The 53,159-nt window shown below is 72.2% G+C and carries 50 protein-coding genes and 2 pseudogenes (1 of these 52 only partly in view); 19 read left to right on the top strand and 33 right to left on the bottom strand.

Features of this window, described 5'->3' with window-relative positions:
• Window positions 1–337 precede the first annotated feature (337 nt).
• Window positions 338–565 (bottom strand): dihydrofolate reductase family protein, encoded by a 228-nt coding sequence (locus tag IEY61_RS13520; RefSeq protein WP_229705877.1) that lies wholly within the window; start codon window positions 563–565, stop codon window positions 338–340.
• A gap of 55 nt (window positions 566–620) precedes the next feature.
• On the opposite strand from IEY61_RS13520, the gene IEY61_RS13515 reads away from it, so the two are divergent.
• On the top strand, window positions 621–833 hold the full coding sequence (locus IEY61_RS13515; protein ID WP_189044079.1) for a hypothetical protein: 213 nt from the start codon (window positions 621–623) through the stop codon (window positions 831–833).
• A gap of 170 nt (window positions 834–1,003) precedes the next feature.
• Here IEY61_RS13515 and IEY61_RS13510 read toward each other — a convergent pair whose 3' ends face one another.
• From IEY61_RS13510 to IEY61_RS13500, 3 genes and pseudogenes are all read right to left on the bottom strand, one after another.
• Window positions 1,004–2,260 carry a helix-turn-helix domain-containing protein gene (locus IEY61_RS13510; protein WP_229705876.1) on the bottom strand — a complete coding sequence of 419 codons (1,257 nt, stop codon included), beginning with the start codon at window positions 2,258–2,260 and terminating at the stop codon, window positions 1,004–1,006.
• Window positions 2,261–2,269: 9 nt separating this feature from the next.
• Window positions 2,270–2,606, bottom strand: a pseudogene (locus tag IEY61_RS31985) (hypothetical protein); the annotation flags it as partial.
• 425 nt (window positions 2,607–3,031) lie between these two features.
• Window positions 3,032–4,228 (bottom strand): helix-turn-helix domain-containing protein, encoded by a 1,197-nt coding sequence (locus IEY61_RS13500; RefSeq protein WP_189044109.1) that lies wholly within the window; start codon window positions 4,226–4,228, stop codon window positions 3,032–3,034.
• Between the two features lie 39 nt (window positions 4,229–4,267).
• On the opposite strand from IEY61_RS13500, the gene IEY61_RS32145 reads away from it, so the two are divergent.
• Window positions 4,268–4,681 carry a tetratricopeptide repeat protein gene (locus IEY61_RS32145; protein WP_373293147.1) on the top strand — a complete coding sequence of 138 codons (414 nt, stop codon included), beginning with the start codon at window positions 4,268–4,270 and terminating at the stop codon, window positions 4,679–4,681.
• A 1,279-nt stretch (window positions 4,682–5,960) separates the two neighbouring features.
• Here the strand turns inward: IEY61_RS32145 and metH are convergent.
• Window positions 5,961–9,476 (bottom strand): methionine synthase, encoded by a 3,516-nt coding sequence (metH, locus tag IEY61_RS13490; RefSeq protein WP_189044077.1) that lies wholly within the window; start codon window positions 9,474–9,476, stop codon window positions 5,961–5,963.
• 307 nt (window positions 9,477–9,783) lie between these two features.
• Here metH and IEY61_RS13485 point away from each other — a divergent pair, with 307 nt between their 5' ends.
• The gene (locus IEY61_RS13485; RefSeq protein ID WP_189044075.1) at window positions 9,784–10,653 is read left to right on the top strand and encodes a PAC2 family protein; all 870 of its coding nucleotides are present in this window, start codon (window positions 9,784–9,786) and stop codon (window positions 10,651–10,653) included.
• A 186-nt stretch (window positions 10,654–10,839) separates the two neighbouring features.
• Entirely contained in the window at window positions 10,840–11,637 is a 798-nt protein-coding gene (locus IEY61_RS13480) for a GntR family transcriptional regulator (protein WP_189044105.1), read from the top strand.
• A gap of 176 nt (window positions 11,638–11,813) precedes the next feature.
• Here IEY61_RS13480 and mshC read toward each other — a convergent pair whose 3' ends face one another.
• From mshC to IEY61_RS13450, 6 genes are all read right to left on the bottom strand, one after another.
• Entirely contained in the window at window positions 11,814–13,052 is a 1,239-nt protein-coding gene (mshC, locus tag IEY61_RS13475; RefSeq protein ID WP_189044073.1) for a cysteine--1-D-myo-inosityl 2-amino-2-deoxy-alpha-D-glucopyranoside ligase, read from the bottom strand.
• Between the two features lie 65 nt (window positions 13,053–13,117).
• Complete coding sequence (locus IEY61_RS13470) at window positions 13,118–13,936, bottom strand: SCO1664 family protein (RefSeq protein WP_189044071.1); 819 nt, start codon at window positions 13,934–13,936, stop codon at window positions 13,118–13,120.
• A complete protein-coding gene (locus IEY61_RS13465) occupies window positions 13,933–14,511 on the bottom strand; it encodes a DUF3090 domain-containing protein (protein ID WP_189044069.1) in 579 nt (192 codons plus the stop codon). Before IEY61_RS13465 ends, IEY61_RS13470 begins: the two co-directional genes overlap by 4 nt.
• An 82-nt stretch (window positions 14,512–14,593) precedes the next feature.
• Complete coding sequence (locus IEY61_RS13460) at window positions 14,594–15,307, bottom strand: histidine phosphatase family protein (protein WP_189044067.1); 714 nt, start codon at window positions 15,305–15,307, stop codon at window positions 14,594–14,596.
• Between the two features lie 97 nt (window positions 15,308–15,404).
• Window positions 15,405–16,241 (bottom strand): undecaprenyl-diphosphate phosphatase, encoded by an 837-nt coding sequence (locus IEY61_RS13455; protein WP_189044065.1) that lies wholly within the window; start codon window positions 16,239–16,241, stop codon window positions 15,405–15,407.
• Complete coding sequence (locus tag IEY61_RS13450) at window positions 16,238–17,290, bottom strand: LLM class F420-dependent oxidoreductase (RefSeq protein ID WP_189044103.1); 1,053 nt, start codon at window positions 17,288–17,290, stop codon at window positions 16,238–16,240. Before IEY61_RS13450 ends, IEY61_RS13455 begins: the two co-directional genes overlap by 4 nt.
• 139 nt (window positions 17,291–17,429) lie before the next feature.
• On the opposite strand from IEY61_RS13450, the gene IEY61_RS13445 reads away from it, so the two are divergent.
• Both IEY61_RS13445 and IEY61_RS13440 read left to right on the top strand, forming a co-directional pair.
• The gene (locus IEY61_RS13445; RefSeq protein WP_189044063.1) at window positions 17,430–18,401 is read left to right on the top strand and encodes an aldo/keto reductase; all 972 of its coding nucleotides are present in this window, start codon (window positions 17,430–17,432) and stop codon (window positions 18,399–18,401) included.
• Window positions 18,402–18,497: 96 nt separating this feature from the next.
• Window positions 18,498–18,689, top strand: a complete 192-nt coding sequence (locus tag IEY61_RS13440; RefSeq protein ID WP_189044061.1) for a DUF5703 family protein — start codon at window positions 18,498–18,500, stop codon at window positions 18,687–18,689.
• Between the two features lie 77 nt (window positions 18,690–18,766).
• Here the strand turns inward: IEY61_RS13440 and IEY61_RS13435 are convergent, their stop codons facing one another.
• Window positions 18,767–19,420 (bottom strand): hypothetical protein, encoded by a 654-nt coding sequence (locus IEY61_RS13435; protein ID WP_189044059.1) that lies wholly within the window; start codon window positions 19,418–19,420, stop codon window positions 18,767–18,769.
• A gap of 51 nt (window positions 19,421–19,471) precedes the next feature.
• A complete protein-coding gene (locus IEY61_RS13430; RefSeq protein WP_189044057.1) occupies window positions 19,472–20,800 on the bottom strand; it encodes a M20/M25/M40 family metallo-hydrolase in 1,329 nt (442 codons plus the stop codon).
• A 107-nt stretch (window positions 20,801–20,907) separates the two neighbouring features.
• Between IEY61_RS13430 and IEY61_RS13425 the strand changes: the two genes are divergently transcribed.
• The 3 genes from IEY61_RS13425 (at window position 20,908) to IEY61_RS13415 (ending at window position 22,848) form a co-directional block, all read left to right on the top strand.
• A complete protein-coding gene (locus IEY61_RS13425) occupies window positions 20,908–21,516 on the top strand; it encodes a hemerythrin domain-containing protein (protein WP_189044055.1) in 609 nt (202 codons plus the stop codon).
• A 77-nt stretch (window positions 21,517–21,593) separates the two neighbouring features.
• The gene (locus IEY61_RS13420; protein WP_189044053.1) at window positions 21,594–22,592 is read left to right on the top strand and encodes a LysR family transcriptional regulator; all 999 of its coding nucleotides are present in this window, start codon (window positions 21,594–21,596) and stop codon (window positions 22,590–22,592) included.
• A 19-nt stretch (window positions 22,593–22,611) separates the two neighbouring features.
• Window positions 22,612–22,848, top strand: a complete 237-nt coding sequence (locus IEY61_RS13415) for a hypothetical protein (RefSeq protein WP_189044051.1) — start codon at window positions 22,612–22,614, stop codon at window positions 22,846–22,848.
• 124 nt (window positions 22,849–22,972) lie between these two features.
• Here IEY61_RS13415 and IEY61_RS13410 read toward each other — a convergent pair whose 3' ends face one another.
• The 3 genes from IEY61_RS13410 to IEY61_RS13400 are packed head-to-tail and all read right to left on the bottom strand — an operon-like array spanning window position 22,973 to window position 26,063.
• Entirely contained in the window at window positions 22,973–23,323 is a 351-nt protein-coding gene (locus tag IEY61_RS13410; RefSeq protein WP_189044049.1) for a DUF3140 domain-containing protein, read from the bottom strand.
• Window positions 23,323–23,493 carry a hypothetical protein gene (locus IEY61_RS13405; RefSeq protein ID WP_189044047.1) on the bottom strand — a complete coding sequence of 57 codons (171 nt, stop codon included), beginning with the start codon at window positions 23,491–23,493 and terminating at the stop codon, window positions 23,323–23,325. Before IEY61_RS13405 ends, IEY61_RS13410 begins: the two co-directional genes overlap by 1 nt.
• Window positions 23,494–23,507: 14 nt before the next feature.
• Window positions 23,508–26,063: an ATP-dependent Clp protease ATP-binding subunit gene (locus tag IEY61_RS13400; protein WP_189044045.1), complete on the bottom strand. Its 2,556-nt coding sequence runs from the start codon at window positions 26,061–26,063 to the stop codon at window positions 23,508–23,510.
• Between the two features lie 131 nt (window positions 26,064–26,194).
• Here IEY61_RS13400 and IEY61_RS13395 point away from each other — a divergent pair, with 131 nt between their 5' ends.
• The 5 genes from IEY61_RS13395 to IEY61_RS13375 all read left to right on the top strand — a co-directional run bounded on the left by IEY61_RS13395 (window position 26,195) and on the right by IEY61_RS13375 (window position 31,471).
• The gene (locus IEY61_RS13395; protein WP_189044043.1) at window positions 26,195–26,629 is read left to right on the top strand and encodes a PIN domain-containing protein; all 435 of its coding nucleotides are present in this window, start codon (window positions 26,195–26,197) and stop codon (window positions 26,627–26,629) included.
• A 190-nt stretch (window positions 26,630–26,819) separates the two neighbouring features.
• A complete protein-coding gene (locus IEY61_RS13390) occupies window positions 26,820–27,080 on the top strand; it encodes a hypothetical protein (RefSeq protein ID WP_189044040.1) in 261 nt (86 codons plus the stop codon).
• An 8-nt stretch (window positions 27,081–27,088) separates the two neighbouring features.
• Window positions 27,089–28,114 carry a hypothetical protein gene (locus IEY61_RS13385; RefSeq protein WP_229705874.1) on the top strand — a complete coding sequence of 342 codons (1,026 nt, stop codon included), beginning with the start codon at window positions 27,089–27,091 and terminating at the stop codon, window positions 28,112–28,114.
• Window positions 28,107–30,812 (top strand): FtsK/SpoIIIE domain-containing protein, encoded by a 2,706-nt coding sequence (locus IEY61_RS13380; RefSeq protein ID WP_189044039.1) that lies wholly within the window; start codon window positions 28,107–28,109, stop codon window positions 30,810–30,812. The genes IEY61_RS13385 and IEY61_RS13380 overlap by 8 nt, the downstream gene beginning before the upstream one ends.
• Entirely contained in the window at window positions 30,809–31,471 is a 663-nt protein-coding gene (locus IEY61_RS13375; protein ID WP_189044037.1) for a hypothetical protein, read from the top strand. Before IEY61_RS13380 ends, IEY61_RS13375 begins: the two co-directional genes overlap by 4 nt.
• Before the next feature lie 42 nt (window positions 31,472–31,513).
• On the opposite strand, the gene IEY61_RS13370 is transcribed toward IEY61_RS13375, so the two are convergent.
• Window positions 31,514–32,878: a cupin domain-containing protein gene (locus tag IEY61_RS13370; RefSeq protein WP_189044035.1), complete on the bottom strand. Its 1,365-nt coding sequence runs from the start codon at window positions 32,876–32,878 to the stop codon at window positions 31,514–31,516.
• A gap of 13 nt (window positions 32,879–32,891) precedes the next feature.
• Window positions 32,892–33,128, bottom strand: a pseudogene (locus tag IEY61_RS13365) (hypothetical protein); the annotation flags it as partial.
• Between the two features lie 158 nt (window positions 33,129–33,286).
• Between IEY61_RS13365 and IEY61_RS13360 the strand changes: the two are divergent.
• The gene (locus IEY61_RS13360; protein ID WP_229705873.1) at window positions 33,287–34,054 is read left to right on the top strand and encodes a PIG-L deacetylase family protein; all 768 of its coding nucleotides are present in this window, start codon (window positions 33,287–33,289) and stop codon (window positions 34,052–34,054) included.
• 51 nt (window positions 34,055–34,105) lie between these two features.
• Here the strand turns inward: IEY61_RS13360 and IEY61_RS13355 are convergent, their stop codons facing one another.
• From IEY61_RS13355 to IEY61_RS13325, 7 genes are all read right to left on the bottom strand, one after another.
• A complete protein-coding gene (locus IEY61_RS13355) occupies window positions 34,106–34,534 on the bottom strand; it encodes a DUF2267 domain-containing protein (protein WP_189044033.1) in 429 nt (142 codons plus the stop codon).
• A 354-nt stretch (window positions 34,535–34,888) separates the two neighbouring features.
• On the bottom strand, window positions 34,889–35,287 hold the full coding sequence (locus tag IEY61_RS13350; RefSeq protein WP_189044032.1) for a TraR/DksA family transcriptional regulator: 399 nt from the start codon (window positions 35,285–35,287) through the stop codon (window positions 34,889–34,891).
• A gap of 124 nt (window positions 35,288–35,411) precedes the next feature.
• Entirely contained in the window at window positions 35,412–36,053 is a 642-nt protein-coding gene (locus IEY61_RS13345; RefSeq protein ID WP_189044031.1) for a nucleoside/nucleotide kinase family protein, read from the bottom strand.
• 47 nt (window positions 36,054–36,100) lie between these two features.
• Entirely contained in the window at window positions 36,101–36,709 is a 609-nt protein-coding gene (locus IEY61_RS13340; protein ID WP_189044030.1) for a winged helix-turn-helix domain-containing protein, read from the bottom strand.
• A 255-nt stretch (window positions 36,710–36,964) separates the two neighbouring features.
• Window positions 36,965–37,495 carry a winged helix-turn-helix domain-containing protein gene (locus IEY61_RS31980; RefSeq protein ID WP_189044029.1) on the bottom strand — a complete coding sequence of 177 codons (531 nt, stop codon included), beginning with the start codon at window positions 37,493–37,495 and terminating at the stop codon, window positions 36,965–36,967.
• A gap of 47 nt (window positions 37,496–37,542) precedes the next feature.
• Window positions 37,543–38,037, bottom strand: coding sequence for a rhodanese-like domain-containing protein (locus IEY61_RS13330; RefSeq protein WP_189044028.1), 495 nt, complete (start codon window positions 38,035–38,037; stop codon window positions 37,543–37,545).
• Between the two features lie 75 nt (window positions 38,038–38,112).
• Window positions 38,113–38,574 carry a cysteine dioxygenase gene (locus IEY61_RS13325; protein WP_189044026.1) on the bottom strand — a complete coding sequence of 154 codons (462 nt, stop codon included), beginning with the start codon at window positions 38,572–38,574 and terminating at the stop codon, window positions 38,113–38,115.
• Window positions 38,575–38,795: 221 nt separating this feature from the next.
• On the opposite strand from IEY61_RS13325, the gene IEY61_RS13320 reads away from it, so the two are divergent.
• Entirely contained in the window at window positions 38,796–39,191 is a 396-nt protein-coding gene (locus IEY61_RS13320; protein ID WP_189044024.1) for an ankyrin repeat domain-containing protein, read from the top strand.
• 70 nt (window positions 39,192–39,261) lie between these two features.
• Here IEY61_RS13320 and IEY61_RS13315 read toward each other — a convergent pair whose 3' ends face one another.
• The 6 genes from IEY61_RS13315 to IEY61_RS13290 form a co-directional block, all read right to left on the bottom strand.
• Window positions 39,262–40,035: a class I SAM-dependent methyltransferase gene (locus IEY61_RS13315; protein ID WP_189044022.1), complete on the bottom strand. Its 774-nt coding sequence runs from the start codon at window positions 40,033–40,035 to the stop codon at window positions 39,262–39,264.
• A gap of 173 nt (window positions 40,036–40,208) precedes the next feature.
• Entirely contained in the window at window positions 40,209–40,739 is a 531-nt protein-coding gene (locus IEY61_RS13310) for a DUF2231 domain-containing protein (RefSeq protein ID WP_189044020.1), read from the bottom strand.
• A gap of 77 nt (window positions 40,740–40,816) precedes the next feature.
• Entirely contained in the window at window positions 40,817–41,557 is a 741-nt protein-coding gene (locus IEY61_RS13305) for a GAF and ANTAR domain-containing protein (RefSeq protein WP_189044018.1), read from the bottom strand.
• Window positions 41,558–41,819: 262 nt separating this feature from the next.
• On the bottom strand, window positions 41,820–44,114 hold the full coding sequence (secA2, locus tag IEY61_RS13300; protein WP_189044016.1) for an accessory Sec system translocase SecA2: 2,295 nt from the start codon (window positions 44,112–44,114) through the stop codon (window positions 41,820–41,822).
• A 141-nt stretch (window positions 44,115–44,255) separates the two neighbouring features.
• Complete coding sequence (locus IEY61_RS13295; RefSeq protein WP_189044014.1) at window positions 44,256–45,344, bottom strand: zinc-binding dehydrogenase; 1,089 nt, start codon at window positions 45,342–45,344, stop codon at window positions 44,256–44,258.
• The gene (locus IEY61_RS13290) at window positions 45,337–46,338 is read right to left on the bottom strand and encodes a Gfo/Idh/MocA family protein (protein WP_189044012.1); all 1,002 of its coding nucleotides are present in this window, start codon (window positions 46,336–46,338) and stop codon (window positions 45,337–45,339) included. Before IEY61_RS13290 ends, IEY61_RS13295 begins: the two co-directional genes overlap by 8 nt.
• A 279-nt stretch (window positions 46,339–46,617) precedes the next feature.
• Here IEY61_RS13290 and IEY61_RS13285 point away from each other — a divergent pair, with 279 nt between their 5' ends.
• The 3 genes from IEY61_RS13285 (at window position 46,618) to ctaD (ending at window position 50,910) form a co-directional block, all read left to right on the top strand.
• Window positions 46,618–47,544 carry a glucosyl-3-phosphoglycerate synthase gene (locus IEY61_RS13285; protein WP_373293150.1) on the top strand — a complete coding sequence of 309 codons (927 nt, stop codon included), beginning with the start codon at window positions 46,618–46,620 and terminating at the stop codon, window positions 47,542–47,544.
• Window positions 47,545–47,611: 67 nt separating this feature from the next.
• Window positions 47,612–48,763, top strand: coding sequence for a glycosyltransferase (locus tag IEY61_RS13280; RefSeq protein ID WP_189044008.1), 1,152 nt, complete (start codon window positions 47,612–47,614; stop codon window positions 48,761–48,763).
• 143 nt (window positions 48,764–48,906) lie between these two features.
• Window positions 48,907–50,910, top strand: a complete 2,004-nt coding sequence (gene ctaD / locus IEY61_RS13275) for an aa3-type cytochrome oxidase subunit I (RefSeq protein ID WP_189044006.1) — start codon at window positions 48,907–48,909, stop codon at window positions 50,908–50,910.
• 45 nt (window positions 50,911–50,955) lie between these two features.
• Here ctaD and IEY61_RS13270 read toward each other — a convergent pair whose 3' ends face one another.
• Window positions 50,956–51,861, bottom strand: a complete 906-nt coding sequence (locus tag IEY61_RS13270; RefSeq protein ID WP_229705872.1) for a SigB/SigF/SigG family RNA polymerase sigma factor — start codon at window positions 51,859–51,861, stop codon at window positions 50,956–50,958.
• Window positions 51,862–52,111: 250 nt separating this feature from the next.
• Window positions 52,112–53,159: the 3' portion of a hypothetical protein gene (locus tag IEY61_RS13265; RefSeq protein WP_189044004.1), read on the bottom strand. Its footprint extends 374 nt past the window's final position; only the last 1,048 of its 1,422 coding nucleotides appear in the window; its start codon lies off the right edge, out of view — the gene reads right to left on this strand; the stop codon is at window positions 52,112–52,114.

The following is a 53,159-nucleotide window of genomic DNA, read 5'->3' as shown; positions in this document are numbered from 1 at the left end:
TCGCCACCCTGCGTTCTTACCTGTCCACTGCCGCCAAGCACGGCATGGACGCCCTCGACGTGCTCAAGCAACTATTCACCACCGGGCCGTGGTTGCCCCAAACGGCTACCCCAAGCTGAATACGTACCCTGAGCCCACTACTACCACGTCGTAACTGTCGTGCCAGCTCGCCGTCTCGTTCATTTCCGAGCCTCCTAGCAGGTCGCCCCGGACGAATGGTTAAACCAAAGATAGTTGAACATTCACCTATTGCGGCGAGAGTTGCGGTGTGACTTTTTACCGAGACGCCGGACACCCCCCGCCCCCACCATTTCATCTCTGAAGCAGTGGTAACGCGTCAAACTTCATCGGCCGGGGCGGCGAGCGTGGCGCCGCCGATATCCATGGGGCCGCCGTCCTCGGCCTTGAGCCGGGTGATCTCGGTGACCGCGTCGCCGGTGACCAGGCGGGTGTTCCAGTCGGCCGTGCTGATCGTCGAGGAGAACACCACCTTCGGCATGTCCCGCCACCGGCGGGCGAACTCGATCTCCGCCGGTAGTCGGTACTCGGCGTACAGACCAAACACGGCGCGGAACAATCATCGGTCAAGCAACACCTGGGATCGACATACACTTGCGGCCATGCGGCGACGCGACGCGCTCTGGTGGGCTTTGTTCGGTGCAGGCTGTTTTGCCGTGCTGGCCACGGGCGCCTGGGCCTACGCAAACGGGCAGCCCTCTCATCTGCTCTTTGCCCTCATCGTCGCCTACGGGATCACGTTGTCCATCGCCTTCCGCGCCTTGGGCGTGAGGCGGATCTGGCCGAAGCGCTCACCGGACAATGCCAGACGTTGAAGCGAAACGTCGAGCCGCTCTTCCCCCAACGCTCGGAGAGTGTCTGCCGCTGAAGCGCCGCACGTCGGGCACCGGTCCTTTCGCCGGATCTGCTCGCGGAGAGTGCGCCGGGCAGCGAGGGTCAGCCGGTTACGGATCTGGGCCAGGGACAGGAACGGGGCGGTCACTCCTCACACCAGCCCGAGGCTGAGGGCCAACTCGCCGATCATTGCCGGAGCCTTCGGGTCCCGGGCGATCTCGGCGAGAACGTCCCGGCCTACCGGCCGGCGGCGCACCTCGCACGGGGCCAGGATCTCCGCATCCAGCAGCACCCGAGCAGCGTTGGTCGGATCGTCGGCCTGAAGGTACGCGCGGGCAGCGTCGATGAGATGCGCGGCCCGATGCTCCACCGGCAGCAACCGCCACCCGTCCCGCCGAACCACCTGTCCGTGTCGGGCAACCGCCACCGGCCCGTCGCCCAACTCCACCGCTGCGGCGACCCGGGCCAACTCCACAGCAGTCGGCCCGAACGCCGTCCGGTGAAGGTCATGCCCATCCCCCACCCGAACCGCCATCTCGGCAGCCTCGTCCAACAACTCACCGGCCGCGCGTTCGTCGCCGGACCGGGCCGCCACCAACCCGGCCTGCACCAGCAACGCCCCACACAACGACAACTCCTGAGGAGAGCCGGCATCAAGATCCGAAGGAGCGATCCGGTACGCCGCCGCCAGCAACACCGACCGCGCCCACGCCGACGACCGCAACACCTGCCCAAGCTGCACCGCCGCACACGCCACCAACACCCGATCCCCGGCAGCTGCAGCCATCGCCCGATCGACGGCCAACCAGGCCAGATCCGCCTCGTCCAGCTTCACCAGCAACGCCGCCGTCACCCGGTACGCCTCCACCACCGCTGCCCGGCCCCGAACCGGATCCCGGGCATACGTGCGCTGCACATCGCACAGCAGGCTCGGCAGCAGCTCCACCACCTGCGGATATCGGGCGTGCTGGTACGCAGTCCAGGCGTACCCGACATGGCGGTCGAGACGATCGGCTGGCAGCACCGGTGCTGGCCGGTCACGCACGAGCTCGTACGCCGACAACGCTGCCCGGATCCGCGCAACGTCCTCGGTCTGCTCGACCGCACCGGCGGGCTGGGCGTCACGCCCGAGCAGCGCCGCGGCGTCGACCCGCAGCACGGCGGCGATGTCCCGGATGGTCGACACCCGCTCCAACGAGCGAACCCCACGCTCGACCTTGTCCACCCAACTCTTCGACTTGCCGAGACGATCAGCAAGAGACTGCTGCGACAACCGCCGCCGCACCCGCAGATACGCCACCCGCCGACCAATCGGCACCCGCTCACCGGTCACGACGCCACCGCCGATCCGGCACCGCCCGAGTCGTCTCCTCGACCGGACCGGCAGCACCGGGCCGTGGGTGCTCACCGCGCACCGCCCGAAAAACCGGACGACGCTCGCGCAGGCCTGCCGGCTGGTCGCCCGCTCCACCTGCCAGCATGGGTATGGAGCCAGCCGCAACCACCACGCCCGGGCAGACGACACACAAGCCGTCGCGCCCTGGTAGATGGACCGCGAGGATCACCCGCTCCGGTCCGCCGCTCACTGCTCACCCACCTGGGGCCAGTGACCACGATTGATCGGAATCCGATGCCGGGCATGGCACGGCAGGTCGGCACCACAGCGACAGATCCGCCGCTGGAACTGCGAGGACCACACCGGCCGATGCCGCCGCGCGAAGGTCAACGCGGTGGCCGAGATGTACTCGTCGTACGAGACGTGCCGGCCCGTCGCCGCCGACTGGCCCAACGACCTGGCCACGCGTCGGGTCACCGGAGGCCCTCCGGTCGGCGTGCGCTGCGCTGGTCTGCCGATTCGTGGCGGCCCTGGCAGCGCCGTAGTTGCCTCGCGTGGTCGAGCAGACGCTCCTGCGCCGCTGCCTGCTCGACGTCCTGATATCGCTGCCCGGTCCCTGGCGGTGGCGGAGGCTGAGGCCGCCGGAGCAGCCACCGCGTCAGCATGCGCAGCTCAGACCAGATCGTCACAGACTCGCCTCCTTGATCGAGCAACAGGAGGCGGCGACGAGGTTCGGCGCGGCTCTATCGGGTGTCAAGCAGGCACAGGCCCGCCGCCGCCAGTGACGGGAACGCTACGAGTAGTCACCGGCCGTGGCGGGGAGAGTCTGTACCTGAGGGAGAGTTACCCGGTCATGCCGATGGCGAGGGCCAACTCTCGGGCATCCTCACCAACCGTGCCCGCCCGATTCGACAGTTCCAGCGCGACAGTGCGGGCATAAGGGTTGTGCCGTACCGTGTCGACGCTCTCCCGCAATGCCCGGCCGAGCAGGTGCACCGCCGCGACCTCCCCACGATCCAGCATGTGCGCCCGAGCGGCATCGATCAATGCGGCAGCCCGGCGGGTGTGCGAGGGCAACGCCCGATAGTCGGTGGTGTCGGCCCGCCGCACCGCCTCGCCCGGCCGGCACAGGTCCGTCTCTATGGTGACCGCATACGCCGCACACGCCGCCGAGCCGAACATCAGCCACGGATGGACGTACCCACCGCCGAGCCGGCTCGCGGCCGAGTCGGCGGCATCCCACGCCCGCCACGCCCGACCGGCCCGGCCGGCCTTGCTGTGGCCCAGCGCAATACCGAGTTGCACCTGACCCCACCGCGTCAACTGCTCACCACCCGCCGCCGGGTCGACCAGTTCCGCAGCCTCGACCAGCACCTGCTCGGCGGCGTCGACCTGGTTCGCGCCCCGGTAGACGTGCGCGTAGTACCAGGCAGCCACCGCCATCGCGGCCGGGTCGTCCGCGTCCTGGGCAGCCGACATCGCCCGGTCGGCAGCCAGCCACACCAACTCCGGCAACGGTTGGTGCGCCAAGTACAACTGCACCAGGTGATACACCCGCGCCAACTCGACCAACGCCTGCCGACGGTCCCCGCCATCGAGCTTCCGGACGCTCCGTTGCACATCCGTCAGCAACCCGGGAAGCACAGCCGCTGCCGCCGTACGCTCAGCCGTGGACCGATGCCACAATGCCCAGGCCTGATCAACCAGATCGCGCACCACCTCAACTGGCGTCACCGCGCCCATCGGCACGGAAGCGCGTTGCATCGCGGCAGCCACCTTGCCGACCTCGGAATGCCCGGCCCTGGTCACCGACGCCACCGGCAACGACTGATCACCAGTCAAATCCGCAAGATCGGAAATATCGAGCACCTCAGCCAACCGCAGCAACATGGGCAGGCGAGGCGGCAAAAGCCGACCATTCTCCAGAGCCTTGACCCACTCCGCGCTACGCCCGACCAACCCACCAAGAACCGGCCGGGTCTTCCCCGCACGCTCGCGGTACATCCGAAGACGCGCACCAAACGTCGCGGAATCGCTCATCATCGTCCCCCAGGTAGCAGTCTGGGCAGCGGACCACCAGTGATTGGCAGACCACCACAGTCGACGGTACCCGCGCTTACCGCCAAAGTCTGCAAGCGCCAGGCCGGAGAGTTCGACCTTCGCCACACCAACCTCGCCAGTTGGAGAGGCGAGGCCGGCGACCACCACGCCGCCATCACCAGCTTCGAGCAACTCCTCACCGACCAACTACGCGTCCTCGGCCCCGACCACCCCAACACCCTGGCAACTCGCGCCAACTTGGCGCATCTGCTACTACGGCGAGGCGCGGTGCTGGCCGCACGAACACAGGCAACGGCAAAACTCGAAGCAGAAAGACGACTATTCGGATCAGGCGACCATCGGACGCGGCAAACACAGAAGTTAGTTAACGAGATTAGAACCCACATGGGCGGACGACCGGGCCCGAGACCTAACAACCGGAAGAAGCGTTGAGCCGCCGCCAGCAGACCGGACACATGCACCAGTGATGTCGGAATCTTCGGCGATTCGGGCGCCACGCTCGGCCCGGCTCAGCGGTGGTGCCGTCGGCACCAGCGCACGATGCCGCCTCTGGTTGCGCAGTCGCCTCGCTGCTGGGTGCTGTCGCTGCCGCACTCGGTCAGGGAACCCTCATCGTACGCTTCAGTGTCAGCGAGGTACGCCGTCACCCCCAACGCCTATGAGCCGTGAGATCCGAGAGCCCCCGATCGGCACCCGGTCACCGTCCACGACCAACGTCGATCCGCCCCTGCCCGAGTCGTCTCCTCAACTGGAATCCGCTCCGCCTCAAAATACGTGCAATGATCTTGGGCGTCTTGGAGCACCCGTTTGCCCAGCTCAACAGCGCTGCTGATAGCCCGCCGAGGCTAGGTGAGGAGCCGGACTCGGGGCACCTCTCGGCTCTCGGCGATCGGCACAGCGCAGTGTTCGCAGGGGGTGGGGCACGGCCGGACGAGGTTGGTCTGATCGGAGAAAGCACCTGACGCGTTGTGCTCGGGACAGTGGTAGCCGAGGTGGAGCCGGACCCACGGCGAGCCATACCCACGCGTCAGTGGCGTAGCGGCTACATCACGTTTGGCGTCATGGAATGGCGCAAACCAGTAGTCCACCACCGCCCGGAGGGTGATCTGATCTTTCGCTGCGCCAGTATCGAAGGCTGACATCCGTGCGGCGGTGTAGTGCCTGTCGGTGCGGCTGTCCCCGGAGCAGATGGCTCGCTCCGCTCCCAATTCGAAGCGAGTGGTCCGGCCAATGCGCTCGCAGACGAAGCAGTCGATGCTCAGTTCAAGTGCACTGTTCCAGTGGAGGTTGTGGAACGGCGACTGTGGCACGGCGAGGGTGGCCGTGATCTCTATAGATTGGAGCACCACGCGATGGTGCCACGGGGTCCCAACAGCATCGCTCAGATCATGATCGCTTTCCTGTCATTCGCAGACCTCACCGGCCCAGTACTCACTCAAGCCGACGGCATCCCGAGAAGATCACTTGCCGTGCCGTTCCTGGCGCGCCCGCTCACATGTCGTCCGCGACGTGCCCCAGATCGCCGTTTCGCCATAATGGCGGTGTCCCGACCGATCGGACACCGCCGTACCGACGGAACGGAGTCGATCAACTGGCTGCGGAGGTCAGGCGAGCCCCTCCATCCGCATACCAGTTGACAACGAACTCCCCGGGCTGACGGGTGCCCGAAGTCCGCAGGTGCCGGAAGTGCAGGTCACGGCACCTGCGGTCATTACTTGGCGTTGAAGTAGCTGGCCTCGGGGTGGTGGACGACGATGGCGTCGGTGGCCTGCTCCGGCATGAGCTGGAACTCCTCGGAGAGTTGCACGCCGATCCGCTCGGCGCCGAGCAGCTCCACGATCTTCGCCCGGTCCTCCAGGTCGGGGCAGGCCGGGTAGCCGAACGCGTACCGGCAGCCGCGGTAGTCGGTGCGCAGCAGGCCGGCCAGGTCCGCCGGGTCGTCGTCGGCGACGGTACGGCCCTCGGGCAGGGTCAGCTCGGCTCGGACGCGCTTGTGCCAGTACTCGGCGAGGGCCTCGGTGAGCTGCACGGAGAGCCCGTGCACCTCCAGGTAGTCGCGGTACTCGTTGGCGGCGAACAGCTTGGCCGCGTACTCGCTGACCGGCTGGCCCACGGTGACCAGCTGCAACGCGACCACGTCCAGTTGGTCGCCGCGGGGGCGGAAGAAGTCGGCCAGGCAGAGTCGCCGCTCCTGGCGCTGCCGGGGGAAGGTGAACCGGGCCCGCTCGGCGTGCCCGTTCTCGTCCAGCACCACCAGGTCGTTGCCCTCGGAGTAGGCCGGGAAGTAGCCGTACACCACGGCCGCTTCCAGCACCTGGTCGGCGATCAGCCGGTCCAGCCAGTAGCGCAGCCGGGGCCGGCCCTCGGTCTCCACCAGTTCCTCGTACGACGGGCCCGTGCCGCCGCGCGCACCCCGCAGCCCCCACTGGCCCATGAAGGTGGCGCGCTCGTCCAGCAGCGCCGCGTAGTCGGCCAACGGCACACCCTTGACCACCCGGGTGCCGCGGAACGGCGCCGCCGGCACCGGCACGTCGGTGGCGACGGTCGAGCGGACCGAGGTGTCGTGCAGGTCCGGCAGGGACTCGGCGACAATGGCCCGTTGCCGTTCCCGGCGGGCCCGCCGGGCCGCCAGGGCCACCTCCCGCTCGGGGTCGATCACCGGCGCGCCGCCGCGCTTGGCCGTCATCACCCGGTCCATCAGGGACAGTCCCTCGAAGGCGTCGCGGGCGTAGTGCACCTGGCCGGGGAAGATCGACCGCAGGTCGTCCTCGACGTACGCCCGGGTCAGCGCCGCACCGCCGAGCAGGACCGGCCAGCGCTCCGCGACCCCACGCGAGGCCATCTCGGCCAGGTTCTCCTTCATCACGACCGTGCTCTTGACCAGCAGGCCCGACATGCCGATGACATCGGCGCGGTGCTGCTCGGCGGCGTCGAGGATGGCGGAGATCGGCTGCTTGATGCCGATGTTGACCACCTCGTAGCCGTTGTTGGAGAGGATGATGTCGACCAGGTTCTTGCCGATGTCGTGCACGTCGCCCCGGACCGTGGCGAGCACGATGCGACCCTTGCCGTCGTCGTCGGCCTTCTCCAGGTGCGGTTCGAGGTACGCCACCGCGGTCTTCATCACCTCGGCGGATTGAAGCACGAACGGCAACTGCATCTGCCCGGAACCGAACAGCTCGCCGACCACCTTCATGCCATCCAGCAGGATGTCGTTGATGATGGCCAGCGGGGCCGTGCCGGCGGCCATCGCCGCGTCCAGGTCGGCCTCCAGGCCGTTGCGTTCGCCGTCGATGATCCGCCGCTTGAGCCGCTCGTTGAGCGGCAGCGCGGCCAGTTCCTCGGCGCGGGTGGCGCGCGCCGAGGCCGCGTCGATGCCCTCGAAGAGCTCGATGAAGCGCTGCACCGGGTCGTAGCCCTCGCGGCGGCGGTCGTGGATCAGGTCGAGGGCGACCTCGCGCTGCTCGTCGGGGATCTTCGACATCGGCAGGATCTTGCTGGCGTGCACGATCGCCGAGGTGAGCCCGGCCTGCACGCACTCGTGCAGGAAGACCGAGTTGAGCACCTGCCGGGCGGCCGGGTTGAGCCCGAAGGAGACGTTGGAGATGCCCAGGGTGAAGTTCACCCCGGGCCAGCGGCGGGCGATCTCCCGGATCGCCTCGATCGTCTCGATGCCGTCGCGGCGGGTCTCCTCCTGACCGGTGGCGATCGGGAAGGTCAGCGCGTCGATGAGGATGTCGGAGCGGCGCATCCCCCACCGGCCGGTGAGGTCGGCGATCAGCCGCTCGGCGATGCGTACCTTCCACTCCTTCGTGCGGGCCTGGCCCTCCTCGTCGATGAGCAGGGCCACCACGGCGGCGCCGTGCTCGGCAACCACCGGCATCACCCGCGCGTACCGCGACCCGGGGCCGTCGCCGTCCTCGAAGTTGACCGAGTTGACCACGCACCGGCCGCCGAGCATCTCCAGCCCCGCCTCGATCACCGCCGGCTCGGTCGAGTCCAGCATGATCGGCAGAGTGGAGGCGGTGGCGAACCGGCCGGCCAGCTCGCGCATGTCGGTGGTGCCGTCGCGTCCCACGTAGTCGACGCAGAGGTCCAGCAGGTGCGAGCCGTCGCGGGCCTGGCCACGGGCGATCTCCACGCAGGACTGCCAGTCGGCGGCGAGCATCGCCTCCCGGAACGCCCGGGAGCCGTTGGCGTTGCTCCGCTCCCCCACCATCAGCACGCTGACGTCCTGAGCGAACGGCACGTGCTGGTAGACCGAGGAGACACCCGGGTCGATGCGCGGCTCGCGCGGGCCCGGCCGGGCGCCGGCCAGCCGCTCGGCGAGCACCCGGACGTGCTCGGGGGTGCTGCCGCAACAACCGCCGATCAGGGATACGCCGTACTCGGTGACGAAGCGTTCCAGGGCGTCGGCCAACTCCACCGGGGTCAGCGGGTAGACCGCGCCGTCGGCGGTGAGCTGCGGCAGGCCTGCGTTCGGCATCACCGACAGCGGCACCCGGGCGTGCTGGGAGAGGTAGCGCAGGTGCTCACCCATCTCGGCCGGCCCGGTGGCGCAGTTCAGGCCGATGAGGTCGACGCCGAGCGGCTCGATCGCGGTCAACGCCGCGCCGATCTCGCTGCCGACCAGCATGGTGCCGGTGGTCTCCACGGTGACCTGGCAGATCAGCGGGACCTTGCGGCCCAACTCCGCCATGGCCCGGTGCGAGCCGACCACGGCGGCCTTGGCTTGGAGCAGGTCCTGGCAGGTCTCCACGATCAGGGCGTCCGCGCCGCCCTCGAGCAGGCCGGCGGCGTTTTCCTGGTACGCGTCCCGCAGCGTCGCGTAGGGGGTGTGGCCGAGGGTGGGCAGCTTCGTGCCGGGGCCGATCGAGCCGAGCACGAAGCGGGGCCGTTCGGGTGTGGCGTACGCGTCGGCCGCCTCCCGGGCGATCCGGGCGCCGGCGGCGGAAAGTTCCCGGATCCGGTGCTGGATGTCGTACTCGCCGAGATTGGCCAGGTTCGCGCCGAAGGTGTTGGTTTCGACGCAGTCCGCGCCGGCGTCGAGGTACGCCTCGTGCACCCCCCGCACCACGTCCGGGCGGGTGATGTTGAGGATCTCGTTGCAGCCCTCGAGGCCGTCGAAGTCTTCCAGGGGCAGGTCGGCGGTCTGGAGCATCGTCCCCATCGCCCCGTCGGCGATGAGGATCCGGTCTGCCAGCGCATCGAGCAACGAAGTCCGCACGTACCCCAGGTTAGTCCGCCCGAGTGCGGCGCGATTCCCGGCGCCGCACCGTCCCACATCATGCCACCGGGAGCAGGCTGTCCGGCTTTGCGCCGCTATGCCGGTTGGCGTCGGCGATCCGGTTCTGCGGCGGCCCGGGACGCCGACGCGGACGCCGGCCGCAATCCGGCGCGGCCAACGGGCCACCTTTTCGCGCGGCACGTAGGCTGACTGATGTGAGGGACTACAGCGACACCACCATGCCCGACGGGCGCGCGACGGGGGCCGCCCCCGGCGCCGCCGGTGACGAGCGGGGTGGGGTGACGGCGTGACCGAGTTCGACGGCCTGCCGGTGCTGCGGTCTCCGGTGGCCATCGCCGCGTTCGAAGGCTGGAACGACGCCGCCGACGCCTCGACCGCCGCCGTCGAGCACCTCGAGCAGGTGTGGCAGGCCCGGCCCGTCACCGAACTGGATCCGGAGGACTTCTACGACTTCCAGGTCAGCCGGCCCACCATCACGATGTCCGACGGCGCCACCCGCCGGGTGGAATGGCCGACGACGCGGTTCACCGTGGCCAGCCCGTCCGGCACTGAGCGGGACGTGGTGCTGATCCGGGGCATCGAGCCGAGCATGCGCTGGCGGACCTTCTGCGAGCAGGTGCTGGAGCTCTGCCACGCCCTGGAGGTCGAGCGGGTGGTGCTGCTGGGCGCCCTGCTGGCCGACGTGCCCTACACTCGGCCGCTGCCGATCAGCGGCAGCGCCTCCGACGCCGACGCCGCCAAGCGCTACCAACTCACCCCCACCCGCTACGACGGGCCGACGGGCATCGTGGGCGTGCTGCACGACGCCTGCACCCGGGCCGAGGTCGACGCGGTCTCGTTCTGGGTGCACGTGCCGCACTACGCCAACAACCCGCCCTGCCCGAAGGCGACTCTCGCCCTGCTGCACCGGGTCGAGGAGGTGCTCGACCTGCCGGTGCCGATGGCCGACCTGGCCGAGGAGGCCGCCGAGTGGGAACAGCGGGTGCGCAGCGCCGCCGAGCAGGACGCCGAACTCGGCGAGTACGTGCGTGAGCTGGAGGAGCGGGTCGGCGACGCCGGCATCACCCCGCTGACCGGGGACGAGATCGCCCAGGAGTTCGAGAAGTACCTACGCCGTCGAGGCGGCTCCGCCGGCCCCACCGCCGGCTCCTGGTAACCGTTACCCCACTCTCTGCGCGTTGATCATGAGGTTAGCGGCACTTTGAAGATCGACCACTGCCGCTAACCTCATGATCAACGGACAGAGAGTGGGGGCGGCGGGGAGGGGAGGGCAGCTGGGCGGGGTGGCGCGGGGCACAGCGCGTGGGGCATCCTAGGAACCTAGCTGATGAGGGAGGCGGGTGTGCAGATCAATCCGGGCGCCGCGGAGTTTCCGCACCGACAGATCGCCGCGCAGCTCAAGACACAGATCCGGCGCGGCGACTGGGGGCCGGGTGAGCGGCTGCCGTCCATTCCGGCCATCGCGGAGATGTTCGGGGTGGCGAAGCAGACCGTGCAACGCGCCGTCGACCAGCTGCGGGTCGAGGGCGTCCTGATCACCAAGCCCGGCTCGGGTACGTACGTGCGGGGCACCCGGCGGCGGCTCAACCGCCTCTCCCGCGGTCGCTACGGCGGCTTCCGCGGCTACCACACCGACCTGGCCGCCCGGTACCGGCAACAACTGGTCTCCGTCGGCCGTTCCCCCGCCCCGCCCGAGGTGGCCGACGCGTTCGGCGTACCGGACGGCACCGAGCTGCTCTGCCGCCGGCACCTGGTCCGCACCGATGACTCACCGGTCGAGGTGGGCGCCTCCTGGTTCCTGCCCGCCGACACCACCGGCACCTCGCTCGAGCGGGCCGAGGCCTTCGGCCGCCCGCTCTACCAGGAGGCCGAGGAGGCCACCGGCCGGCGGTACGCGACAGCCACCGACACGATCACGGCCCGCCAGCCCAGCCGGGAGGAGGCGGAGACCCTCCAGATCCGACCGGACACCCCCGTGCTGCACCTGCTGCACGTCGCGTACGACCCGCACCGCAAGCCGATCGAGGTGGCCCAGGCCACCTGGCCCGGCCCGGTCACCACCCTCACCGAGGAGTACAAGATCCCCGCCCCCACCGAGGCCCCCGACCCCGACCCCGACCCCGGTCTCGTGCTCGGCTAAGGGCTGCCCCCTCCGCCGCCCGAGCGCTCACGATCTGACCCTTCTCGCTGCGAGGCGTCTCGAAGAGACTCGCGATCTTGCACTTTTCGTCGCCGCAAAAGCCATGAAAGCCGCGTAACAGCGACCGAAACTGCAAGATCGCCGAGGCGTCGAAGCGCGGGGGCGGGGGCGGGGGGTTAGAGGTTCAGGCCTAGGAGGGCGTCGAGGGTGGTGGCGAAGAGGGCGGGGGCGGCCGGGTCGTCGGTTGCGCCGGCCAGGGCGCGGTCGGCCCACTCGTCGGCCAGTCGCAGGGCGCCAGGCGAGTCCAGGTCGTCGGTCAGGCGGTCGCGTACACCGGCCAGGAACGCCTCCCCGGACGGCCCGGCGGGTGCGGCGGCGGCCCGGCGCCAGCGGGCCAGTCGCTGCTGGGCGGCCGCCAACAGGTCGTCGGTCCACGGCCGGTCGGCGCGGTAGTGGCCGGAAAGCAGCGCCAGCCGCACCGCCATCGGGTCGACCCGGTCGGCGCGCAGCCGGGAGACGAAGACCAGGTTGCCGCGGGACTTGGACATCTTCTCGCCGTCCAGGCCGATCATCCCGGCGTGCACGTAGTGCGCGGCGAACGGCGCCGCCCCGGTCAGCCGCTCGGCGTGGGCGGCGGAACACTCGTGGTGCGGAAAGAGCAGGTCGTTGCCGCCGCCCTGCACGTCGATGGTGGCCCCGAGCAGGTCCAGGGCGATCACCGCGCACTCGATGTGCCAGCCCGGCCGCCCCGGCCCGAGGTCGCCGCCGGGCCAGGAGGGTTCGCCGTCGCGGGCGCCGCGCCACAGCAGCGGGTCGAGCGGGTCGCGCTTGCCGGCCCGGTCCGGGTCGCCACCCCGTTCGGGGAAGATCTCCAGCATCTCGGTACGCGACAGGTTCGACTCGTAGCCGAAGCGGGGCGCGGCCGAGATGTCGAAGTAGACGTCGCCGGTGCCGTCGTCCAGGCGGTACGCGGCACCGTCCTTGAGCAGCATCAGCACCTTCTCGGCGATGTCCGGGATCGACTCGACGGCGCCCACGTAGTGCGCCGGCGGGATCATCCGCAGCGCCTCCATGTCCTCCCGGAACAGCGCCGTCTCCCGCATCGCCAGGACCCTCCAGTCCTCGCCGTCGCGCTCGGCCCGCTCCAGCAGCGGATCGTCGATGTCGGTGACGTTCTGCACGTACCGCACCTCGTGGCCCGCGTCGCGCCACATCCGCTGCACCAGGTCAAAGGCGATCATGGTGGCGGCGTGACCCAGGTGGGTGGCGTCGTACGGGGTGATGCCGCAGACGTACATCGTCGCGGCGCCGTCGGGCTCGGTCGGGTGCACGCCCTGCCGTGCCGAGTCGAACAACCTCAGCGGCCCGCTCCTGCCCGGCAACCGCGGCACCTCGTGCCCCACCCAAGATTCCATGTCCGCCAGCCTAACGAGCGGCGGGGCGCACGCACGCCGGCTCCGCAGTGATCAACGCCTCAGGTTCACAGGGGTGGCCACGGTACGGCCGGCCAGTCCTGCGGCGGCTGCGGGAACCGGCCGTCGGCGCGCAGCCGGTCGATCCGGACCGCCAGCTCGGTGACCTCGCCGATGGTGAGGTGCTCGGCCAACTCGTCGCCGAGCGGACCGGCGACCTGGCGGGCAAGCCGGTCGAGCGCCTCGACGGCGTCGTCGGGCAGCGGCCGGCCGGCCCAACCCCAGAGGACCGTACGCAGCTTCTCCTCCACGTGGAAACTCACCCCGTGGTCGACCCCGTGGATCCGGTCGTCCGGGCCGCGTAGGACGTGCCCGCCCTTGCGGTCCGCGTTGTTGATCACCGCGTCGAAGACCGCGAGCCGGGCCAGCCGGGGATCGTCGGCGTGCGCCAGGGCGTACGGGGTGCCCTCGTCGTCGCGGGCCGCGGCGACCGGGATCCATCGGGGCGGCAGCGCGTCGGCCGGTACGAACGCGACCAGCGGTTCGGTGTCGGGCGGCTCGTCGATCCAGAGCTGGCACGAGCCCGGGCCGAACGGCCCCGCCCGCAGCACCGTCGGTGGCACCAGGCCCCAGCCGGTGGCCGCGGAGACCAGGTAGGCGGCGACCTCGCGGCCGGCCAGCGTGCCGTCCGGGAAGTCCCACAGCGGCCGCTCGCCGCGCACCGGCTTGTAGACGCACCGGGCGGCCGCGCCGGCCAGGGTGAGGATGCCGCGCAGGGTGGTGTTCGACGCGTCGACCAGCCGCCCCTCGACGGTCAGTTCGCCGTCGCGCAGCAGACGCAGTGCGGCGGCACCGTCGCGCCGGGGTGCCAGGCCGGACGAGGTCACCGGTGGTAGCCGTTGTTCCGGGGGCAGAGGTGACCGGCCGGGTCGAGCGGCTGGCCGCAGAGCGGGCAGGGGGGACGTCCGGCGTTGACCACCCGGCGGGCCCGTTCGATGAACGCGCGGGTCTCCTCGGGGGTCAACCGCACCCGGAGCCGGTCGAGATCCTCGTCGGGCTCGACGTCGTCGGCCTCGTCGTCCTCCTCCGACTCGCCCAACTCGATCTCGGTCTCCGCCTCGCCGACCGCGATCGCCTCGATCACCACGGTCGCGGTGTCCGCGTCGAAGGCCAGGCCCAGGGTGCCGACCCGGAACTCCTCGTCGACCGGCGTCTCCAGCGGGTCGTTGTCACCGAGCGAGGCCGGCGCTTCGGGCAACTGGACCCCGAATCGGCGCTGCGCCTCGGTGAGCAGTTCCTCCAGCTTCTCGGCGAGCAGGGAGACCTGGACCTTTTCCAGCGCGACGCTGACCAGCCGGCCGCCGCCGCGCGCTTGGAGGAAGAAGGTGCGCTCCCCCGGCGGCCCGACGGTCCCGGCGACGAACCGCTCCGGCGGCTCGAAGGCGTGCACCTGGTGGGTCATACCAGAGACCCTATCCGGCGCCTCCGCGTGCCGCGCACCCCACCGACCCGAATCGCTGCCCGGTGGGCCGGCGTCGGTCGGCTCACCCGGACGCTCCCGTACCGCCGCCGACCGCGGCGTCCGAGTCCGCCGGGCGGCTGGCCCGCCGACGCCGCTTGGGCGGCGGCGGGACCAGGGCGTTCAGGTCACCGCCGATGTCGTTGAGCCGGAGCAGGAAGGGACGCAACGGGGTGTAGCGGATCGCGGTCACCGACGCCGGGTCGACCACGATCCGCTGAAAAAGATCCAGGTGTACGCCGAGCGCGTCGGCGACGATGGCCTTGATCACGTCGCCGTGGCTGCACGCCAGCCAGACCGCCTCGGGGCCGTGTTCGGCGGTCAGCCGGGCGTCCCAGGCGCGTACCGCCGCCACCGCACGGGCCGCCATCTGCGCCATCGATTCGCCCTCGGGAAAGACGGCCGCGCTGGGGTGCTGCTGCACGACCGGCCAGAGCGGTTCCTTGGCCAGCTTCTTCAGCGGCTGCCCCTCCCAACTGCCGTACCCGCACTCGATGAGTCCCTCGTCGACCACCGGCGCCGCCTGCGGCAGCGCCAGCGCGACGGTCTGCCGGCAGCGGATCAGCGGGCTGGTCACGACGGCGGCCAATGGCACCGCCCGCAGCCGCTCGCCCACCGCTTCGGCCTGCGCCCGGCCGGTCTCGTCCAGCTCGACCGGCTGCCGGCCGGCCAGGCCGCCGTCGGCGTTCGCGGTGGTACGTCCGTGCCGCAGGAGCAAAAGGGTCGCCACCCGACCCACACTAGGCCCACGCCCGGACCTCGACGGGGGCGTGTCGGGTGTTAAGAAGGGGCCCCTGCTCTACCTGAGGCGTTAAGAAGGGGCCCTTCCTTGCATCTCAGGTGGCGGTGATGGTGCCGGTGAGCAGGAGGGCGAAGACCAGGGTGCCGACCGCGACCCGGTAGAGCACGAAGACGTACAGGGTGTGGTGTGCGACGTAGCGCAGCAGCCAGGCGATGGCCGCGTAGCCGACCACGAACGCGATCAGCGTGGCGACGACCATCTGCGCGACGGTGGGCACGGAGGTGCCCGGGGCCGCCGGTTCGAAGACGTCGCCCAGGCTGAATATCCCGGACATCACCACGGCCGGGATGGCCAGCAGGAACGAGTAGCGGGCCGCGGTCTCCCGGGTGAGGTTGAGGAACAGGCCGAAGGTCAGGGTCGCCCCCGAGCGCGACACGCCGGGGATGAGCGCCAGCGCCTGGGCGAAACCCATCACCACGCCGTCGCGCATCCGGAAGTTCTTGAGCGTCCGGGTCTGCCGGCCCCAGTACTCGGCGAACGCGAGCACGAAGGCGAAGACGATCAGAGTGGTGGCCACCACCCACAGGTTGCGGGCGGTCTCCCGGATCTGGTCCTTGAACAGGAAGCCGAAGGCGCCGATCGGGATCGAGCCGATGATCACGTACCAGCCCATCCGGTAGTCCAGGCTGCTACGTACCGAGGAGTCCCAGATGCCGACGACCCAGGTCCGGCCGATCCGCCAGATGTCCTTGGCGAAGTAGAGCAGCACCGCCGCCTCGGTGCCCAACTGGGTGACGGCGGTGAAGGACGCGCCGGCGTCCCGCTCGAAGAAGATCGCCGAGGTGATCCGCAGGTGCCCCGACGAGCTGACCGGCAGGAACTCGGTCAGGCCCTGGACGATGCCCAGGACGATGGCTTCGATCCAGGTCACTCCCCGACTCCCGAGAGGTCCAGGGCCTCGGCGACGGTGCGCAGGGTCTGCACCCCGCTGTCGCGGTCGGCGGCGAAGAGGGTCACCGAGAGGGTGGTCACCCCGGCCTCGGCGAACTGGCGCATCCGCTCCGCGATGCGTTCCTTGGGCCCGAGCAGGGAGGTCCGGTCGATGAACTCCAACGGCACCGCGGCGGCGGCGTCGCGCTGCCGCTTGGCCAGGTAGAGGTCCTGCACCTCGCGGGCGGCGTCGCCGTAGCCCATCCGGGTGGCCAACTGGTTGTAGAAGTTCTGCTGCCGGCTGCCCATGCCGCCGACGTAGAGGGCCGCGTACCAGCGGACCAGTTCGGCGCAGGAGGCGACGTCGTCGCCGACCACGACCGGCACGGAGGGCACCACGTCGAAGCCGGCCAGTTCCTTGCCGGCCCGGGCCCGGCCGGCGCGTACCGCCGCGAGCTGCTCGTCGGCGAACTCGGGGGCGAAGAAGACAGCCAGCCAGCCGTCGGCGATCTCGCCGGCCAGCTCCAGGTTCTTCGGTCCCACCGCGGCCAGGTAGGTGGGGATGTGCTCGCGCGGCGGGTGGAAACCCAGCCGCAGCGCCTTGCCGGGGCCGTCGGGCAGCGGCAGGGTGTAGAAGTCGCCGTCGTAGGCGACCTCCTTACGGGCCACCGCCAGCCGCACGATGTCCACGTACTCCCGGGTGCGCGCGAGAGGCTTGCCGAAGCGTACGCCGTGCCAGCCCTCGGAGACCTGCGGACCGGAGACCCCCAGGCCTAGGCGGAACCGACCGCCGGAGAGCGCGTCGATGGTGGCCGCGGTCATCGCGGTCATCGCGGGCGTACGGGCGGGGATCTGCATCACGGCACTGCCGATGTCGATCCGTTCGGTCTGCCCGGCGATCCAGGCCAGCATGCTCGGCGAGTCGGAGCCGTACGCCTCCGCCGCCCACACCACCGCGTAGCCGAGCCGCTCCGCCTCCTGAGCCAGGGCCAGGTGGTCGGCCGGTGTGCTCCACGCTGTCTGGTATCCGAGGCTTAGCCCGAGTCGCACAGAGTCCTCCCCCATTCGCAGTCGCATCAGGTTACGCAATGCCGGCGGTAGGGACGATCACCGGCTCACCCTCGCGTCGTGGGCAGACTCGACAGGAGCGAGGATGTCGGTTTGGCCTGGTACGAAATAAGGTTCACCCATGCAGCAGCGACCGCTCGGCCGAAGCGGGCTGGCGGTTTCCCGGCTCGCGCTCGGCACGATGACCTGGGGTCGGGACACCGACGCCGACGACGCGGCGGCGCAACTGAAGAGTTTCCTCGACGCGGGTGGCAACCTGATCGACACCGCCGACGTGTACGGCGACGGCGACGCCGAGTCGGTGATCGGCTCCCTGCTGGGCACCCTGGTGCCCCGCGAGGAACTGCTCATCGCGACCAAGGCGGGGTTGCGCCCCGGCGGGGAGCGGCGGCGGGACAACTCCCGGGGGCATCTGCTGCGTACCCTGGACGCCTCGCTGCGCCGGTTGGGCACCGACCATGTGGATCTCTTCCAGGTGCACTGCTACGACCCGCAGACCCCGCTGGAGGAGACCCTCGCAGCGCTGGACCACGCGGTGGCCAGCGGACGGGTGCGCTACATCGGCGTGTCCAACTTCTCCGGCTGGCAGACCGCCCAGGCGGCGGCCTGGCAGACGGCCTGGCCGGGGCGGACGCCGGTGGTCGCCGCCCAGGTGGAGTATTCGCTGTTGGAGCGGGGCGTGGAGCGGGAGGTGCTGCCGGCCTGCGAGGCGCTCGGCCTGGGGGTGCTGCCCTGGTCGCCGCTGGGTCGCGGGGTGCTCACCGGCAAGTACCGGCACGGGCGGCCGGCGGACTCCCGGGCGGTGTCGCCGCACTTCGAACGGTTCGTCGCCACCTACCTGGAGCCGCGCTGCTCCAGCATCGTCGAGGCGGTGGCCACCGCCGCGAGCGGGCTCGGGGTGTCCCCGCTGGAGGTGGCGCTGGCCTGGATCCGGGACCGGCCCGGAGTGACCGCGCCGATCCTCGGCGCGCGTACGGCCGGGCAACTGCTCGGCGCGCTTCAGGTGGAGCGGATGCGGCTGCCCGAGGAGATCACCACGGCGCTGGACGACGTCTCGGCGCTGGAGGTCGGCTACCCCGAACGCGACGGGTGAGCGGCCGGCCCCCGAGACGCGACGCCGGGCGGCCGGCGGCGTGGGTCACCCGGCCGAGAGTGGCGTTCGGGGGTACGGCTGGGCAGCATAGGGGCCATGGACTACGAGTACGCGCCGCTGCGGTTGCCGCCGAATGTCGACCGGTTGACCGCTGCGGCGCAGCTGGCGATCCAGGCCGAGTTCTCCGGGTGGGAGTTGGCTCGGGTACGACTGTTCCGGGACGGCACGCGCCAGGTAATGTTGCGCCGCCGCCGAATCAACACGCCGCAGCCCGGCCTGTCGTACTGAGTCGGCGGCCGGGACCGGTCCCCCGATCCCGGCCGCCTCCGGTGCTCCGGCCACGCCGTCAGCTCGACGGCGCGGACTCAGTGCACGTGGTCGTGCTCGTCGTCGAACTCCGCGAACGGGTGCTCGTCGAGCCGGCCGACCAGGCGGTCGTCGGCCGCGGGCCGGAACGGGCCCGCCGCGTCGTCGTCGTCGAAGGACTCCAGGTCGACCGGGGTGGCGACCTCGCTGACCATCACCACGCCGTCGAGTGGCTCCAACTCCGGCACGTCGAGCGCACCGAGTGAGCCGTCGCCGCTCTGCAGCAGCTCCAGCACCGCCTCACCGACGCCCTCGACCGGCGGCACCTCCTCGTCGGCCGGCAGTCCCTCCCGCCGGGCCGCGTCGGCGACGCGGATCAGCGCCGAGACGCTCGGTACCCGGTAGTCGCGCCGCTGGCGCACCGAGATCACCCGGGAGTGCGGGTCGTCGGGCTCGCCTCCCTCGCCACCACCGAACCGCTGGTCGGCCTCGTCCGGGTCGATCGACTCGACGTCCCACGGGGTGACCTCGCCGAAGGCGTCCATGAGTTGCTCGTCGTACGCGAACGACGCGTTGTTCAACGCGACGTACGCGCGCCAGACGTCGTCGTCGTCGATCCGGCCGGCGGCGGCGCGGACCGCCGCCAGGTGGTGACGGGCCGCTTCGATCACGCGCTCGAGTGCGGCGTCCAGCTCACCGTGCTGGTCGGTCATATGAGGCGTCCCTTTCACGTTGCGAGGTGCCGCGCCCGAACCGGGCGCGGGTCAGCAGGTACGCAGGAACCGGTCGAGAACCCGCACGCCGAACTGTAGTCCGTCCACCGGAACCCGCTCGTCGATGCCGTGGAACAACGCCGAGAAGTTCAGGTCGGCCGGCAGACGCAGCGGCGCGAACCCGAAGCAGCGGATGCCCAGCTGCGAGAAGGCCTTGGCGTCGGTGCCGCCGGAGAGCATGTACGGCACCGGCCGGGCCCCCGGATCCTCGGCCCGCAGCGCGGCCGACATCGCCGCGACCAGGTCGCCGTCGAAGGTGGTCTCCAGCGCCGGCTGCCGCTGGATGTACTCGATCGCGATGTCCGGGCCGACCAGCTCGCGCAACTGCCGCTCCAGCAGCTCCGACTGCCCGGGCAGGCTGCGGCAGTCGATGGTGGCGCTGGCCCGGCCGGGGATCACGTTGTCCTTGTAGCCGGCGGCGAGCCGGGTCGGGTTGGCGGTGTTGCGGATGGTGGCGCCGATGATGTTGGCGATCGGGCCGAGCTTGGCGATCGCGGTCTCCGGGTCCTCCGGGTCCAGCTCGATGTCGAGCACCTCGGCGACCTCCTCCAGGAAGGCGCGTACGGTGTCGGTGACCACCACCGGGAATCGGTGCGCGCCGATGCGGGCCACCGCCTCGGCCAGCGCGGTCACCGCGTTGTCCTCGTGCACCATCGAGCCGTGCCCGGGCCGGCCCCTGGCGTGCAGCCGCAGCCAGTCGATGCCCTTCTGCGCGGTCTCGATCAGGTAGAGCCGCCGGGACTCGTCCACCGTGTACGAGAAGCCGCCCACCTCGCCGATGCCCTCGGTGCAGCCGTCGAAGAGCTCCCGGTGCCGGGTGGCGAGGAAGTGGGCGCCGTACTCGCTGCCCGCCTCCTCGTCCGCGGTGAACGCCAGCACGATGTCACGCGGCGGGCGGACGCCGGTGCGCTGCCAGTGCCGGACCACCGCGAGGACCATCGCGTCGAAGTCCTTCATGTCGATGGCGCCCCGGCCCCACAGGTAGCCGTCGCGCAGCTCACCGGAGAAGGGGTGCACCGACCACTCGTCGGGGTCGGCCGGCACTACGTCCAGGTGACCGTGCACGAGCAGCGCCCCCCGGCTCGGCTCGGTGCCGGGGATCCGGGCGACCACGTTGGCCCGCCCCGGGGCGGACTCGTGGATCACCGGCTCGATCCCGACCTCGGCCAGCTTCTCCGCGACGTACTCCGCGGCGCGACGTTCGCCCGCGCTGGTGAAGTTGTCGCCGGTGTTCGTGGTGTCGATGCGCAGCAGGTCCCGGCAGAGCTCGACGACCTCGTCGGTCGGCGCGGGAAGGGCGGGGTGGGCGTCGCTCGTCATCGCCCCTTCATACCAGCTCACCGTTTCGGCGCGGGGCGGTGCGGGTACTGCGCGCGCGTCCAGGTGCCATATCATCGGGCGCTCCGCCCGCCAGCCGAGGAGGGACCGTGTCCGTCCACCTGCCGCCGCTGCCCCCCACGCCCGGCGACGGCTACCAGCCCGCCGGGCACAGCATCGCCGACACCATCGCCGAGGAGCACCGGCAACTGCTGGCGCTGACCCGGCGGCTGGTCGCGCCGGGCCCGGACCCGGCACACGGCCGGGAGATCCTCGTCGCCGCGCTGTCCCGGCACCTGTCCGCCGAGGAGCAGTACCTCCTACCCGCCGTCCGCCAGGCCCTCCCCGACGCCGACGGGCCGGTCGGTGAGGTGCTGGCCGGTGACGCCGCCCTGCTCATGGCGCTGCGCGGGCTCACCGACGACCGTCTCGCCATGGTGGCCCAGCTGGTCGAGGCGCACGTGACGGCGGTCGACGCGCTGGTGGCGCGGCTCTGCGCCAGCGCCACCGAGGAGGAGTTGATCCGGCTCGGCAATCGGCTGGAGATCGCCGAGGAGGCCGCGCCGACCCGCCCGCACCCGGGCGTGCCGCACACCCCGCCCTGGAACCGGATCGTCGAGCCGGCGGTGGCGCTGGTCGACAAGTTCCGCGACGCGGTCACCGGACGGCGTACGCAACTGAGTGAGCTCCGCAACCTGAGCGAGCCGCCGCCCCACTGAGCGACCTGCGGCACTTTCATGCTCGTTGATCCGTACGGGCCCTTCCGTGGATCGCGGTGTCGCCCTACCGTCACGCTATGAATCTGGAGTTGCGCCACCTGCGGGTGGTCTGCGCCATCGCGGAGACGGGCAGCGTGACCAAGGCGGCCTCGACGCTCGGCCTGGCCCAGCCGGCGCTGACCGCCCAGCTCCAGCGCATCGAACGGACCCTGGGCGGGCCGCTGTTCGAACGGGACCGCCGGGGTGCCCGGCCCACCGCCCTCGGTGAGCTGGTGCTCGCCCGGGCCCGGGTGCTGCTGCCGGCGATGAAGGGCCTCCAGGACGAGGCGGCCCGGCTGGCCGGCGGGGGCGACGCGCCCCGCCGCTACCGGTTCGGCGGGGTGAACAGCCCGATCCTGGGTCGGCTGGTGCACCGGCTCGCCGCCGAGCAGCCGCAGGCGCAGATCACCACGCACGCCTCCTGGTCCGTCGACGAGCTGGCCCAACTGGTCGCCGGTGCACGTCTGGACTACGCGTTGACCGGCGTCTGCGGCGACTCCATCCCGTCGGCGGACTACGGGCTGAGCTGGCGGGAGGTGGCCGTCGACCCGGTCATGGTGCTGCTGCCGGAGACCCATCCGCTGGCCGCGCACGAGGAGGTGGCCCTGGCCGACCTGCGACACGAGCAGTGGGTGGCGGCACCCGGCGACGGCTGCTTCGGCGACTGTTTCGCCGCCGCCTGCGCACGGGCCGGTTTCACCCCCCGCAAGGTGTACGAGGCCGACGTACGCGGCTGCTTCGACCTGGTGGACGCCGGCGCGGCGGTGGCGTTGTGCCAGGCCACCTTCCGGCCGGTGGCCGGCCTGGTGACCCGCCGGCTGGCCGGCACGCCGCTGCGCTGGCGGCTGATGCTGGGCTGGCACCCGGAATCCCCCGCCGCCCGGATGGCCGACCTGGTGCTGGAGACGGCGCTCAGCGCGTACACCGACGCTCTCGCGCCGCACCCGGCGTATCTGGCCTGGCTGCTGCGCAACCCGGCGTTCGGGCTGCGCCGGCCGTTGGCCGCGGTCGTCGAACGCGGGGTGCGAACCGGCTGACGGCGGGTATGTGGCGGGCATGACCGACCTCTATCCCGCTGCCGACGACCGCGAGGTGCTGCGCGAGGCGGCCGCCCGGCACACCACCGCCGTCCGGGAGGTGGAAGCCTTCCTGCGCCGGCTGCCGGAGGTACCCGACCCGGCCGACCTGACCGAGTACGCCAACCTGATCACCCGCGAGGAGCAGACCCGCGCCGACCGTCAAGCCGCCGCCACCACCGCCGGCCTGCTCATCCCCAGCCTGGGCTCCGAGTAGCCCCTCCTCGCCGATCTTGCACTTTTGGTCGCCGATATGGGGGGTATGCCCCATATGGTGCGACCAAAAGTGCAAGATCGCGGAGTACGGGTGGGTGGGGTGGTGGGGTGGGGTGGGTGGGTGGTTAGCGTTCGGCTAGGGGGTCGTGGCCCAGGTCCAGGAGGGAGTGGCGCCATTCGTCGTCGGCGTTGCCTCGTTGGGGACGGGCGGCCGTGAGTGTGCGGATCTGCTCGATCGCGTCCCGCATCACCTCGATGTCCTCGGGGGTCAGGTCGACCTTGCGCTTGCGCAGCACGGCGAGGATCTGCCGGCCCGGCTCCGGCAGGTTGAGGTCCGGGTTCGGGCCGAACGCCTCCTCGCCGGAGCCCCGGGTCAGCAGCCACTGCCGCAGCTGCTCGGACGGCACGTTGACCTCGGCGTGAAAGTCCTCCCAGAGCACCTCCACCTCGGGGTCGAGTCGCTTCTCGCGTACCATCACTCCTCCTTGTTCGACGGCGGCTCGGGGGTCTCCGGGTGCCCCTGGTGGGTCTGCCCGTCCAGGCCCTCCTCCGGCACCTGCACCCGGCGGGGGTTCGCCGTCGGCGGGGCCAGGATCGGCTCGCTACGGTCGTCGTCCTCGTCCCGGTTTTGTTCCGGTTCGGTCATCGGTACCCTCCCGGTCAGCGGGGATGCGAGGTCGCAGCCGCCGTGTAGCCGCGCTCGCCGGCCGTCACGTCGAAGGTGAGCCGCCCGTCCCGGCCGTCGACGGTGACCCGTTGGCCCGGTGAGAGCTGCTGTTCCAGCAGCATCCGGGAGAGGTGGTTGTCCACCTCCCGCTGGATGGTCCGGCGCAGCGGCCGGGCACCGTACTCCGGCTGGTAGCCGTTCTCGGCGATCCAGTCGATCCCGGCGGTGGTGAACTCCACCTCGATGTCCTGGGCGTGCAGCCGGCGGCGGGTCTCCTCCAGCAGCAGCTCGGTGATCTGCCGCAGCTGCGCGGCCTCCAGCCGACGGAAAATGATCACCTCGTCGATGCGGTTGAGGAACTCCGGGCGGAAGTTCTCCTGCAGCCGGCGCATCAGCCGATCCCGCAGCTCGTCGCTCTCCTGCCCGCCGCCCGGCTCACCGGCGCCGAAGCCGACCGCCCGTTGGCTACCGGTGATCAGCTCCGAACCGAGGTTGCTCGTCATGATCAGTACGGTGTTCTTGAAGTTGACCGTCCGGCCCTGGCTGTCGGTGAGCCGCCCGTCGTCGAGCACCTGCAACAGGATGTTGAACACGTCGGGGTGCGCCTTCTCGATCTCGTCCAGCAGGACCACCGCGTACGGGCGGCGGCGCACCGCCTCGGTGAGCTCGCCCGCCTCCTCGTACCCGACGTAGCCCGGGGGCGCGCCGACCAGCCGACTGACCGTGTGCCGTTCCTGGAACTCGCTCATGTCCACCCGGACCATCCGGTCGGCCTCGCCGAAGAGCGCCTCCGCCAGGGCCCGGGCCAGCTCGGTCTTGCCGACACCGGTGGGGCCGAGGAACAGGAAGCTGCCCATCGGGCGGTTCGGGTCGGCCAGCCCGGTGCGGGAGCGGCGTACCGCCTCGGCCACCGAGGTGACCGCCTCGTCCTGCCCGACCACCTTCTCGTGCAGCTGGCCCTCCAGGCGCAGCAGCCGGTCCCGCTCCTCCTCGGTGAGCTGGCTGGCCGGAATGCCGGTGGCCCTGGCGACCACCTCGGCGATCTCGTCCGGCCCCACCTCGGGCACCTGGGTGGCGCCGCCCTCCTCGCCGCGCGCCCGGCGTACCTGTTCCTCCAGTTCGGAAACCCGGTCGCGCAGCGTGGAGGCGCGTTCGTACTGCTCGTCGGCGACCGCCTGCTCCTTGTCCCGGCGTACCTCATCGAGCTGCTGCTCCAGGTCGCGCACGTCGGCGGCGGGGGTGCGGGTGCGCAGCCGGACCCGGGCGCCGGCCTGGTCGATCAGGTCGATCGCCTTGTCCGGCAGGTAGCGGTCGGTGATGTACCGGTCGGCGAGTTCGGTGGCGGCGACCAGCGCCTCGTCGGTGAACCGCACCTGGTGGTGTGCCTCGTAGCGGTCCCGCAGGCCGCGCAGGATGGCCACGGTGTCCTCGACGGTGGGCTCGGGCACGAACACCGACTGGAACCGCCGGGCCAGCGCGGCGTCCTTCTCGATGCTGCGGCGGTACTCGTCGAGCGTGGTCGCGCCGATCACCCGCAACTCGCCGCGGGCCAGCGCCGGCTTGAGCATGTTGGACGCGTCCATCCCGCCCTCGCTGCCCGCGCCGCCCGCGCCGACCAGGGTATGGATCTCGTCCAGGAAGACGATCAGCTCCTCCCGGTGCGCCCGGATCTCGTCGATCACCTTCTTCAGCCGCTCCTCGAAGTCACCCCGGTAGCGGGTGCCGGCGACCAGCCCGGCCAGGTCGAGCTGCACCACCCGCTTGCCGAGCAGGGTCTGCGGTACGTCACCGTCGCAGATCCGCTCGGCCAGGCCCTCGACGATGGCGGTCTTGCCGACGCCGGCCTCGCCGATCAGCACCGGATTGTTCTTGGTACGCCGGGAGAGGATCTCCACCGCCTGCTCGATCTCGTCGGCGCGCCCGATCACCGGGTCGATCTGGTCGTTGCGGGCCAGTTCGGTGAGGTCCTGGCCGTACTGGTCGAGGGTGGGGGTGCCCCGGTCCGGCCGGGGGCCGCCCATCGGACCGCGCTCGGCGTTGGCGGCCTGCAACGCCTCGGGCTGGATCCGACCGGCGGCGAGCATCCGACCGGCCGGCGACTCGGGGTTGAGCGGCAGCGCCATCAGGATGTGTTCTGGGCCGATGTAGTTCGCCCCCATCGCCCGGGACAACTGGTGGGCGTCGAGCAACGCCCGCTTGGCCGCCGGGGTCAGTGACAGGTTCGGCGGGACCTCGCCCTGCGGTGCCCCGTCCCCCCGCCCACCGAGCGCGTTGAGCAGGGTGTCCGGGTCCGCGCCCGCCCGGCGTAGCAGGTCACGCAGCGGCTCGCGCTGCAACGCCGCCCAGAGCAGGTGGTCGGTGTCCAGGTCGTTGCTGTGCTTCTGGGCCGCCCGCCGCGCCGCGTCGGCCAGCATCTCCCGGGCATCGGCGGTCATCAGCCGGGTGATGTCGACCCGGTGCGCGGGCCGGCGCCCGCCCTCGCCCCGACCGAAGTACCGGGCCAGGAACTCGTCCCACGGGTCCGAGCCGAAGTCGCCGGGTCCAATCATCTCTGTCCTCCGCGGTTCGGCGCGAGACGGTCGGCACGGGCTACCCCGCCCCCGGCCGGACAAACGCCACCGCTCCGCACCGCCGGCGCGGCCGGCGGGCGGGTTGCCCGGCGGGGTGGCAGGGTGGGCGGATGAACCAGACTCCGCTGCTCATCGTCGACGCCGCCAACGTGGTCGGGTCCCGCCCGGACGGCTGGTGGCGCGACCGGGCCGGGGCCACCGCCCGGCTGCGGGACACCCTCGCGCCGCTGAGCGGGCACGGGGTCCCGCCGGAGCTGCCGCCGCCGGTCGAGGTGGTGCTGGTGGTCGAGGGCGCCGCCCGGCAGGTGCCCGGGATCGACGGGGTGCGGGTGGTGGCCGCACCGGGTTCCGGCGACGACACCATGGTCGACCTGGTCGCCGCCGCCGGTGACCGGCGCCGGCTGGTGGTCACCGCCGACCGCGCGCTGCGCGACCGGGTCACCGCGCTCGGCGCCGAGGTGTACGGGCCGCGCTGGCTGCGCGGCGACGCTTGGCGAACGCGTCCATCAGGACGGCCGGGGGGTCGGGCGCGCGGCGCGGGATGAACGCGTCCGCCGGGCGGTCGGGAACCACGCGGTGGCGCTGGGTGAGTCGCCGCACCCGGGTCCCGCGAACCGGACTCACGGCGCGGGCGGTCGACAACCGGTCAGCAGGGCGGGAACACTGACAGGGCACGTGTCCTTTCCCGACCGCATAGGCTCTAATGGAGTCCTCCCGGCCCCCAGGAGGTTCCGCGTGGCGAGCGTCGCCGAGCTCAAGGCAGCCATCGATGTCGCACTTCAGCAGATCGGTGACGGCCAGAGCGCCGTGCAGGCCGCCGGCGAGAAGCTGGCCGAGGCACAGCAGACCCTCGCCGGCGCGCTGGAGGGCAGCGGCCACGCCACCGTGGAGGCGGCCCAGGCGTCGTTGACCCAGGCCGGCCAGGAGCTTGAGGAGTGCCTCGCCGCGACACTCGTCGCGATCGAGCAGGCTCAGCAGTACGTCGCGACGCTGTAGGGGCGGGCGTGTCCATCGTCGAGGATGTCGGCGCACAGGTCCGTGCCACCGCCGAGGAACTGCCGCTCGGTCTGCTCGGGCAGGCGCTGGAGAAGTTCGGCCTGGCCACCGAGCGGCTGCGCTGGGTACGCCAGGAGTCGGCCAACCCGATGGGCGTGCCGGAGCTCTCCGCCGCCACCGAACACGCCGAGACCGCCGGGTACGCGCTGCGGGTGGCCCAGGAGCAGCTGAGCGCGTACCTGGCCGCGATCGGGCTGGCCCCCGACGGCGCGCCGCCGCCCACGGGTCGGCAGGAACGCCGACCCGCGCACGACGCGCCCCGGGGCGACGAGCCGGTGGCGGTGGCACCGGAGTCCCCCGGCGAGGTGCGGTTGCGCCGCTGGTGGTCGGTGCGGGTGGCGGAGCTGACCGGGGGGCGCGAAGGCCCTCCGGAGGAGCCCGACGAGCGGATCGCCGACTCCCGCGAACTGCTGCGCCGGGTGGTGCGCGGCGTGCGCGCCGGCGACCGTGACCGGCTGCACCGGGAGCTGCGCGGGGCGCACGCCGATGTCGGCATGGGGCTGGCCGCGGTGGCCCCGCCACTGCTGCGCGACCTCGCCGGGGAGCTGCTCGGACATCCGCCGCGCGGCGACGACCTGGCCCGGTTGCACCGCGAGCTGGACGGCCGGGTGCGCGACCTGCTGCCCGGCCTGCCCGCACCGGTGCTGGACACCCTGCTGACCCGGGTCTGCCGGATGCCCCCGCCGCGCCGCGACGGTGGCGAGCAGCCACACGCCGCCGACCCGGCGGTCACCGCCGGAGTCCTCGCCGGCGTCCTGCTCGACCGCCTCGGCCGCGACCTGCCCGATGACGACGAAAGGAAGGGCCCCCTGTTAACGCCTGACGTGGTAAAGGGGCCCCCTGTTAACACCACCGGCGGCACCGCGCCCGGCACCACCGGCGGCTCGCGGCCGGCGCCGAGCACCGCTGGCGGCTCGAGGCCCGCGCCTCGCACCGGGAGCACCGGCCGGCCGGGGCGCGGGATCGATGGCTGACCGGCGTAACCAGTTGGTCGGCCGGGTCCGGGAACTGCTCGCCGAGGCACTCGGCGCGTCCCGCACCCGGTCGGCCGTGGCGCAGACCGCCCTGGCCACCGCGCGCGAGCGGGCGGTACGCGTACGCCGGGCCGCCGCCGGCGTACCGGAGCGGGTCGGCGCCGAACGCGACCGGCGGTTGGCCGAGATCGAGAGCCGGCATTCGTCGGGCCTGACGGAACTGGCACGGCGGGCTGCCGAGGCCGCGGCCCGGGAAGCGCCCGGTGCCGGTTCGACGAACTGGTCGGCGTGGCAATCCACTCCGGCCGAGCGGGCCGAACCGCCGGGTGCCGCGCGGATCGGCACGCTGCGGCTGAACGGACCGGGTGACCGCCGGGGTCCGCAGGCCGGCGACGACCACCAACCGGTGCCGGCGCTGGTGGCGCTGCTCGACGGCGGGCACGTGGCACTCGACGGTGATCCGGCGGGCTGCGCGGCGGTGGTGTCCGCGTTGCTGCTGCGCAGCCTGGGCCGGGCGGCACCGGGCAGCGTACGGCTGGTCGGCTACGACCCGGACCACCTGGGCGGCGGGCTGGCGGGCTTCGCCCCACTCGGTACGGCCGGGCTGCTCACCTTCGTCGGGCCGGGCGGCCTGGGAGGGCTGCTGGACGACCTGGTGGAGCAGATCCGTCGGATCAACGAGACCGTGCTCGCCGGCGAGCACGCCTCGCTGCGGGAGCTGGCCGCCGCGACCGGCCGCCGGCCGGAGCCGTGGCGGGTGGCGGTGCTGCTCGGTGGGGACGAGCTGTCCCGACACGAGCGCGGCCAACTGGACCGGGTGGTCCGCGCCGGTGCCGCGTGCGGCGTACACCTGATCGTGCGTGGCGTGCCGCTGCCGGACGATCCGGCGGTGGCCCGGGTGATGGTCACCGCCGACGGCGCCCACATCGGCACCCTGCCGGTACGCCTCGACCCGCCGCCGCCGGCCGCGCTGGTCACCGAGACCTGCCGCCGGATCGCCTCGGTGGTCAGCGCCGGACCGGCCCCGACCCCCTTCACCGACCTGCTGCCCCCGCCCGAGCAGATGTGGCGGGAGGATTCGGCGACCGGCCTGACCGCGCCGATCGGCGAGGGACCGCAGGGCCGGCCGGTGCTGCTGACCCTCGGTGACTACCCGCCGCACGCGCTGATCGGCGGCCCCTCCGGCACCGGCAAGACCAACCTGATCTTCGCCTGGATCGGTGCCCTGGCCGCCCGCTACTCCCCCGCCGAGCTGGAGTTCTACCTGCTCGACTTCAAGGAGGGGGTGTCCTTCGCCCGGTTCGCCCAGGGCCGGCGGGATCCGAGCTGGCTGCCGCACATGCGGCTGGTCGGCATCAACGTCAACACCGACCGTGAGTTCGGTCTGGCGCTGCTGCGGTTCCTCGCCGAGGAGTTGCGCCGCCGAGCCGACGCCGCGAAGAAGCACGAGGTCACCAAGCTGGCCGAGCTGCGGGCGGTGGATCCGACCGGGCAGTGGCCCCGGATCGTGGCGGTGGTGGACGAGTTCCAGATGCTGCTGGCCGGCCGGGACGCGGTGGCCCGGGAGGCGGCCGACCTGCTGGAGGACCTGGCCCGTCGGGGCCGGTCGCAGGGCATCCACCTGGTGCTGGCCTCGCAGGACGTACGCGGCATCGAGGCGCTGTGGGGCCGTCCGGCGCTGGTCGCCCAGTTCACCCTGCGGATCGCGCTGCCCAAGGCGCTGCGTATTCTCGCCGAACGCAACGACGCCGCCCAGTCGCTGCCGAAGTTCCACGCGGTGGTCAACGCCGAGTCGGGGTTGTCCGAGGGCAACCAGGTGGCCCGGATCCCCTCGGCCAGCGACTGGGAGACCTGGAGCGAGCTGCAGCACCGGTTGTGGCGGATGCGCCCGGCCGAGGCGGCGCCGGCCCGACTCTTCGACGGCGATGCGATTCCCCGGCTGGCCGACGCGCCGGACTTCCGGGCCTTGCGCGCACCGGAGGTCGGTACGCCGCGCGGCCCAGTGGCCCTGCTCGGCGAGATCATCGACGTGCAGGCCCGGTCGGCGGCGCTGCGGCTGCCCCGGGCCCCGGGGCGCAACCTGGCCGTGCTGGGCACCCGGGTCGACGAGGCGTGCGCGGTGTTGGACGCGGCGGCCCGCTCACTGGCCCGGCAGCACCGCCCGGGCAGCGCCCGCTTCTCCATCGCCTGCCTGGACCCGGACGCCGACCCGGCGGCCCGCGCGCTCTACGAGGAACTCGCCGACGACGCCGCCTGGTACGACGAGGAGAGCGTGACCGAGCTGATGGCCGAGACAGCCGATGGCCTCGGTGGGCCGGGCGCCACCGGCACACCGCACTACCTGCTGCTGTTCGCCGTCGACGCGGCGGCCGGCGCGCTGGCCGCGCGGGTCGGGCGGGCGAGCGGGCTGGAGCACCTGCGCCGGATCCTGCACGACGGTCCGGAGCGACGCACGCACGTGCTGGCCTGGTGGCGAGGGGTGGCCCGGATGCGCGCCGACCTGGGTGGCGCGGGTGCCCGGACCGACCAGATCGGCGCCTGGGTGGCCCTGGACATCCACGGCGGGGAGCTGAGCGGTGCGCTGTATCCCGGCACCAGTGGGCCGGACTGGTACCCCCGCCCGTGGCGGGGTCTCTTCTTCGACCGGGCGGTGCACCGCACCGGGCAGACCATCATCCCGTACGGACCGGCACGATGAACGAACCGGTGACCAGTCAGACGTACGCGGCCCAGCTGCGGCGACTCGCCGAGCTGACCGCGCGGGTGCGCGAGCAGCGGGAGGAGGCGTACGCCTGGCACGAGCAGCAGTGCGCGGCGGCCGACCGCGCCGTGGCCGAGTCGGCCGACGAGGTCAACCGGGCCGAACGGGAGCTGGTCGCGGCCCGCGAGACGCAGGAGCGGGTCGACGCCGAGGTGGCGGTGCTGTGGCAGGAGCTGAACTCCCGGCTGGGTGGGGGCGGGCGCCGGGCCGGCACGCCCCCGGCCCCCCGACCGGACGCCACCGGCGACCCGGAGCCGCTGCTGGAGGCCGCGCGGGATCTGCTGCGCCGCACCCGCCAGCCGGGCGAGCTGCCGAGCGGCGTGAACCCGCTGCTGGCGCTCTGCGGAGTGGCCGGGGCGGTGCTGGCGTATGCCCTGGGCGCCGGGGCCCGCGCGCTGGCCGCGCGCACCGACGGGGAGTTGGCCGTTGGCCTGCCGGTGCTGGCCCTGGTGGTGACGCTGCTCGGCCCGGTGCTGGGGCTGATTCCGGCGCGCCTGATTGCCGACCGCCGGCACGCCGTGCTCAGCCCCCGCCCGATGATCATCGTCGTCATCGCCGGCCTGCTGACCACCCTCCCCCTCCTCCTCGCTTCCTGACCCGCCCACCCCCACCCCCACCCGATTGCGTTGATCATGAGGTTAGCGGCGAAGTTGATCTCCTTTACTGCCGCTAACCTCATGATCAACCGGGCAGGGGGCGGGGTGAGTGGGGGTGAGGACGGCTTCGCGGAGGAGACGGCGGGTGAGGGTGAGACGGTCGGCGTCGGTGTCCAGACCGGGCAGGTCGCCGACTCGGGCGACCTCGCCGGTGAGCAGGGCGCGCAGCGCGGGCTCGCAGTACGCGGGAAGGGTCAACGCGCGGTCGAACAGGCGCAGGGTGATCCGGTCGCCGTCGCCGGTGAGCTGCCAGCGTAGGCCGGGGCGGAGGATGACGTGGCTGTCCACGTTCAGCGCGGCGAGCGCGGCGGCCTGGGCCAGGGGGCGGATCGGCGCCGGACGCGACGCCGACCAGGCCCGCTGTCGCAGCCGGGCCGCCACCTCCGCCGGATCGACCCGCAGCAGCCAGTCCCGCAGCGCCTCGACGGTCTCGGTCAGTTCCGGCTCGATGGCGTCCGGGTCGGCCAGGTCGGTGCCGAACGGCAGGGTGGCGCGCAGCCGCCGGTCCCGCGCGGCCAGCGCGAGCAGCTCCTCCACCAGCGCGTACCGGGTGAGGGCGCGGATGCCGACGGTCAGGTGCAGGGAGCTGTCCTGCTGTGCCTGGGCGCTGTGCAGCCAGCCGCGCGGCAGGTAGAGCGCGTCGCCCGGTTCGAGCACCACGTCCAGGGCGGGCGAGCCCTGCGCGCTGGCCGTGACCTCGTCGGCCCGGCCGCCCCACGGCTGGCGCTCCAGCGGGTCGGGCAGCACCGGCGGGTGGATCCGCCAGTGCTTGCGCCCGTCCACCTGCAGCACGAAGACGTCGTGGGTGTCGTAGTGGGTGGCGAAGCCCTGGCTGTCGGGCGGCGTCAGGTATGCGTTGACCTGCATCGGCTGGCCGACGGCCAGGCTCAGCTCACGGGTGAACTCGATCAGCGCCGGCCAGGTGCGGTGCAGGCCCTGCAGGACGAGGGTGGCGCCGCCGGCGTACAACTCCAGGATCCTCTCGTCGAGGACCTGGTCGCCGATCTCGGCGCCGGCACCGCCGCCGCCGGTGAAGCGCGCCGCCGGCACCAGCTGGCCGTCCCGGGCCACCCGCAGGAAGGGGGTACGCAGACCGCGCCGGCTCAGCAGCTCGTCGGCGTCGGCAGGGCTGAGCAGGTCCGTGAAACCGGCCGGATTGGGCAGCTCCGCGGCGCGCGACAGCAGCGGGGTCTGTCCCCAGTGGGCGGCGGCGAACTTGGCCGGCTCGATGCTGACGCAGCGCGCCAGCGCCGCCAGGGCGGATGGTGGCGGTTCGGGGCCGACCGAAACGTGCCGAGCGGAGACCGCCGGGTGGCCGTCGCCGCCCGGCGGGTCGAGCTGGGTCATTGATCCGCTATCGGGCCGCGCCGTCAGCGCCGCCGTCGCGCTGGCCGGGGTTCGCGCCCCCGTCGGCCGGACCCTCGGCACCACCGTCCGCGCCACCGTCGCGCTGACCCGGGTTCGCGCCCCCGTCGGCCGGACCCTCGGCACCACCGTCCGCGCCACCGTCGCGCTGACCCGGGTTCGCGCCCCCGTCGGCCGGACCCTCCAGCCCTCCGCCGTTGCTGCTCTGAATGTCGTCGTCGTTGAGTGGCATCGTGCTCCCTCGGACCTCGGTGGGGTGCGTCGTGCCGCGGGTGGTACCCGCGCCCGAACTTCTCTAACCACGCTGCACCTCACCGTAGACGCCGGAACTGGACAGGATGCCCGGTTCGGCCAGGCAGTGCACGGTGGATCTGGGCGAAAGGTGCGAGGATGGGCGGACGTGAATCGACGGAGGTGCCGATGACCTCACCACTGGAGCCGGTGACCGAGGAGTGGCAGCGCGCCCTGGCGATCGTGGCGCACCCGGACGACCTGGAGTTCGGCGCGGCCGCCGCGATCGCCCGCTGGACGGGGCAGGGCAAACAGGTAACGTACTGCCTGGTCACCAGCGGCGAGGCGGGCATCGACGGGATGGTGCCGGAGCAGGCTCGGCAGGTACGCGAGCAGGAACAGCTTGCCTCCGCCGCCCTGGTCGGGGTGGACACCGTGGAGTTCCTCGGCCTGCCCGACGGGATCCTGGAGTACGGGGTGGCGCTGCGCCGGGAACTGGCCGCGACGGTCCGCCGACACCGGCCCGAGATCGTGATCACCAACAACTTCCGGCCCACCTGGGACGGGGCGGCCGTGCTGAACCAGGCCGACCACATCGCGGTGGGCCGGGCCACCCTGGACGCCGTCCGCGACGCCGGCAACCGTTGGATCTTCCCGGAACAGCTGACCGACGGCGTCGAGCCGTGGAACGGCGTACGACAGGTGTGGGCGGCCTCGTCGCCCCGCTCGGAACACGGCGTGGACACCACCGACACGTTCGCCAAGGGGGTGGCGTCGCTGCTGGCGCACGAGGCGTACCTCACCGGGCTGGGCGACGGCAGCTTCGACGCCGAGGAGTTCCTGGAGAGCGGTGCCCGTCCCGTCGGCACCCGGCTGGGCGTGCGCTACGGCACCTCGTTCGAGGTGTTCCACTTCGACCTCTGGTAGGCCCGTCGGCCGCCGGCCCGCCCCGCCGTGGGACGGGGCGGGCCGGAACGGTCAGGGCATGACCCGGGCCAGGTCAGCAGGCATGTTGTCCTTCACGTCGTCCCACTCGCCCTGGGTGACGTGCCGACGCAGGGTGTCCAGCACCACCTGGACCACCCGCTCCGGGCCGCCGTCGACGTCGTACGGGAAGCCCTGGCGGACCTCGTAGAGAAAGTCGTCCCGGTTGAGCTTGATCGGCACGTTCTGCGGCTGCCAGCCGTCGAAGTAGATGCCCCGCACCAACAGCGGCAACTGGGCCGAGAACTCCACGCTCTCCTGCACCGGCATCCGGTCGCGCAGCAGGTGCAGCACGGTGCGCAGGGCGGCGTACGACTGGTTGCGTTGCGCCTTCGGCCATCCGTACGCCTGCTCGATGTCCTTGAGAATCAGGTTGGTCTTGTCCATCGAGGACTCGACCGCCGACTGGAACTGCTCAGCCATTTGTCCACCCCCGTACGTCGGTCTCCAACCGTCGGTCGTCGTGGCGCCGCCGCGGGCCCGTCGGACCGCGCCGTGGCCTGATCGGGCTGGCCCGCCCGGCACCCGGCGTCCGTATCGACAGGTCGGCCGCCCCGACGACGCGCAGCACCCCGTCCGGTCGCCCGTGCGAAAGCACCCGAACCGTCATCGCCAACCACCTCCGTGCTGTCACCGCCTCGCGTGGTCACCGCCTCGCGTGGTCGTCGCCTCCCGGTCGACGCCGGCACGGTCGGCGAAGCCGACCGCACTGTCACCATCGGCACGACCGGGGTGAGCCGTCCTCACCCGCGCCGGGTGACCGGCAACCGTCGGGGCTCAGGCCGCCCGCCGCTCGCGGGTCTGCTTGCAGGTCACGCAGGTGGTCGCCGACGGAAAAATCTCCAGCCGCTCCACCGGGATCGGCGCGGAGCAACCCTCGCAGTAGCCGTAGGTCCCCTCGTCGAGCCGGGTCAGCGCGTGCTCGTACTGGGCACGCCGGTCGAGAATGGTCCGTAGCAGGGACTGCGCGGTGTCCCGTTCGGCCGTCTTGGTGCCGCTGTCGGCCTGGTCGTCGCCGGCGGTGTCGCCGACCTCGACCAACCGGAGCACCTGGCTCTGCTGCACCGCCTGCTCGTACTCCTCGGACAGTTCGGCGTAGCGGGCCTGCAGGGAGAGCCGGATCCGGTCGATCTCCGCCTGGGATCGGCCCGTGCCGACCGTGTCGTGGACGAGCATCGCTGCCTGCCTTTCCTCGGCCTCTTCGTCAGCCCGGGAAGGGGCGACCCCAACCCGGTGAAACCGCCCAGACGCGACTCGTCCGGGCGCTGTGAGCCCCGCGAATACCCCCGTCGACGGCGGATCAAACCGCGCCGTCGGCGGATTCCACGATCGCCGGGCGACGGGGGTCGTCCACCCGGACCACCAGATCGGCGAAGCTGTCCGGGGCGACCTCGTCGGCGTACCGGGCGAATGCCGGCAACGTCCACGCTTCGTCGGGCGCGGTGCGCCGGCGCAACGCACCGGCCGACATCCGCAGGTGCACGGTGAGGTCGAAGAGCAGGCCGCCGCCGAGCAGGAACGCGCCGCTGACCAGGAGCACACCCCCCAGGGGCAACTCGACGTACGCGGCCCGGGTGGCCCGATCCGCCCGGGCGTCCCACAACGAGGGCAGCAGTTGCCCGTTTCCGCCCGGTCCCGCCGGGTCCAGCACCTCCCGACGCAGGCCGGCCTCGTCGACCCAGCCTTCGTAGTACGCGTCCGGATTCCGCCGCCCCCGTTCCAGGCGGACGGAGGCGGGACGCAGGAAGTCCTCGGCGCGTACGTGCAGGACCGGCCGGCTCAGGGCGCGCAGCGGGTCGACCAGGGCAGCGGCCAGCGCGTCCGGGCGGGCAGCCGGGGGACCGTCCACGGCGACCCGTAACCGCCCCGCCGGCTCGGCGCGAGCGAGACGCTCGGCGAGTTCGGCGACCAGCCGCTGCGGGGAGATGGGGCGCACGCGCATGGCGACCATCGTGCCCGGATGGCCGGTGGCCGCCCACCGGAAACGGGTCAGCCGGTGCGGTCGAGGGTGACCCGGGCGTCGTCGGCCAGGCGGTAACCGACGCCGTAGACGGTGGTGACCAGGGGGACGTCGACACCGACCTTGCCGCGCAGTCGGCGTACGTGCACGTCCACCGTGCGTACGCCCGCGTGCTCGTAGCCCCAGACCGCGTTGAGCAACTGGAGCCGGGTGAACACCCGGCGAGGATGCGCCACCAGGTGCAGCAGCAGGTCGAATTCCAGGCGGGTCAGCGGCAGCGGCTCTTCGTCGCGCAGCACGGACCGGGACGAGGCCAGGATGTGCAGGCTGGGGATGGTCGGGGCGAGATGCCGCGGCGACCGTCCGGCCGGGACGGCCTCGCTGCGACGCTCCGGCACCACCGGGGCCACGGTGTTGACCACGCCCTCACCGTGCTCGATCATCTCCCGGGCCGCCTCCAGCAGCCGGCGCGCGGCCGGAGTCAACGACTCCTCGCTCACCAGCGGGATGGAGAGCGTGACGGTGAGCACTGGGGCTGCGGTGCTGGTGGGACGACGCTGACCGCCCGGAGGCCGACCGGGACCAGCGGGTTGGGACGTATGCCATCCGGCGCGCGACGAAGCGGGGCTGACCGACATGGTCCTCCTTGACTGGTCCGGGTTTTCCCCACACGGCCCCGGGACGCCGTTTTATCGATGCTTCCGGGCGTCCGTGCGATGGTCAAGAGGCGACTGCGTTGCATGAATGTGACAATTGACCGACACATCGCATCCGACCGCTCGCTCTGCGTGCGAGGCACCATGATTACAGCAGAGCCGCCCGCTTGATCTGTTACGGGGGGTGCCCGACCGATTCGTGTCCGGTCGATTCCGCGGCTCAGGTCACGCCCGGATTCACGGCTCGATAATCACCCGGGCCTCGTCGGCGAGGCGGTACCCGACCCCGTGGACGGTGGTCAGCAGCGGCGTGTCCAGTTTGGCGCGCAGCCGGCGGACGTGCACGTCGACGGTGCGCGCCACGGCGTGACTGTAGCCCCAGACCGAGTCGAGCAACTGCATCCGGGTGAATACCCGACGTGGCCGCTCGGCCAGGAACAGCAGCAGGTCGTACTCGATGCGGGTCAGTGGGACCGCACGATCACCCTGGCGCACGACGCGGGGCCCGGTGAGAATGCGTACGACGCTCGGGTCCGCCACGACATCGCGCTCGACGACCTCGTCGTCGGAGAGCCTGCCGTCGTGGGCCAGCCGGCCCTCGCCCGACTCGGCCAGTTCGTTCAGCAACTCCATCAGGCGGGTCAGGCGTGGGCTCATCGCTCCCGGGGCGAGGTCGACCGTGATGGTCAGGGTCGGTCCGGTGCGCGGTCGCGCGACCCGGGCCCGGCCGGGCAGGTTCTGGCGCGAGCCGATGGCGATGACGGACATGGTGGCCTCCTGGGACTACCGGCCACGCCGGGTCGGCGTGGGGTTCTTCAGCGGGACGCCCGACCGGCGATCGCCGGGGGCGCGAGGGTGGACGGACGCAGCAGTGCGGCCGGACCGAGTACGGGCAGGCCGGCGATCCGCCAGGCGGCGAAGCCGCCGATCACGTCGGTGGCCCGGAACAGCCCGAGTTCCTGCAACGAGACGGCAGCCAGCGACGAGGTGTAACCCTCCTGGCAGATGATCACCACGGGCAGGTCGTAGCCGACCGCCTGGGGCAGCCGGGCCGGGCAGCGCGGGTCGAAGCGCCACTCCAGCACGTTGCGCTCGATCGCGAGCGACCCCGGCACGGTGCCGTGCGCGGCCCGCTGGGCGACCGGCCGGATGTCGACCAGCAGGGCACCGCGACGGTACGCCAGGTGCGCCTGCTCCGGATCGAGCCGGTTGATCCGGGCGCGCGCGGCGGCCAGAACCTCGTCGATTCCCCGGGAGCCCGGGGGTGGCACCGGACAGCGGACGGTGGCGGCATCGGCCTGCTGCGACATCGTGGGTCCTTCCAAATCGTCGTTTCCGCCGGCGGCGAAGCGCCCCGCCGGCAGTTGAGGTGGAACGTGCGGCGATCACCATGCCACGTCGGCCTCGGCCACCTCGGCGACCAGCAGCCGGCCCGCAGCGAGGTGGTAGCGGGTCATCCGGCGCAGGGCCGGGCGGTAGACATGGACGCTGACCGTCGGCGCGGTGTGCCGGTTGGCCACCCCGTGCACGTGCCGGGGGCCGAACCGGCGCCCGGTGCCGGCGGCGAGCCGGTGCGGGCGCAGCCGTGCAGCGCTGATCGTCTCCTCGGTGAGGACACCTGCGGTGACCAGGAAGGCGCCGGCGGAGCCGCCGTGGTCGTGCAGGCCGGTGCCCTGGCCGGGCAGCCAGCTCAGCGCCCACACCTCGTGCTCGTCGTCGACGGCGAGCCGGGCGTACCACCGGCTGACGGGATCGAAGCGCAGCCGCACCGGCCAGCTCGCGGGATCGGCGGCCCAGCGTCGGGCGACGGCGAGCAGGTCCGACTCGGTGGTGGGTACGGCAGGCATCAGGTCCTCGCGACGGTCGACCGCGGTTGTCCCAACCAGAATAGGAGGCAAACTCTATAGACTTAGTAGACACTCCTGAATGCTGAGACGCCTCGCCGATCTTGCACTTATGGTCGCCGATACAGCCCTTTTGCGGCATTCGCCCGGACCGAAAGTGCATGATCGACGGGGTGGGGCGGCGGGGTCGCGGGCGGCTCGGCGGCGCCCACTAACCTGGACCGGTGAGCGAGGAACTCGACGCCGAGACCCTGGAATTCGCGCACCGGATGTTCGATCTGGCGCGCGACGGCGTGACTGCGGAACTGGCCGCCTACGTCGACGCGGGGCTGCCGGTCAACCTGACCAACGAAAAGGGTGACAGCCTGCTGATCCTGGCGGCGTACCACGCCCATCCGGAGACGGTGACCGCGCTGCTGGCCCGGGGCGCCGACCACTCGCGCGCCAACGACCGGGGGCAGACCGCGCTGGCCGCGGCGGTGTTCCGCAGCAACACCGAGGCGGTACGCGCACTACTCGACGCCGGTGCCGACCCCGATGGCGGCGATCCGTCCGCGGTGGCGACCGCCGAGTTCTTCGACCTGCCCGAGATGCTCGCGCTCCTCCGCACCACCCCGTAAGGAAGGGCCCCCTATTAACGCCTGGTGTAGAGGAAGGGGCCCCTGTTAACGCCGAGCGGCGTCCGAGCGCTCACCGATCGGGATCGCCGCTGGCTCGTGTGGCCTCAATGAGGAAGCGGCGGGCGTGGGCGACGAAGCAGCCCTCGGCCCGGATCCGTTCGTGCAGGCGCAACAGCGCGGGCCGGTGCGCCGCCACGGTGAAGCCGGGGACGGCCCAGATCACCTTGCGCAGGAACCAGACCACCGCACCGATGTCGTGGAAGACGGTTCGCAGCGTCGCCTCGCGCAGGTCCACCACGGCCAGACCGGCGGACCGGGCGGCGGCGACCGACCGCTCCGGATGACGGTGCGCCGGCGGCGGCAGAGGGCCGAGGATCGCCTCACTGAGCTCGCGCACGGTCCCCGGGCCGATCTGTTGGGAGAGGAACGTACCGCCCGGGCGCAGCACCCGTGCCACTTCCGGCCAGTCGGTGCGCACCGGATGCCGGCTGACCACCAGGTCGAAGGCGGCGTCGCGGAACGGCAGTGGCGCGTCGGGGCTCACCGCCACCACGCTCGCGCCGAGCGGGGCCAGGTTGGCCCGCGCCACCGGCACGTTCGGCGGCCACGCCTCGGTCGCGGTCAGCAGCCGGGGCGGGTGGGGCACCTCGGCCAGGACCTCGCCTCCGCCGGTGTCGATGTCCAACGCCGCCCCGACACTCGCCATCCGCGCCGCCACCAGGCGCGCGTAGCCCCAGGGTGGACGCTCCTCGGTGGCCCGCCCGGCGAGCCAGTCGAACGCCCACCCCTCGACCGGGGCGGTCGCCCCCTCGGCGATCAACTCCGCGAAGCTCTTGTCCCCCATCCGGGCAGCCTCCCCTGCGGACAAACTGCTCGGCAACGGCTTATCCGGCCCTGCCGGGCCGCGCCACGGCCACCTCAGTGGCACACCGCCCCGTGGGCGTCGGTCTCAGGATCGCGCCGCTCGGCCTCAGAACCGCACCGCCGGCGCCGGCCCGGATCGCGCCGGCGTCGGCCTCAGAACCGCGCCGCGCCGCGTCGGACAGAGGGGCGCGGCGTGTCGAGCACGGCGTTAACAGGGGGCCCTTCCTCTACCGTACGCGTTAAGAGGGGGCCCTTCCTTGCCTCAGGGTCGAAGTGGTGGATGAGGCGGGCGCCGAGGCGTACGCCGACCCCGCCGACGGCGAGGGCGAGCAGCTCGAGGAGGAGCAGCGCCGGTGCGGCGCCCCGGTGCGGAGCATCGGCCCGGACCAGGCAGGAGAGCAGGAACAGCCCGGACATCCCGGCGTTGACCAGGTTGAAGGTGATCGCGATGCGGCGGGTGTTGTCCGGCGGCACGTCCCACAGGTCGACCATTCCGGCGATCGCCGTCAACGCCGCCGCCACCAGGGCGGCGACCGCCGTCCAGTAGCCGGCCTCGCCGAAGAAGACCGGCCCGCCGGCCACGTCGGCGAGGTCGAAGATGGCCGCACAGACGAAGAGTCCGTAAGGGAAGGTCACCAGCATCGGTTGGATCGGATGCCCCTGCACCCGCAGCCGGCTCTGCATCGTGTGTCCCCCTGGGGTCGGCTCAGCCCGTCAGCCCAGGGTGCTACCCGGGTGCCACCCGGGTGAAACGAGCGGGGTCAGTTGTCCCGGGGCCGGGAGACGGTGCTGACCAGCCGCTCCGCCACCTCCCGCAACGGGATCGACAGCGACGCGGCGGCGCTGCGCAACACCTCGAGGGCGTCCTCGGCCGGGCAGCCGCGCTGCGTCATGATCACTCCAACGGCCTGGCCGATCACCCCGTCGCCGAGCAGCGCGGCGTCCTGCTCGCCGGCCTGCGCCGCCCGCCGCTGCCGGTCGCGTACGGCGGCCAGCAGCAGGCCGGCGTGCTCGGCGAGCAGCATCGCGGTCAACTGGTGACCGGTGGTCAGCGCGTCGGACTCGCCGGCGTAGAGGTTGACCGCGCCGATGACCTGCTCGTCGACGTCGACCGGAGCCGAGATCACTCCGTGTACGCCCAACTCGCGCGCTCGGGTGGTCCAGTCCGGCCAGCGGCGCTCCGTGTCCAGGTCCTCCGCGCCGACCATCTCCCGTCGCCGGATCGCGTCCATCGCCGGGGTGTCCGGGCCGTACCGGAGGTCGTCCAGTCCACTGAGCCGCGTGTCGGAGGCGGCCACCCCGGCCGGCTCGCCGGCCCGCAGGGCGGTGAACCCGCACCAGCTCACTCCGGCCAGGGCGTCCCGGGTGATCCGCACCAGCGCGGTGAGCGCCTCGTCGAAGTCGTCCAGGACGAGCAGCCCGGCGGTCAACTCCCGCAGCAGCGCGGCCGTCTCCAGTACGCCGAGCGTCTCCGCCAACGGTGGAGTGGTCTCCAGGTTCACCGCCGCACAGCCCCCGTGCGCCCGACCAGCGTCGTCACCCGTCTCCTCCTCGGCTCATCCCGGCACCGCGCGTCGCGGCACACCGGCACACCACGTGATTCTGTGCGCTCGTCCAGCGCCCGTGGCCGCACGGATGCGCCGTACTACCCACGCGAACATGGGTCGAAACGGTGCAAACCGGGGCCCCTCCCAGGGTACGGGTACCACCGGGAGGGGCGGGCGCGGGCCACCGAGACCGCCACCGCGAAACCGGGGTGACGGATCAGCGGGAGCCGGAGCCGGCGAGCCGTCGGCCCACCGAGGCGATCAGCCGGTCCAGCTCGGAGCCGAACGGGTTGTCGTGCACGAGGTACGTCCAGGTCGCGCTCGGGCGCACCAGCTCGGCCTCGTCCGGCTCCCAGTCCTCGTCGAACTCGGTGTCGGTGAACGTGGCGAGGGTCCGGGCCTCGATCTCCGGAACCAGGTTGGTGAAGGCCGGCACCGCGGCCCGGTGGAACTCGTCGAGCGGGTCGAGCCGGCCCAGGGCGCGCAGGTGCACGCCCTCACGGACCTCGGACAGCTCGGCCAGGTGCGCGGCCCAGAGCCGGTCGAGGTGGTAGAGCGCGATGGAGCGGGCCACCCGGGCCAGCAGATCCTCGTCCATCTCGCCGGCCTTCTCGGGCATCTTGTCCAGCAGCATCAGCGCCGCGACGTCGCTGGTCAGCAGCCGCTCGCGGCGCTCGGCCAGGGCCTTGCGCTGCTGCTCGATCACCACGCTGTAGCGCCAGGTGTTGCGGTGGATCTCGTGGTTGACGCCTTCGGCGACCCGCTGGGCGTGCTCCACGGCGTAGTCCACCTGCGCGTCGGTGACCAGGCCGTCGGCGTTCATCCGGGGCGACGGCGGCACGGTGTCACCGGCGTGCCGGACGACCAGGTCGTCCTCCAGGCTGACGAAGAAGACCGACCCACCCGGGTCGCCCTGCCGGCCGGCCCGGCCGCGCAGCTGGTCGTCGACCCGGCGACTGTCGTTGCGGCCGCTGCCGATCACGAACAGGCCGCCGAGCCCGGCCACCCGCTCCCGGTCGGCCTGGTCGCTGCCGCCGAGCCGGATGTCCACGCCCCGGCCGGCCATCTGGGTGGAGACGGTGACCGCGCCGTGGGCGCCGGCCTCGGCGATGATCGCCGCCTCCTCGTCGTCGTTCTTGGCGTTGAGCACCACGCACGGCACACCGACCGCGTTGAGGCCGGCGGCCAGCTGCTCGGACTCCTTGACGTCCAGGGTGCCCACCAGCACCGGGCGTCCGTCGGCGTGGCAGCGCTTGATCTCGTCGATCAGCGCCTCGTCCTTCTCCGCCCGGGTGGCGTAGATGCGGTCCGGCTCGTCCACCCGTACGCACGGGGTGTTCGGCGGGATCACCGCGACCTCCAGGCCGAAGAACTCCCGGAGCTGGTCGCCGACGAGCACCGCGGTCGCGGTCATCCCGCACGCCTTCGGGTAGAGGCCGACGTACGCCTGCACGGCGATGGTGCCGAGCACCTCGCCCTCGGCCGTGGCGTCCAGGCCCTCCTTGGCCTCCACCGCCGCCTGGAGCCCGTCGGGCCAGCGACGCCGCTGGGCGACCCGGCCGCGCATCTCGTCGATCAGCTCGACCGTGCCGTCCCGGACGATGTAGTCCACGTCCCGGTGCAGCAGGGCGTGCGCGTGCAGCGCCACGTTCACCGCCGAGAGCTGCTCGACGTTCTCCTCGTCGTACAGGTCGATGCCGAGCTTGGCCTCGACGGCGGCCAGGCCGGCGGAGGTGAACGCCACGCTGCGGCCGTCCTCGGCGACGGTGTAGTGCCGGCCCTTGCGCAGGCCACGCACCAGCGCGGCGGCGGTGTGTACCGGATCCTGCTCGCCGGGCACCGAGCCGGCCAGCACCATCGGCACCCGGGCCTCGTCGATCAGGATCGAGTCGGCCTCGTCGACGATGGCCGTGCGCAGCGGCTGCTGCACCCGGTCGTCGATGTCGGTGACGAGCTGGTCGCGCAGGAAGTCGAAGCCGGCCTCGCTGACCGACACGTAGGTCACGTCGCAGGCGTACGCGGCCCGCCGCTCGTTCGGCGTGGACGCCTCGTTGACCCAGCCGACGGTGAGCCCGAGCAGGGTGTAGACCGGCTCCATCCAGACCGCGTCGCGGCGGGCCAGGTAGTCGTTGACGGTGAGCACGTGCACCGGGCCGTTGCCGAGCCGCACGTGCCCGTACGCGGCGATCGCGGCGGTCAGCGTCTTGCCCTCACCGGTGGCCATCTCGGCGACCTTGCCCGACAGCAGCGACATCGCGCCGAGCAGCTGGACGTCGTACGGCCGCTGGTCGAGGCCACGGCGGGCGGCCTCGCGGCCGAGCGCGCAGATCTCCTCGTAGCTCGACGCCGCGGTGGCGGCGTCGGTGAGCTCGGCGTCGTCGAAGGCCGAGACCTCCTCCTCACGTGCCTCGATGGCCGGCAGCAGCTTCTCCAGCGGGGCCAGGTCGACCGTGGTCCCCGGGCGCTGGAGGAATCGGCGGAACCTGGTCTTCAACCGTTGCGACACACCCATGAGCCGCAACGGTACGCGACGCAACCGATCTTGAGTGCCCGCCCGCCCTCGTCACCGATTGCCGAATTTCCGCGATCTTGTACTTCCGGACCCGGACAGAACGCGCGATCGGCGCCCAACGGCGACCAGAACTGGCGGGAATCAGCAGCTCAGGACCGTCTGGAGTTCGTGGCGGCGGTTTTCGGCCAGGGCGGTGAGCAGGGCGGGCGCTTCGGAGAACGGGACGACGGCCGAGATCAGGTGGGCGCGGATCGCCGGGCCGTCGGCGCGTAGCAGCTCGACCGTCTCGGCGGAGAGCCGTTCCCGGTCCCAGGCCGGCGCGAGCCCTCGGGGCACCCGGCCGATCTGCGCGCAGCGCACCGACAGACCGTTGTGGTGAAACTCCTCGCCGAGCCGGAGCTCGTCCGCGCCGGCCTGGTAGAAGGCGAGATCGATCACGGTGCCCTGGGGGCGCAGCAGACGTAGCGCCAGGTGCAGGGCCCAGCCCTGCCCCCGGCACTGGAACACCACGTCCGCGCCCCGGTCGCCGGGTCCGTGTGCCCAGCGGGTCTTGAGCAGCACGGCCGGGTCGCCGGCGGCGGGGTCGAGGGCCGCCAGGCCGAGCGCGACGGCGACCTCGCGCCGATTCGGCGTCGGGTCGAGCACCACCACCGAGGCGGCGCCGTGCCGCCGGGCGAACAGGGCGGTGATCAGGCCGACCACACCCGCACCGATCACCGCCACCCGGCGGCCGCGCACCCCGTCGCCGAGGTCGCGGGCGCCGGCGCCGTACAGGTCGGCGGCGGCGTGCAGCAGCCCGTTGGCGCAGATCGGCCCCAGGTGGGCGACGTAGACCCCGAGCATCGGATCGAGGTCGTCGGGCAGCGGCACGAAGCGCGCGGTGACCGGATCGGCCACCGCGGCGCTGCGGTGGCTGTAGGTCATCGCGCCCACCGCGCCGACCGGCACCGCCGGGGTGTCGCTCTCCACCACCCGGGCCACCTGCATGTAGCCCAGGTTCCGCACCGGGTAGGGGGTGCTCGCCGGACCGGGCGCGAACAGGCCCAGGTCGGCGTCCCAGCTGGCGTGCAGGTACGGGTTGGTGCCCTTGACGTAGCTCAGCTCGGTGCCGGCGGAGATCCCGCTGTAGCGCGTCCGGACCCGGAAGCCACCGGCCGGCAGCGGAGCGGGGTCCTGCTCGACCAGTTCCACCCGGCCGGGGCCGGTGACCACCAGCACCCGGTCACGCATCGACCACCGCCGGCACGGCCGCGGTGGCACCGGAGGGCAGGCGGACGGTGCGTCCGGTGGCGGCCGACTCCGCCACCGCCATGGCGAGGCGGTGGGTGGCCAGCGCCTCGGCGTACGGCACCCGCACGTCGTCGCCGACGCCGCGTACCGCGTCGACGAACGCCCGGTCCACCGCCACCCGGGCGCCGTCCGGGTCGGCGTCGAGCTGCCGCTGCCCGTCGGCGTCGCGGATCACCAGGGCGTCCTCGGCCAGGGTGAGGGCCAGCCCGTCGGCCAGGATCTCCACTGCGGCCCGGTGCTTCCAGCCCAGCACGCAGGCGGCGCCGAGGGTGCCCACGGCGCCACCGGCGAAGCGCAGCGCCGCGGCGGTCACCGAGTCGACGTCGGCGCCGTCGACCGGCGGTGGGTTGCCGTCGCCGTACGCGGTCACCTCGGTCACCTCGCCGACCAGCAGCCGGATCAGGTCCAGCACGTGGGCGGCCTGTTCGACCACCGGGCCGCCGGAGCGGTCCCGCCGGACCCACCAGTCCACCGGCGGCACCCGGTCCAGCCAGGCGCCGCTGACCAGGCGTACCGTCCGGCCGGCGAGCAGCTCGCGGGCCCGGGTCACGGCGTGCAGGTAGCGCCAGTGATGGCCGACGGCGGTGAGCAGCCCCCGCCGCGCCACCAGGCTGGCGATCCGCTGGGCGGTGGGCAGGTCCACGGCCACCGGCTTCTCGACGAACATCGGCACCCCGGCGGCGACGACCGCCTCCTCGATCGGTCCGTGGGCGAACGGCGGTACGCAGACGTACACCGCGTCCGGACCGGCCGCGAGCAGCTGCCCGATGTCGCCGTACGCCGGGATCCGGTGGGCGGTGGCCAGGTCGGCCGCGGCCCGCGCGGTCGCGTCGACCACGCCGATCAACTCGACGTCGGGGAAACCGGACAGCACCCGGGCGTGGCGTCGGGCCACTCCGCCGGCGCCCACCAGCCCCACCCGGCACACCCGCATCCAATCGCTCCCTCCCGCACCCCGCCGCTCGGTTCGCCGGCCGCCTCCCCCGGCCCGGCGCAATCAAACGTTCATCCGTCGACAACGTCTCGGGGCGGGGTGCTGATCAAGCTGGGGGGACGGTTCCGGTTAGCGTGCGGGGTGCTGGGAAATCCATCTCTCGGTCTACCCGCCCATCAGGGGGTGCCTGTGCGGAACACTGAAAGTCTGGTCTCGCCGGTGGTCGAGGCCTGGGCCACCTATCGGACCAGTTCGCAGGCGGACTGGTCGACCGCGCGGCTGCTGCGCGCCAAGGGTGGGACGCGGGTCAGCGTGGTGCTGCCGGCGCGCAACGAGGAGGCCACCGTCGGGGCGATCGTGTCGACCATCCGCGAGCACCTGATGGACCGGATCCCGCTGGTCGACGAGCTGATCGTGGTCGATTCGCGCTCCACCGACCGCACCGCCCAGGTGGCCCGGGCGGCCGGCGCCGAGGTGGTCGGTCAGGACGCGATGACCCGCGGGTTGCCCCGGCTGACCGGCAAGGGCGACGCGCTCTGGGCCGGGCTGGCCGCGGCCGAGGGCGACGTGGTGGCCTTCGTCGACGCCGACCTGCGGGAGTTCCGGCCGCACTTCGTCACCGGGCTGCTCGGACCGCTGCTCACCGACGGCTCGGTCGACTTCGTCAAGGGCTTCTACCACCGGCCGCTGATCAGCACCAGCGGCGTGGAGGCCGACGGCGGTGGCCGGGTGACCGAGCTGATGGCCCGGCCCGTGCTGAACCTGTTCTGGCCGGAACTGGCCGGTTTCGTGCAGCCGCTCGGTGGGGAGTACGCGGGCCGCCGTGAGGTGCTGGCGCGGGTGCCCTTCGTCTCCGGGTACGGCGTCGAGACCGCCATGTTGATCGACCTGCTGGAACTCGTCGGGCTGGACGCGCTGGCCCAGGTGGATCTCGGCGAGCGCAAGCACCGGCACCAGGACACCGCGGCGCTGGGCCGGATGTCCGCCCAGATCATGCTGACCGTCTGGTCCCGGTTGCAGCGACGGGGCTGGGCGAGCCCGGAGCTGCTGCCCACCGCGTTGTTGACCCAGTTCCGCCGGGGCGGCTCCGACGCCCTGCCGAACCTGGACCGGGAGATCGTCGTCAGCGACGTCTCCGTGGCGGAGCGGCCACCCCTGGCCGAGCTGCGGCACCTGCTACCGCGTCGGCGGGTCACCGCGGCGTGACCGACGACCGCCGGAGCCGGCCGTCGGCCGGCCCGGTCACCGCTTCGGCGAGGGGAGGCGCGACACGATGGGGCCCACCGTCCTGATGAACGCCGGTCCGTGGCTGCCCGTCCCACCACACGGGTACGGCGGAATCGAGAACGTGGTGGCCACCCTGGTCCCCGAGTTGCGGCGCCTCGGCGTCCGGGTGGTGCTCGCCTCGGTGGGCACCAGCACCCTGCCCTGTGAGGAGCGGGTCTCGGTCTTCGCCGAGGGCCAGTTCTCCGCCCTGCAACGGCCGTACAACCAGGTGTGCGGCATCTCCCAGGCGCACCTGGCGGGGGTGGTCCGCGAGTTGCGCGACCGCGACGACATCGACCTGGTGCACGACCACCTGGAGGCGGTCGGCCTGGCCACTCTCGCCGCCATGGGTCCGGACGGGCCGCCCGTGCTGCACACCCTGCATTGGGACCTGGCCAAGCATCCCGAGCTGTACGGCGGGCTCGACGGCGGCGACCGGATCCGGGTCAACGGGGTCTCGGCCGCGCAGTTGGCCCGGGCGCCGCAGGCGCTGCGGGACCACTCGGTCGGCTACGTGCACCTGGCCACCCCGCTGGCCGTGGAGGCGCACCGACGCCCACGGCCGGCCAAGGGCGACCACGTGCTGGTGCTGGGCCGGATCACCCCGGGCAAGGGGCAGGACGTGGCGGCCCGGCTGGCCCGACGGGTCGGCTTCCGGCTCGTCCTGGCCGGGCCGGTCGGCCCGTACCACCGGCCGGCGGAGCTCGCGGCGGCCGACGCCGAGGCGCGGCAGAATCCGGACGTACGCTTCTTCCACGACGCGGTGGCCCCGCACGTCGACGGCGATCGGGTGCGCTGGGTCGGCACGGTGGCCGGCCGGGACCGCGACGAACTGCTCGCCGGGGCGCGGGCCACGCTGTTTCCGCTGCGCTGGGAGGAGCCGGGCGGCACCGCGGTGGTGGAGTCGCTGGCCCTGGGCACGCCGGTGGTGGCGATCGCCCGGGGCTGCCTGCCCGAGCTGGTGGAGCACGGGCGCACCGGGCTGCTCACCGGCGACGAGGAGGAACTGGGCGAGCTGGTGTTCGCCGCCGGCCGACTGGAGCCCGACGAGTGCCGCCGGGAGGCCGCCGCCCGGTTCACTCCGGCGGTGATGGCCCGCCGTTACGCCGCCCTCTACGACCAGCTGCGCCACCGCGGGGCCGCGCTCCGGGCCGCCTGATCCGGCGTCGTCAAGGAACCGACCGCGCCATTGGGCCACACTACCGGCGAATTGACCGAAATTCCCTCTCTCGCCTGGTTACATGGTCGGCGGGGCGGGTAGCCACGCCCGTCCCTTTCCGTTCCTCAGCGGGGTGAGCACTCATGGCCAAACGGGCAACCTCCGGATCCGGCCAGGACCGGGGGCCGGCGATCCTGGCGCCGGCCCGGTTCGGCGGCTACCCCGGCCCGGTCCGCAGCCCTCTGCGCGGTGGATCGCTGATCAGGTTCCTGGGCACCACCGATCACAAGCAGATCGGGCTGCTCTACCTGACGACCTCGTTCGGTTTCTTCCTGGTGGCCGGGGTCGAGGCGATGCTGATCCGCGCCGAACTGGCCCGGCCGGGCCTGCAGTTGCTCTCCCCCGAGCAGTACAACCAGATGTTCACCTCGCACGGCGTGGTGATGCTGCTGCTGTTCGCCACACCGGCGGCGCTGGGGTTCGCCAACTACATCGTGCCGATCCAGATCGGCGCGGCGGACGTGTCGTTTCCCCGGCTGAACGCCATGGCGTACTGGCTCTACCTGTTCGGCGGCCTGATGGTCATCGGCGGGTTCGTCACCCCGCAAGGGACGGCCGACTTCGGCTGGACCGCGTACACACCGCTGAGCACCGCGGACCACTCCCCCGGGGTCGGAGCGAACATGTGGGTGATCGGTCTGGTCATCTCCGGCCTGGGCACCATCCTCGGCGCGGTCAACCTGATCACCACGATCCTGACCCTGCGCGCGCCGGGCATGACCATGTTCCGGATGCCGATCTTCACCTGGAACATGCTCTTCACCAGCGTCCTGATAATCCTGGTCTTCCCGCTGCTGGCCGCCGCGCTGCTCGCGCTCGCCGCGGACCGGCTGCTCGGCGCGCACGTCTACAGCCCGCAGACCGGCGGGCCGATGCTCTGGCAGCACCTGTTCTGGTTCTTCGGTCACCCCGAGGTGTACATCATCGCGCTGCCGTTCTTCGGCATCATCACCGAGATCATCCCGGTCTTCTCCCGCAAGCCGATCTTCGGCTACACCGGTCTGGTGCTGGCCACCGCCGCGATCACCGTCCTGTCGATGTCGGTGTGGGCGCACCACATGTTCGCCACCGGGCAGGTACTGCTGCCGTTCTTCGCCATCCTCAGCTATCTGATCGCCGTGCCGACCGGCGTGAAGTTCTTCAACTGGATCGGCACCCTGTGGAAGGGACAGCTCACCTTCGAGACGCCGATGCTGTTCGCCGTCGGCTTCCTGGTGACATTCCTGCTCGGTGGCCTGACCGGCGTGCTGCTGGCCGCCCCGCCGGCCGACTTCCACGTCACGGACACCTACTTCGTGGTGGCGCACTTCCACTACGTCGTCTTCGGCACGGTGGTCTTCGCGCTCTTCGGCGGCTTCTACTTCTGGTGGCCGAAGATGACCGGGCGGCTACTCGACGAGCGGCTCGGCAAGCTGCACTTCTGGACCATGTTCCTCGGCTTCCACGGCACCTTCCTGGTGCACCACTGGCTAGGCAACGAGGGCATGCCCCGCCGGTACGCCGACTACCTGCCCACCGACGGGTTCACCGGGCTCAACACGATCTCCAGCATCTCCGCCTTCGTGCTCGGCGCGTCCACCCTCTTCTTCATCTGGAACGCCTGGAAGTCCTGGCGGTTCGGGGCGCTGGTGGCGGTGGACGACCCGTGGGGCTTCGGCAACTCCCTGGAGTGGGCGACCACCTGCCCGCCGCCGCTGCGCAACTTCGACCGGATGCCCCGGATCCGTTCCGAGCGCCCGGCCTTCGACGCCAAGTACGGCGAACTCGTCTCCGACCTGGGCCGCGACCTGCCACAGCGGACCACCAAGCCACCGCAGAAGTTCCGCGAGGAGTTCCACCGGGAGGAACACGTGCCGGAGTCACCCAGCGCCGAGGGAGCACACGGAGCGCGAGAGGCGGTCGACTACCATCCCGCGCCGCGGTCCGGTGCCCGACCGGTCGATGTGCCGTCGCCGGAGGAGGTGCGCCGGCCGAGCTTCGAGGAGACCGACGAACCGGAGGAAGACCCGTTGGGCGGCGGACGCCGCCCGCAGCCAAACGACCGGTGGCGGCATCCGCGCGGGCACGGCGACACTCCGGAGGAATGACCGGGGCGGGGTGGCGTCGTTTCCCCGGCACCGCCCCACGTCACCTCACCGTTCCGGCACCGCCGCCTCCGTCATTTTCCGCGTCCTGGCCGAGGCGGGTCCGGGCTCCTTCGCCTTCGACTCGGACTCGGCGGCGCCGTTCTGCCAGGGCGGCGGAGCGTCGGCGAGCATTGCCTGGCGCAGCCAGGTCAGCGCCCGCGACAGCAGCCGCGACACGTGCATCTGGGAGATCCCGAACCGGGCCGCGATCTCGGCCTGGGTCTGGTTGCCGTAGAACCGCATGGCCAGGATGCGCCGCTCCCGCCAGGGCAGGCGGTGCAGCAGGCCGCTGACGGTCACCCGGTCGTCCACGGACTCCAGCGCGATGTCCGACTCGCCGACCAGGTCGCCGAACTCGGCCGAACTCTCCCCGCCCACCGGGGCGTTGAGCGAGGCCGGGCTGTAGCCGGCCGCCGACTCCAGCGCGGCGAGGATCTCCTCCTCCGGCGTCTCCAGCCGCTTCGACAGCTCGGCGACCGTCGGCGCCCGGGACAGTTCGCTGGTCAGCGCCGCCGTCGCCTGCCCGACCTCCAGGATCAGGTCGCGCAGCCGACGGGGCACGTGCACACCCCAGGTCCGATCCCGGAAATGCCGCTTGATCTCGCCCACGATGGTGATCGCGGCGTACGCGGTGAACGAACCCCGTTCCGGGTCGTACCGGTCGACGGCGTTGACCAGACCCAGCCGGGCCACCTGCTCCAGATCCTCCAGCGGTTCCCCGCGTCCCCGGTAACGGCGGGCCAGCCGGCCCGCGAACGGCAACGCGAAGCGGACCAGGTCGTCGCGCGCCTCCTGGCGCCGCTCCGGTGGCAGTCCTTCGATCCGCGCCGCGTACGCCAGCGCCGCCGCGTCGAGGTCCTCCAGGCCCCGATCGGTGGGTGGTGGTGTGGTCGTGCTGGTCTTTCCGAACATCCGCGCCTCCCTCAGGAAGGACCCCGCCCCGGATTCGCCGATCACCGGGCACGCGCATGGGCACGCACGGGCGGCGTGAGTGGGTTACGTGACTTGGGATGCCAGCGGGCGACGGCGCCGTGCCACGCCGAGGTGATCAGCCTGTCGCAGCCGGCGGTGTTCCCGCTCCGTAGGTACTCAATCACGGGATCGCGGGTTCGCGAGGATGTTTCGCCGGCCCGGGCGCCCCGGTCTGCGGAAAGCCGGCGGCCTAGCCGACGAGGAGGCCGTCGCGGCTGCCGGTTTCGCGCAGCAGGGCCAGCGCGTCCGCCATCTCCAGCGGCGGCGGGGCGGGCAGGTCGCAGGGCTGAGCGCGAAGCACCTCGGTGGCCCGGCGGGTGGGCACCGAGGTGACCGGGTACCCGCGGGCAGAGGTGCGGTCCAGCGCCCGACGGCGCCGACCGAACCCGGCCACCGCCAGCCACTGCGGCAGGCCGGCCAACGCCGGCGAGCGGACCCCCGGTGACTCGGGCAGCACGTCCACCGAGCTGAACGGGTCGCTGCCGGCCAACCACCACTCCGCCTGCTCGACGCTGCGCCGGGTGGCGTTCTCGCACCAGTACGGCACCAGCCCGGCCCGGAGCACCTGCCACGGGTCGAGCAGCCGGCCGCACTCGACCACCAACCGGTCACCGGTCTTGCCGGCGACGCGCAGCCAGTGTCGGTACAGGTCGGCCACGGCAGCGCTGAGCACCTCCGGGGCCGGAAACAGCAGCCGTCGGACCCGATGGGCGTACCGGCAGGCGAAGTCCCGGACGTCGAGTTCGAATCCGGTCTCCACGCCGTGCTCGGCGTAGGCCGGCGGGGCGCTGATCTCCGGCGGCTCCCAGTGCGCGCCGTTGCCGCCGGCGGAGCGCAGCACCTGTCGCAGCGCGTGGCTGTCGGGGTGGAAGTCCACCGGGTTCAGCCCGCTGCCCGGGCAGCCCAACTGGAAGCTGTGCCCGTCGGCGGCGTCAAGCACCGGCCAGGTGCGGCCGTCCCGCAGCACCAGCACCGACGCCCCGGGCGCGAGCCGCTCGGCCAGGAACCTCCGGTACGCCGCCGGAAGCCGGCGCCAGCGGGCGGTCAGCACCACCGTGGCGCCCGCCAACGCGCCCCGGCTGGCCGGGCAGTGCACCTGACGTAGATGCAGGTCGGGGTTGGCGGCGAGCAGCCGCCCGGCGAGCCCGGCGCCGTGGTCCAGGGCCGCACGGGGGCGGTCCACCGCGCCCTGCGGCCAGTGCGCGATCATCTCGAAGCCGGCGGGCAGCCACGGCATC

This window comes from Micromonospora sonchi, assembly GCF_014646235.1.
GTDB classification, from domain to species: Bacteria; Actinomycetota; Actinomycetes; order Mycobacteriales; family Micromonosporaceae; genus Micromonospora; species Micromonospora sonchi.
The sequence above is the reverse complement of the archived record's forward strand: the minus strand, read 5'-3'. Positions and strand labels throughout refer to the sequence as shown.

What these genes read in the sequence shown, in the direction of transcription:
- IEY61_RS13405 (WP_189044047.1), bottom strand. Translation starts at nt 23,493, where the DNA reads ATGACCGAACCGGAACAAAACCGGGACGAGGACGACGACCGTAGCGAG.
- IEY61_RS13295 (WP_189044014.1), bottom strand. Translation starts at nt 45,344, where the DNA reads ATGCGTGACCGGGTGCTGGTGGTCACCGGCCCCGGCCGGGTGGAACTG.
- IEY61_RS13340 (WP_189044030.1), bottom strand. Translation starts at nt 36,709, where the DNA reads ATGTCGGTCAGCCCCGCTTCGTCGCGCGCCGGATGGCATACGTCCCAA.
- IEY61_RS13290 (WP_189044012.1), bottom strand. Translation starts at nt 46,338, where the DNA reads ATGCGGGTGTGCCGGGTGGGGCTGGTGGGCGCCGGCGGAGTGGCCCGA.
- ctaD (WP_189044006.1), top strand. Translation starts at nt 48,907, where the DNA reads ATGGCCAAACGGGCAACCTCCGGATCCGGCCAGGACCGGGGGCCGGCG.
- IEY61_RS13350 (WP_189044032.1), bottom strand. Translation starts at nt 35,287, where the DNA reads ATGCTCGTCCACGACACGGTCGGCACGGGCCGATCCCAGGCGGAGATC.
- secA2 (WP_189044016.1), bottom strand. Translation starts at nt 44,114, where the DNA reads ATGGGTGTGTCGCAACGGTTGAAGACCAGGTTCCGCCGATTCCTCCAG.
- IEY61_RS13360 (WP_229705873.1), top strand. Translation starts at nt 33,287, where the DNA reads ATGGGCGGACGTGAATCGACGGAGGTGCCGATGACCTCACCACTGGAG.
- IEY61_RS13415 (WP_189044051.1), top strand. Translation starts at nt 22,612, where the DNA reads ATGACCGACCTCTATCCCGCTGCCGACGACCGCGAGGTGCTGCGCGAG.
- IEY61_RS13445 (WP_189044063.1), top strand. Translation starts at nt 17,430, where the DNA reads ATGCAGCAGCGACCGCTCGGCCGAAGCGGGCTGGCGGTTTCCCGGCTC.
- IEY61_RS13375 (WP_189044037.1), top strand. Translation starts at nt 30,809, where the DNA reads ATGAACGAACCGGTGACCAGTCAGACGTACGCGGCCCAGCTGCGGCGA.
- IEY61_RS13440 (WP_189044061.1), top strand. Translation starts at nt 18,498, where the DNA reads ATGGACTACGAGTACGCGCCGCTGCGGTTGCCGCCGAATGTCGACCGG.
- IEY61_RS13345 (WP_189044031.1), bottom strand. Translation starts at nt 36,053, where the DNA reads ATGCGCGTGCGCCCCATCTCCCCGCAGCGGCTGGTCGCCGAACTCGCC.
- IEY61_RS13315 (WP_189044022.1), bottom strand. Translation starts at nt 40,035, where the DNA reads ATGGGGGACAAGAGCTTCGCGGAGTTGATCGCCGAGGGGGCGACCGCC.
- IEY61_RS13515 (WP_189044079.1), top strand. Translation starts at nt 621, where the DNA reads ATGCGGCGACGCGACGCGCTCTGGTGGGCTTTGTTCGGTGCAGGCTGT.
- IEY61_RS13355 (WP_189044033.1), bottom strand. Translation starts at nt 34,534, where the DNA reads ATGGCTGAGCAGTTCCAGTCGGCGGTCGAGTCCTCGATGGACAAGACC.
- IEY61_RS13270 (WP_229705872.1), bottom strand. Translation starts at nt 51,861, where the DNA reads ATGTTCGGAAAGACCAGCACGACCACACCACCACCCACCGATCGGGGC.
- IEY61_RS13430 (WP_189044057.1), bottom strand. Translation starts at nt 20,800, where the DNA reads ATGACGAGCGACGCCCACCCCGCCCTTCCCGCGCCGACCGACGAGGTC.
- IEY61_RS13410 (WP_189044049.1), bottom strand. Translation starts at nt 23,323, where the DNA reads ATGGTACGCGAGAAGCGACTCGACCCCGAGGTGGAGGTGCTCTGGGAG.
- IEY61_RS13435 (WP_189044059.1), bottom strand. Translation starts at nt 19,420, where the DNA reads ATGACCGACCAGCACGGTGAGCTGGACGCCGCACTCGAGCGCGTGATC.
- IEY61_RS13330 (WP_189044028.1), bottom strand. Translation starts at nt 38,037, where the DNA reads ATGTCGCAGCAGGCCGATGCCGCCACCGTCCGCTGTCCGGTGCCACCC.
- IEY61_RS13500 (WP_189044109.1), bottom strand. Translation starts at nt 4,228, where the DNA reads ATGAGCGATTCCGCGACGTTTGGTGCGCGTCTTCGGATGTACCGCGAG.
- IEY61_RS31980 (WP_189044029.1), bottom strand. Translation starts at nt 37,495, where the DNA reads ATGTCCGTCATCGCCATCGGCTCGCGCCAGAACCTGCCCGGCCGGGCC.
- IEY61_RS13395 (WP_189044043.1), top strand. Translation starts at nt 26,195, where the DNA reads ATGAACCAGACTCCGCTGCTCATCGTCGACGCCGCCAACGTGGTCGGG.
- IEY61_RS13420 (WP_189044053.1), top strand. Translation starts at nt 21,594, where the DNA reads ATGAATCTGGAGTTGCGCCACCTGCGGGTGGTCTGCGCCATCGCGGAG.
- IEY61_RS13310 (WP_189044020.1), bottom strand. Translation starts at nt 40,739, where the DNA reads ATGCAGAGCCGGCTGCGGGTGCAGGGGCATCCGATCCAACCGATGCTG.
- IEY61_RS13325 (WP_189044026.1), bottom strand. Translation starts at nt 38,574, where the DNA reads ATGCCTGCCGTACCCACCACCGAGTCGGACCTGCTCGCCGTCGCCCGA.
- IEY61_RS13370 (WP_189044035.1), bottom strand. Translation starts at nt 32,878, where the DNA reads ATGACCCAGCTCGACCCGCCGGGCGGCGACGGCCACCCGGCGGTCTCC.
- mshC (WP_189044073.1), bottom strand. Translation starts at nt 13,052, where the DNA reads ATGGAATCTTGGGTGGGGCACGAGGTGCCGCGGTTGCCGGGCAGGAGC.
- IEY61_RS13280 (WP_189044008.1), top strand. Translation starts at nt 47,612, where the DNA reads ATGGGGCCCACCGTCCTGATGAACGCCGGTCCGTGGCTGCCCGTCCCA.
- IEY61_RS13465 (WP_189044069.1), bottom strand. Translation starts at nt 14,511, where the DNA reads ATGACCCACCAGGTGCACGCCTTCGAGCCGCCGGAGCGGTTCGTCGCC.
- IEY61_RS13400 (WP_189044045.1), bottom strand. Translation starts at nt 26,063, where the DNA reads ATGATTGGACCCGGCGACTTCGGCTCGGACCCGTGGGACGAGTTCCTG.
- IEY61_RS13380 (WP_189044039.1), top strand. Translation starts at nt 28,107, where the DNA reads ATGGCTGACCGGCGTAACCAGTTGGTCGGCCGGGTCCGGGAACTGCTC.